The sequence below is a fragment of the Verrucomicrobiales bacterium genome, assembly GCA_016793885.1.
Lineage (GTDB): Bacteria > Verrucomicrobiota > Verrucomicrobiia > Limisphaerales > UBA11320 > UBA11320.
Genome location: JAEUHE010000016.1, coordinates 1 through 57,671, shown reverse-complemented (window position 1 = coordinate 57,671; position 57,671 = coordinate 1). Strand labels below are relative to the sequence as shown.

Here is a 57,671-nt window from a genome sequence, read left to right as displayed (position 1 = left end):
AGCCCAGCCTTGGCGGCATCGACGGCCGCCTGCGCTTCGGCCACTTTCTGTTCACCCAACGATATCAGTCTCGCCTTCTCCGAGTCGGCGGCGGCCAGTCCCGACTCGATGCGACGTCGCGCAGCGCCCAAGGGAGCCAAAGCCGCCAAAACCTCCGAGGCCCGACCATGGACCCACCGGATACCATTAACACCAGCCGCCAGGAGACCAGCCATCGATGTTCCGAGCCAAACGCCCGTCTGACGGAAGAAGTCACCGGCGGGAGTAAAGGATAGCACCAGTAAGAGCAGCAGCGGCGCGAGGACGATCACCAGGACCAGGGAGAGCTGTCGCGCCGCATCCCGAGCGTGAACCAGGCGTCGCGCCACGGCTTGGAGGACGCCGGCGGTTGTCCCAAGCTCTTGCAACTGTCCGTAAATCGATTCGACATTTCCTGTCGTTTCCTCCAGCTCGAATCCCAACTCCTGCAACTGCCGGATCACCTGCTTGCGGAGCGGGGCGAACCCCTCGTTGTTCTCGATGAACGACCAAAGAGATCGGCTGGCCAGACGTGCCAGGTTTTGGACCGCCGTGTCTTGCTGGATGCGAGTGTTCTGCAGGAGAGTTTCCGCGGAATCCTTCGCTTGGCGAGCTTCACTCTCACGGCGCACCGCTTCGTCGCGCATTTCCGTGGCGATGCAGAGCTTGTCGAGAGCCCGCCGCAGGGGAGTTGACGCTGTTGTCGAAACCTCAGGCTCCCAGCTGCGAAGATCCGAGAGGAGATGCGACATGAGCGAAGCCCACAGATTGGCATCGATGTAGTGCCAGGCATTGAACTCGACCTGGACCACGTTCGGCCAGCAAGCAGAGGCACCAGTCGGATTTTGCTTAGCCAAAGCGCGAGCGCCATCGGTCAGTTTACCGATGGCACCGCGAAGCCTTCGCATAAAGAAGCTTTTGCCCGAACCCCAGTTTCCAAAGACACCCAAGGAGAGATTCCCGTCGAGTTGTGGAGAGGCGATCAGGTGAGCCAGTGCGTTGACCGTGCTCTCGAGGTTTAGGCAGTCGTCTCCGGGTTTGCCAGAGGGGTTATCAGAACCGTAACCAGGCATATAGGGACCCTGCGGGAGGGATTCCCCCTGCTTTTTCTCCCGGGTCGGAGCACCGGCAGCGATACGGGAGGTATGCTCGGCGGCCAAACGTCGCCATTTCTCTCGCTCTGCCAAGGGACCTCCTTCGGCGAGGCTGTTCAAAAACTCCGCAAGGAGGATCTCCCGATCGATCCCGGCATCATCAAGAATCTCCCAGGCGCTGGTGGGTTTAACTCGACCGTTAGGGCGATACATCAGCAAAGCGGTAATGAGATGTCGCGCGGCCAGAATGTCGTCGTGACGCGGAAGCTGCATCGCTTGCTCGAACACCCCCAACAGACTGTGTGAGGCATGGGTCGCCGTCTGCGGAGCATCGTTCGGTGCACGTCGGTTGCGGTCAAAAAAGTGCTTTCGCGCGGCCGTGAAACGAGCGCCGTTCATCTCGTTCAGCAGCCGGGAGAGCACATTCGGGGCGTAGACTTCGCCGGACTTGACCACGCGATTGCCGGCACGCTCGAGGCAAATCAACATCATTCCCGTCCCAATCAGACCGCGAAAATCCTCATTGCGAGCCGTCTGGCGGACAGACGCAAGCACTCCCCGCACACTCGCCGAGAGAGGAAACCTCTCGAGCAGCTCGAGGGGCCTCCCGCTGTCCGTCGCCGCGGAGGCCTGGTTGGGGGCGTCCGAGGAGTTGTTCGGAGGAGTGGGAGAATCTGAGGGCGCACTCATGAGCAAGAACCTAATGACACCTGCCCCTGAAGAGCAAACCCTGATTCAGGGCCGAGGCAAGCGGGGGGGGAGTCGTGAATCAAGTGAAATCTGGCTTCTCGTGCGGACTTCCCATGTGGCCGATACGACGATGACAATTTTGGAAAACTTTAATCCCACGTTCCTAACGTTTTCTCATTTGCTGCCTCCCCTCCCCAAGCTAGTCTATCGCCGTGCCATCGCATCGCATCCAGAGATTTAGAGGCCTGTTCCTGGCGCTGCTAATCTTCGCCTGGAACCGCCATACTGAGGTGGCTGGAGAGCCGGTACGCTTCTCGCGCGAGATCCTTCCGATCCTGTCGGACTATTGTTTCCAGTGTCACGGCCCAGACGAACACTCGCGGAAGGCGGAACTCCGGCTCGATACCGAGGAAGGCGCTCGGCGCAAAAACCGGGAAGGCAGGGCGGCCGTTGTTCCGGGCCAGAGCAACCAAAGCCTCCTGATGCAGCATGTCCTGAGCACTTCCCCGGACGAGGTCATGCCCCCTCCCAAGGCCAAGCATCCGCTCCGCTCGGACCAGATTCAGCTGCTGAAGCGCTGGATCGACGAAGGGGCTATCTGGGGACGCCACTGGGCCTTCGAGCAGCCGGCCCGACCGGCACTTCCCGAAGTCAAAAATCGATCATGGCCTAGGAATGCCTTGGATTTCTTCGTCCTAAGCCGACTCGAACGAGAAGGTTGGCAGCCCGCTCCCGAGGAATCTTCATCCCGCCTCCAGCGGCGACTGTTTCTGGATCTCACGGGACTCCCCCCCTCCGAGGCGGATGTCACGCTGAACGCCCAGGAATCCTCTCCCAAGACCTACCACGCCCTGATCGACCACCTCATCGCGTCGCCGCACTTTGGCGAGCGCATGAGCTGGGATTGGTTGGAAGCGGCCCGCTATGCGGATTCGAACGGCTACCAGGGGGACAACGAACGAACCATGTGGCCATGGCGGGACTGGGTGGTTCAAGCATTCAACCGGAATCTCCCTTTTGATCAGTTCACCCTCTGGCAACTCGCGGGCGACTTACTTCCCCATCCGACCGGGGAGCAACGCCTGGCGACGGGGTTTCTAAGGAACCACATGATCAATGGAGAGGGGGGACGGATTCCGGAGGAGAACCGGATCGACTACGGCATGGACATGACGGAAACCACGGCCACCGTCTGGCTCGGACTCACCTTCAACTGCTGCCGTTGTCACGATCACAAATTCGATCCCCTTAGCCAGCGCGACTACTACAGCCTGTTCGCCTTCTTCAATCAAACACCGGTGGATGGAGCCGGTGGCAACCCTCAAACCCCTCCGGTGCTGGAGCAACCCAGTCCCGAACAACGGCAGCGCTCGGAGACACTCCAACAGCGATGGAAGGAACTGCTGCAGATGCAAACCAAAGCTGAGGCAGACAAGTTTCCCAGGAAGGCGGGAGAGAGCATTAAGTCACATCCCGGCTTTGAGACCTTACCCAAAGAGATTCAAGAAGCCCTGTCTCTCGCCCCCGAAAAGCGCGACGCTGGACAACTCGCCAAAATCGCAGCGCATTGGAAGACCAACGACGTTGGATTCTCCCGGCAGGTAGAAATTCTTCAGAAAGCGGTCGCCGAAAAGGCGGACCACGCCAGAACCATTCCACGCGTGATGGTCATGGAGGACCGACGGGAGCCTCGAGAAACCTACGTCCTCTCGAAGGGACTCTATGATCGTCCAGCTCAAAGAGTCGGAATGGCCGTGCCGTCCAGCCTTCCTCCCCTGCCACCCGGATCCCCCACCAATCGCCTAGGGCTCGCCCAATGGATCGTCTCCGACCAAAACCCACTGACAGCCCGGGTCATCGTGAATCGGCTCTGGCAGCAGTTTTTCGGAATCGGACTGGTGAAAACTGCCGAGGACTTCGGGATCCAGGGCGAAAGGCCGGAGCATGCCCAATTGCTCGATTGGCTGGCGATGGAGTTCATCGAGTCAGGATGGAACGTCAAACACCTCTGCCGAATCATCGTTGACAGCGCCACGTATCGGCAAAGCTCGCAGGCCGCGCCAGGCTCGTACGAACGTGATCCGCAGAATCGGCTTCTGTCCCGTGGCCCGCGATTTCGTATGCCTTCCTGGATGATTCGAGACTACGCACTCGCCTCCAGCGGCCTGCTAGAACTAAGAACCGGCGGGCGTCCGGTCAACCCATACCAACCACCGGGGGTGTGGGAAGAGGCTACGTTCGGTGCGAAGAAGTACAAACCCGACACGGGAGAAGCTCTATACCGCCGCAGTCTCTACACGTTCTGGCGGCGAATCGTCGCGCCCACCCTGTTTTTCGATACCGCCTCCCGCCAGGTGTGCACCGTCAAACAGCCACGCACCAACACGCCGCTGCAAGCGCTCACCACACTCAATGACGTGACCTTCGTGGAGGCCGCTCGTGCTCTTGCAGAACGAATCATCAAGGAATCCGGCCCGGATCCCACCCGGCGAATTCAGGCCGCTTTTCGCCGCATCCTGGGACGCGTCCCCACGAACGCCGAGGCGGACATTCTACTGAAGGCGGTCACGCGACACCAAACCGAGCTGCCACGTGACCCCACGGCTGCGGAACGGCTGCTGTCCCTTGGCGAGTCCAAACGTGACCTCAGCCTGCCGGCCGTCGACCACGCTACCTGGACTTTGGTCTGCAGCACTCTGCTGAATCTCGACGAGGCCCTCACCAAGGAATAGCGCGATGAACCCTTTCAGCGAACATCAGCTTCTCAACACTCGCCGAGAATTCTTCGGTCGCAGCGCCTCAGGCATCGGGGTGGCGGCTCTTGCCTCGCTGTTGACGCGCGACGGTCTCGGAGCAACAGATAAAGCGTCGACCGGCAAGGGCCTTCCCGGGTTCCCTCACCTGCCCCCCCGAGCCAAGCGAGTCATCTATCTCTTCCAAAACGGAGCCCCCACGCACGTGGAGTTGTTCGATTACAAACCACGGTTGACCGAGCTTCACGGCAATCCAGTGCCCGATGGCTACATTGGAGGCAAGCGCTTCAGCACCATGACCGGCAAAGCCGATGGGAAACTGATCCTCGCTCCCGTGGAACCGTTCCGCCAACACGGGCAATCCGGAGCCTGGGTCAGCGCCTTCATGCCGCACACCGCTCGCGTGGTGGACGACCTGTGCTTCATCAAGAGCATGCACACCGATGCCGTCAACCATGCGCCGGCCATTTCTTTGCTGTTGAGCGGAGCCCAGATTCCAGGTCGTCCCACCATGGGCGCCTGGCTTACCTATGGCTTGGGGTCCGAAGTGGATAATCTCCCCTCATTCGTGGTCATGACCTCCGTCAGCAAGGGCACCTCCTGCGGCCAGATATTCTATGACTTTTATTGGGGTTCCGGTTTTCTGCCTTCCCGCTTCCAGGGCGTTAAATTCCGCGGCAGTACCGACCCGGTGCTCTACCTCAACAACCCCGATGGCGTCAGCCGAGAGCTTCGCCGCGGAATGCTCGACGACCTGGCGGCGATCAACCAGATCAAGTTGCAGCAATTCGGCGATCCGGAGATTGCCACCCGCATCGCCCAGTACGAAATGGCGTTCAAGATGCAAGCCAGCGTGCCGGAGCTCACCGATCTGTCGAAGGAACCGGCTGCGGTCCTGGACCTCTACGGTCCCTCAGTACGGGAGCCGGGCACTTTTGCCTACAACTGCCTCATGGCACGCCGGCTGATCGAAAGGGATGTGCGTTTCGTGCAGGTTATGCACGCCGGATGGGATCAGCATAACAGCATCACCACCGAGCTGTACACCCAGTGCAAGGATACCGACCAGCCCTCCGCCGGCCTCATCACCGACCTCAAACAGCGCGGCTTGCTCGACGACACTCTCGTGATCTGGGGGGGCGAATTCGGCCGGACGCCGTTTATTCAAGGAGACATCAAGGACCGCAAACGCTGGGGACGCGACCACCATCCGTATGCTTTTACCGTCTGGATGGCGGGAGGCGGCGTGAAGCCTGGTTTCACCTACGGGGAGACCGACGACCTGGCGATGAACGTGATCCGGGATCCGGTGCACGTGCACGATCTGCAAGCGACGGTGTTGCACCAACTGGGCATTGACCACGAACGCCTCACTTATCGATTCCAAGGTCGGGACTTCCGTCTCACCGACGTTCATGGCAACGTTGTGAGCGAGATTCTGCAAAGCTAAGTCCGACGGCCTCTCTACGACCAAGCCTCGTTACCTCGGCGCCTGGAAGGCTCGGAAGGAAGGCCGAGACAACCTCCAAGGAAGACTTTTGCCCACGGAACACACAGAACACACGGAGTCGGAGGGAATTCAGCAGAACCGTAACTTCAGTCGGCTCGGCCTGTGCGGTTTCTCCTCGGATCCGTGTGGTCCGCGTGGTCCGTGGGCAAGATGTCCCCGCCCCCAAGGCTTCCGCACCTCACGACAGCGGTGCCATCGCGACGGTGGTGTTTGCGCCCTAGAGATTCCCCGAGCTGCGGATGAAACGAATCAAATCGGCAACCTCCTGCAGCTTTAGCCCTACCTCTAAGCCCTCGGGCATGAGCGAGAGATTGCCACTGCTCAACGTCGCAATGTCCGAGCGGAGCACGGGACGCGTTTTTCCATCAGCCAACTTGAAGACCAGGCTATTGCCCGTTTCGGCCGCAATCAACCCGTAGAGTTCCTCCCCGTCGGACATCGTTGCGGTGTACGCCGTAAACCCGGGCTCGATGCTGGCGTTAGGATCGACAATTGAAACGAGAAGCTTCTCGGGGGGATGATTGGCGACCGACTGGAGGTTGGGACCGAGGTCGCTGCCTTGAGTCCCGAGCCGATGGCAGGAAGCACACAATCTCGAGAACACAACCGCCCCCCGCCCTGCGTCTCCCTCGATTGACAACGCCGGACGCAACGCGTCTACCGCACCGACACGACTTCCTCCAACCGGCTCGCTCAAAATTCGGCCCGCCGCCTCCTTGACTTGTGGCGAGGCATGACGCAGCAAGCGCCCCGCGCTCGCTGCATCCAGCGAGGTCCGGGGAATCGTTCCGTTCTCGGCCAGACGGAGCAACTCCAGGCACCAAGCCTCGCGACCGAGCAGCTCATCCAACGCCTTGCGTCGGATCTCCGGAAGGAGCACGGGCCAGGCCCGCCCTATAATCTCCGGGACGGCCCGATCGGCACTTCGTCCCATCGCCTTGACGACCCCTTGCTGCAGCTCGCCGGGAACTCGCGGGTTCAGCAGCTCAGCCAGCAATCGGAGCGCGTCGCCCCGATACCTCTCCTCTCGAACCAACAAGGCGCCGGCCGAAAGCCGCGTGGCCGCTGCGGCCCCGGAGTCACGGCTTAAGCGCTCGACGGATGCTAAGAACGAGGGCAACCGGTCGAGTTGTTGGTTGAGGGCATCAGTCCCCGTGGCCTCACCCAACCTCAGTGCCGACCAGGAGCTTTTTCGACGGCTCAACCCGTCCAGAAATCGTCCCATCTGGTCCATCTGCGCGCAATCCGGCGTTTCTCCCGAGCCAGTCAAGAGGCGGCTCAACAAGCGCGCCAAAGGCTCGCGTTGTTCGGTAGCCAAGGCGAGATTGAGAAGCGGATCCACCCAGCCAGCCCGGGTCCCTCCGTCAGCCGAAAGAATCCCATCGATCAAAGGGAGGACATGAAGACGCGAAGAGCTCAAAACTGCGGCCTGTATAAAACGATCGGTACCATGCGATACCGCGATCCTCGCCAAGGTCGCACCCGCTCTCGGATCCCTCCACTGCCCCAGCGTCAAGGCGAGTTGCAACACAACTTTAGGCTCCGAGTCGGACGCTAAACGCACTGCCTCGGAAAGAATCTCCGGTGTCAAACGCGTCTCCGATAAGCGCAGGGCGTGGATTCGAACGCCCGGATGAGGATCGCGAAAGGCGGCCGTCAAAAGTTCGACCGGCAGCGAGCCGAGTCCATCCATCGTACATAGGGCATGCAGCCGTCCCAGCGGAGCCGAACTCTCACGCGCCAGTTTTTCGAGCAAGGGCACAACCTTGAGATCCTGACGCCAGAGAAGCAGCATCTGAGCCTTGTCCCTTTGCCAGCCGTTGGGCGACTCCAGAGTCTCCACCAGCTGATCTGAGGTCGCGGAAGCCAAGGCCGGCACCGGCCGCGGAGTGCCAAGCCGGGGAAGCACCCGATAGATCCGCCCACGATCCTCGCCGCGTCGGTAGTGCGGCAGAAGCTCGGCCTTTCCTTCCGGTGGCAGCCACTCGGGGTGCTCGATCATGTAGCGATACATGTCGACCACCCACAACGCACCATCGGGCCCGGTACGGGTCATCACCGGCCGACACCACCGATCTTCACTCGCAAAAAAATCCATCGCCGAACCGACTTCAGCCCGCGTGCCCTTGAAGGTGACGCCATCCTCGTGAACGAGGTTATGCTGAACCAGATTGTGGAACGGCTCACAGGTGAACGCATGCCTCAGTTCGCCGGTGCCAGACAAAAGGTCATCGCGATAGATCATGGCGGCGCACGCCGAGGTGAAATGCCCTGACTCGCCGAAGCTGTGAAACCGCTTCTCCCGCGCGCTGGCCGGGAAGACCTTGGGATTGTTCGGCGTGACGACTTGGTGAACCGGATTGGGCGCGGCCACGTACGGGTTGCGTCGCAGGTATTGATCCGCCAGTACGTAGTGCCACAGGGGCCAGGAGTTCTGCACACCAAACCAGTTGCCCCAGTTGTCTGGATTCCGTCCAAATTGTGACGGGCCGCTCTGAGCATCCAACTCTCCCGTGTCCGGGTTGAAGCGAAAGTCGCGGCTTCCGATGGCGTAATCCTGACCGTTGAGATGGGACCTGATTTTCGTAGCCGTGCCATAGCCGCCATGGTGAGCGCCGCTGGCACAATAAACCCAATTGTCCAATCCCCAGCGCAAACCGTTAACTCGGAGCTGTTGATTTCCCTCAAAAAATCCACTGAAGCGGACTTCGCGAACCTCTGCCTTGCCGTCGCCATCACCATCCTTCAGGAATAAGATCTCCGGCGCGGCCGTTACCAAAACCCCATCTCGCCAACACAGCAGCCCGGTTGGAAAGGAGAGTCCCTCGGCGAAAAGAGTGCTCTTGTCATAGCGGCCGTCCCTGTCAACATCCTCCAAGATTCGAATGCGTCCCCCAGCTTTCCCTTGGCCATCGAGTCCCAGGGGATAATCCACCATCTCCACCACCCACAGCCTTCCACGCTCATCCCAGTCGATCGCCACCGGCGATTCCACCAGCGGTTCCGACGCCACTAAATCGACCCGGAATCCCTCCGGAACATGGATCTTGGCGAGGGAGGCGGCAGGGGAAAGCGGCTCGTTCGCAACCGTTGAACTGGAAGCGGCCGAGGCCTGGCCTCGCTTCTCCAGTGAAGCTAAAGGGAGAATCGATGCGATCTCCTCTGCCGAAAGGGCCCGATCGAAAAGGGCGATATCGGTCAGTCGGCCGTTGAGACTGGCGAAGCCATCGTTCCTGCCTCCCCAGAAAACCTGGGGATTAGCGGGCGGGAATGTCGGCTCGAGCTCGGCGTCTATCTCGGGCTTCGACGCCCCATCGAGATGCACCCGCACTCGGCGGCCTTCTCGGACCAGGACGACGTGATGCCAAGTCAGCGGCACCAACTGCGTTCGACCAGCGCGAATCTCGTCACGCTGATTGCCGTTAAACCAAATCAAGACACCGGCGTTGCTATGACTGCCACCGATGCCAAGGTGATCTCCCGGGGCCCCGTCAGCCCCATCCTCACCTCGTGAGAAGAGGTAGCCAGTCACCGGTCGGACAGTGGTTGGCAGCTCATTGTAAAACCAAAACGCGGCGCTGTAATTAGCCCCCAGGCCTGGCACTCTGGCCGCAATTCTCCCGCCCGAGAAGCGCGCCGCTACAGCATCCGCCGCCGGCACTGCCACTCCGGCCTCCGCTATCGCGACCGGCTGTCTGGGGCCACCGAGCAAGGTTTGTCCCTCCGAGACTGAAGCGAGCCATCGAGCGATAGGCCTCAAGGCTTGGATGCCGGTCCCAACGGGGACGGGAGCGGCCGGGGTGAGCGCAGCGGCTCGGGACGGCTTAACTAAGGTGGAGGCGTTGAAGTGTGCCTCGATCTCGCCGGGAGCAAGCGCTCGATCATACCACGCCACCTCGTCGAGCTTCCCTTCCAGGCCGAAAGCACCGTCAGACCGTCCCCCGAAGAAGAGCTCCTCGGTTGGGGTCTCGCGCCCAGGTTCCAGTTCCCCTGCGAGATCGGGATCGGTCTCGCCGTTAACATATGCTGCGACGCGTTTACCGTCCCTCACCAGCACCACGTGATGCCAGGTACGCCAAGGCAGATCTCGCTTTCCAACCAACGACTGACTCCGGTCGCTTCCCCCGTTCGAAAACACCAAACGTCCAGGGACGGTTCGCGTCCCCCCGATCGAGAGATGTTCCCCCGGTGCGCCATAGACCCCATCGTCGCCTCGGGAAAAAAGGTAACCAGTCGTGTCCCGGACCGAAGTAGGCAAGCCATTCCAGACCCAGAACTCGGCGGTGTAGGCTCCGCGTGTGCGCGGGGCTCCGGCGCGCAGTCGCCCCCCCGCAAAGTGCACGGCTCGGTTGATGACCGGGCCGCTGAAGGCATTGGTGGTTTCGAGACGTGCCGGGTGAAAACCAACTGTCGCGCTGGCACCTGGCAGGAAGAGGGCGATCCCATCCTCGAAGGTGGCGTTGCGCCGATGCTCACTCGCATCGTATGCCGTCGGGATCACTCCTTCCTCCAGCCGCCAATACGCCGCTGGTTGGGAGGCGAGAACCGCCCGAGCGTAAGCACCGTGACTATTGGTCATGGGAATTCGCCGCGAACCCGACAGGTCCTCGAGGAGTGACAGCAAGGTTTCCACAATCCGCGGTTCCGCGCGTTCCTCCAAGCCCGCGGTCCGCGCGGGCCAGGTGGTGTATCCCCCCAGTCGATGCTGTTCAGGGGGCGGAATATACCCCTCCGCCCCGTTGGCTAGCTCGATGTTGAACGTCTGTCGAAACGGGCTCTGGGCCTTCAGTTTCAATCCCGTGAGGGCGAAGACCTCGTTTGGCAGAGCGGTAATTCCGAGATCCCCGATGCGCAGGGCCTGAAGCTTCAACTCGGTCCGGGGCCGCTCATGCAGCGCCAGTGCTTCCAAGGAATAGACCTCGGGCAGCGTGCTCGGCAAACGTCCTTCGAACGTCTTCGCCAGCCGCCGGGCCCAGGTCAGCCGATCGGCATCTGGAGCGCGATAGCTCAGCTCAATTGTGCGCTCCGCCATGCCCAACGGCACCCAATCCTGGAACTCGATTCGCCGGACGACATCGGTGGCCAGAGTGGCCATCTCCCGCGCGTAGGCGTCGTAGCCAATATCGCGGGCCGGGGCGGCATAATCCATCCACATCAAATCGCCGCTTGTGCCCTGGGACATCAACGCCAAAAAGCCGGCTCCAACGCCTGGAGCCTGACCTCCGAGAAACTCCGCCATGTATTTGCAAAACCTGCCATAATAGTCGGAGGAGATCAGGGGCGACCCGTAGTAGTGCTGCGAATAGTTACCCAGGAGCGCCAGGTATTTTCCGTCCAAAGTCTGCAGGGCGACAACGGAAAGTCCCGGATCCACCGGACCGGAAGGCCCCACGGCATCGGGACTCTGGTGTCCCGGATGCATGTGGGCGCGAACCGATTTCTGTCCGAACGGATCTGTCAGCAGGCGATCGGGACGTCGAATCCAGCGTCGATTGAAGGTGTGATCCCAATCATCCACTGAACCCCAGCCAATCCGAGCCGGAGTGAGGTTTCGAGCCGCTCCAATAATCGCCTCCGCAATCAGCGGCTCGAGAAAGCGGGCATAGTTGGTATCCATGCGACTGCCCAAACATCCCATGGCCGAGGGGGCGGAGTGTGTGTGGGTGGCCGACACCAGCATCTTCTCAACCGGGATGCCGGTAACCTGACTCGCCTGCTCCTTAGCCCGGTCCATCAAGTCCCGAGCCACCATGCAGGTGTCGATCACTGCCATCACCACGCGGGTTGTACCGTCGTCAAGCGCGAGAGAGCGGACGTGCAGCCGGTCCGCGACATTGGTCGCAGTTCGCTCGGTAAACATCGCGTTGACCAACACCGGGAAGCGCGTGGGAGTAATGTCGACGATATGCGTGCCAGCTCGAAAAACCTTCTTCCCCTGGGCCCAAGCCGACCCACCGGCTAGAGCGACCGCGATCAGGAGGCAGACAGGGAGCCAACTGAGGCGGCCCAGAAAACCCGACCGAAAAAGGTCACGTTGCGAGACTTTAGGGTGCTGCATGGATCTCTTCTAACGGGAGAACAGGCGCTTGACCAGAGAGGAGAAACTGTTCCTGAAGGATTCACCTCTTGCTCTCAACGCCACAATGATCTTCGAACGATCGCCGGAGCCTGCCAGGCTCGAAAGGAAGGCCGAGACAACCTCCAAGGAAGAGTTTCCCCACGGAACACACCGAACACACGGAGTCGGAAGGGATCCAGCAGAACAGTAACTTCAGTCGGCTCGGCGACTCGCCCCGCACCCGCAGTCGGTGTTGCAGTCGCTCCCCGGATCCGTGTGCTCCGTGGGCAACATGTCCCCGCTCCCAAGGCTTCCGCACCTCACAACAGCCGTGCCAACGCGACGGCGGTGTTGGCTGCTAAAGTCGCATCGCAGCAGCCAGTGCCTGATACATCACTGCACTGTCGGGCAGTATCCCGGTCCAGTACTCGACACCTAACACCCCCTGGTTGACGAGCATGGAGAGGCCATCCAGGGTTTTGCAGCCGGCCTCTCGGGCGTCGCGGAGGAAACGAGTCACCGGCGGGCTAAACACCACATCCGCCACAATCTGGCCTGACCTAAATGTAGAGACGTCGAGAGGCAGTCGCGCATGGTCGTCATACAGCCCGATTGAAGTTCCGTTAATCACGATGTCCGCCTCGGACGGCAGGGCAAAATCTCCGGTCCACGGGTGCAATTCCGCCCGACAGCTCAGCTTGCTCACCAGGAGGTCGAGCAACGGACGACCTCGCTCCGGCGAGCGATTCACCAGGATGAATCGACTCACTCCGGCGAGGGCGAGCTCGACCGCCACCGCTCGTGCGGCTCCGCCCGCTCCAAACAGCACCACCGTCTTGCCTCGCGGATCGGTCAACTCCTGAAGAGAGCGCAGAAATCCCTTTCCATCGGTGTTTTCGCCGATCAGTTTGTCCCCCCGCCGGACGACGCAGTTAACCGCCCCGATTACCGACGCCGACTGGCCCAGACCATCCAGCAGCGGGATGACGCTCACTTTGTGCGGCATGCTGAGGTTGAATCCCTTGTAACCGGTGGCCCGCAACCCTTTAACGGCATCCGCCAGGTTTTCAGGCGGACACTCCATATTGATGTAGCGGCCGTTGATCCGGTGATGCCGGAAGGCGGCCTCGATCATGGCGACCGTGGGATTTCCCGCTGCGCCTTGTGAAAGGCAGCCAACCAGGTCAGGACAGAATGAAGCAGGTAGAGACATAAATCACGAAAGCATACGGGACCGCAGTGTTGAAACACTCTTCTGCCCGCCCAGCCGCTGGCTGGCAAGGGAAAATCAGGTCACCGGCGAACCGACATTCCGCACGCGCGGAGCAAGGTGTCCTGAACATCCAGATCATGTGAATAGGAAAAGTCGTTGGGCTTTTCTCCGCGCAGGATCTTCGCCATGTCGGCGGCATCACCGACGTAGCGGGTGTACTTCGCGAACGTGACTTCCTGCGAACCTTTTCGGTAGGGCCCGCGGGCTTGATCCAGGGAGATGCGGGCGGAAGGATTGTCGAGAGGTTGGATCTGAAAGGTTCCCCGCGTCCCGCAGACGACCAGGTGTCGCCGATCCCACCCCTCAACCTCGATCGCAGAGCATTTCACCGTAGCTGTGGCTCTAGGATACTCAAACACCGCCAGCATGTTGTCCATCAACCCATCCCCTGGATCGGTGCTTCGGCGAGGGAATGGAGCAACTCGTTCTGGTTTTCCCAAAACTCCGACCACCAAGTCGACAATATGGCCTCCGAGTTCGAACAAGATCCCTCCGGAAAACTCGGCGAACTCTCGACGCGCCGCCGGCTCCACCACCTTGCTCATGACCGCGTGAACTTCAAAAACGTCCCCCAACCAGCCGTCCTTGAGAAATTGCCGTAGCAGCACGACGCCGGGATTGTAGCGGTACATGTAGCCCATTTGAACCAGGAGCCTCTGCTCAGCCGCTCGCTTTAACAGCCGAGCATACCGCGGCAGCGAATCACCGGCGGGTTTGTCGAGATGTACGTGCTTTCCTGCTCGCACACAGGCTTCCGCTGCTGGCAGGAGATCCCTAACCCTCGTCTCGACCAGAACGGCCTGGAGTCCCGGCACCGCCAACAGCTCCGCTTCCGTCATCCAGGGAAGGCCACGGAAGGCCGCTTGCGATTCCGCGGCGCGACGAAGCTCGGCATCGGGCTCCACAATCCCGACCACCTCATAGTCTGGCGAAGCGCGGTAAACGCCAAGCTTGGTGGCATGCGCGTGTCCGACGCCGATCTGCCCGATCTTGATCCGCGCAGGCACTCCGGGGGTGGATCCAGCGCCGACCGTGATGCCCGGCAACCCGGAAACCAGTGCACAACCCAGGGCTCCGCCGCCCCATTTCAACCAATCGCGACGATTCGTTTTCATGTGTGGTGAGCCAGCTTTGTCCAACGCCAGGATCAACTCCAGCGTTTTGATGGGGGCTCCTCGCTGCGGGTGTGAATAAAATCATCAAGCCCGTCCCAGCACTGCTGCACCAAACCTGCTTGCCCGACCGCCAGGGCCTCGACTAAGAATGGCGAATGGCAAGTCCCATCGATTGCGCATGAACCGCATCCCCCGCATTTGCGTTGTCGGCAGCGCCATGTTTGATCAGGTGACCAGGACACCCACAATCCCCCGCTTGGGCGAGACATTGCGCGGAAGCTCGTACCATACCGGCTTTGGCGGGAAGGGAGCCAACCAAGCAGTGACCGCTGCACGCCTCGGAGCCGATGTAACCCTCGTGGCCAGGCTGGGCAACGATGCCATCGGCAAGCAGACCGCTAAACACTACGTTGCCGAGGGTATTCGAACCGAGTTTGTGTCCTTCGACGATCGGCTTCCTTCCGGAGTCGCGCCCATCTGGGTGGAAGAATCCAGCGGACAGAACTGTATTCTGGTCGTTCCTGGCGCGAACCAAGCCTTACAGCCGGCCGATGTCCGCCAGGCTGCCGGCGCAATCCGCGCTGCTCAGGTGGTGCTCTGTCAACTCGAGATCCCGTGGAAATGCAGTCTCGAAGCTTTCCGAATAGCCCGCGAGCAAGGAGGAACCATTACCCTGCTTAACCCCGCACCGCCCGAGCAGGTCCCGGCGGAGTTGCTCGCGGTCACGGATTTACTCGCCCCCAACGAGAGCGAAGCGACGGCGCTCACCGGAATCCCCGTCACGAACCTGGAGGAAGCCGAAAGGGCCGCCCGCGCCCTGCAATCGCGCGGCCCGCAAACCGTGGTCATCACCCTCGGAGCACAGGGCGCCCTCGCCCTCACTCCCGGAGGCGAAATCCTACTCAGCTCAGCCCCCGCCGTCCAAGCGGTCGATACCACCGGAGCCGGGGACTGCTTCATTGGCAGCCTCGCGTTCTTCCTCTCGATGGGGCTGGCCCTCGGGCCCGCCCTCCAAAGAGCCTGTCACATCGCAAGCCGCAGTGTACTGACCCAGGGCACTCAAACTTCCTTTCCCAGACGCAGCGAGCTAGACCCCGATCTATTCTCGGACGGGACTTTCGGCTGACCGACGTGCGGGGACAGGTCATTCACGCGCTGTTCGCTTGACTCACTCCAACGCCAAGCAACGCTTCGAATCAGGCAACCTAGGAGGAGCCGCGGAGTCTAGGCTGAGGCATAGTGGCGTCATGCCTCGCTACATCGCTCTTCTCACCTTCACGCCGCAGGGATCCAAGAATGTCAAGAAATCCACCCGCCGCGCCCACCAGTTTGACCGACTTGCCGCCAAGGCTGGGGTTAAAGTCGCAGGTCAGTATTGGACCATGGGGGGATATGACGGCGTCCTCATTCTCGAAGCAAGTTCGGAAACGAAGGTGCTCCATCTGCTCACCGAACTCGCATCGTTCGGCAACGTGCAGACCCAAACCCTCCAGGCCTTTACCGACGCTGAGTTTGATTCGATCGTGAAGTCCTAGCCGCAATCACCCCGACGTGGTGCCGGCGTGGGGAAGCCCGTTTTCCTGGGGCATGATAGGCCCTGACTGGGCGACGGCCCTCTCTGAGCGGAAAAACCAGCGGGCGTGCAGGGAAGCGCGCCGCTACATTCCTGGTGCGCCGTCTGCCGACCGGCCATCCTGAGTTGGGAGGGCCTTCCAACAAAAGGCAAAGGCGCAACTACCGCGGACGTAGAAACCGAGGTCCCGCCTTAGGCGTGCTTCGGAGTCGTCCCTGTGTGGGACGGAGCGGCATGCGCCTTCGCACTGGATTGGCGCGGGGATGCCGAATGCAGTTTCGCGTCCACGTCGAAATTCGGATCATTGGCCGCACCGCCGCTCAAGGAGCGATGGATGATCAAGAGATACAGCACGGGAAGGCTGGCGGCGAAAAGAGAGATGGCGATGACAGTTGGCGTAATCATATCATGGTTCCTAACGCAGGGTGATTCGTGCTGGGATCCACCCTATCCACGGGCAACCCAGCGACCACTGCTGTAGACACGATACGACCCGAGGAATGGCCTGGCTTTCCGCTTTTTGCCAGGCCATCCCCCGTTTTTGTCCTGACGGAATCAGGTTCCCAATTGAGCACGGGCCTCATCCGCCAAGGCGGTGCTGAGGTAGCGCTCACCGGTGGAACAGGCAATCGTGACGATTGTTTTGCCCTTATTCTCAGGCCGTTTGGCGATCTGGATGGCCGCCCAAACGTTCGCTCCTGTTGAAATGCCGACCAGAATCCCTTCCTCTTTTGCTAAGCGTCGGGCCATGGCGAATGCCTCGTCGTTGCTGACTTGCACGCACTCGGAGATCTGTGAGTTTCCTTGACCGTCCTTCAAGTGAAGGTTTTTGGGAACAAAGCCTGCCCCCGTTCCCTGGATCTTGTGCGGGCCGGGCTTGATGGGCTGTCCGGCCAGAGTTTGGGAGATGACAGGCGAATCTTTAGGTTCGACCGCAATGGCCTGGAAACTCGGGCGCTTGGGTTTGATGACCTCACAGCATCCGGTGATGGTTCCACCCGTGCCGACCGCGGCGATCAGAAAATCGACCTTGCCCTCGGTGTCTTCCCAAATCTCCAGAGCGGTCGTGCGCCGATGCACTTCGGGATTGGCGCCATTTTCAAACTGCTGAGGAATCCAGGAGTTGGGTGTTTCTTTGGCCAGAGCTTCGGCACGCGAGATCGCCCCCTTCATCCCTTCGGCTCCCGGGGTGAGCACCAGTTTGGCACCGAGCATGGCCAGCAGCGTTCGTCGCTCTTGGGACATGGTCTCGGGCATGGTCAGAATCAGCTTGTAGCCTTTGGCGGCAGCGACAAAGGCGAGCGCAATGCCGGTGTTGCCGCTGGTGGGCTCGATGATCACCGTGTCCTTCTTGAGGACCCCGCGCCGCTCAGCATCCTCGATCATGCTCATGCCAATCCGGTCCTTCACGCTACCCAGCGGATTAAAGAACTCGCACTTTAAGAGAATGGTGGCGTCCAGGCCAGCGGTTACGCGGTTCAGACGCACCAGCGGCGTCCGACCAACAGTCTCAACGATGTTGTTGTAAATGCGTCCCATAATGATCGGTGTGTGAGTGGTTCAAATGGTCAAAGCAGGGATCATGCAAGGGGCCACGGTGTCGGCCAAGTCATTTTTGAAATAGCCCCCGACTCGACCGGGTGGCTTAAAGTCGGGAAGGTACACTCCTCCCACCTCTACCCCAATCCACGCTGTCCTAAACCAGGTTGACGTTGGGGCCGACTTAGGGCACCTTATGCGCAAGTCAGCCCGCCAGTCCGGTTCCGCTCCGCAAGAAGTGTGCCCGGGTGTCGGAACGATGAATTTTTTCGCCCGTGTGGGCGGGAGTGGCGGGTTTTGGCGATGCAATCTGTGTGTCATCCCAAAACCCGCCAATTTTTTGTCGCTGCCCCGTCGCTCCTCCCTCCCCGCTGGCTCTGAACTCAGAGTGAAACGCGCCGCCACACACCCCCGCTCCCGACAGTCCTTTCACTCGCAATCGTCATCGTCCCATTTCCGGAGCTGGATCCTTAAACCCAGCCCAGGTATATAGAGACGAACGGAGGTGAAGATCACCTCCGTTGCCATCCCGTGAACACCGCAATTGTATTGCCCACACACTCGCCCGCGCTGCTGGCGCAGGCCGTAACATCAGCCGCAGCCGCACTGCGCCAAGGTGAGGTTGTGGCTCTCCCGACGGAAACCGTATACGGCCTGGCGGCCAATGCCCTCGATTCCCACGCCGTCGAGCAGATCTTCCGAATCAAAGGACGCCCGTCGACTAACCCGGTGATTGTTCATATCGCGGACCTCGCCATGATCTCCACCTGCGTGAGGAACTGGCCTCCCATGGCTCAAGCCTTGGCCAATGCTTTCTGGCCAGGCCCCATGACTCTGGTCCTTCATAAGTCGGATGCCATTCCGAATGTGGTTTCGGCCGGAGGCGACACAGTCGGAATCCGTTGGCCCAGTCATCCGGTCATGCAAGCCGTGATCCGGTCGTGCGGTCTGCCGTTGGCGGCGCCCAGTGCCAATCCTTCCAACCAACTCTCCCCAACCAACGCCCAGCACGTGCAACGCCTCCTGGGCAACAAACTCCGCCTGATCGTCGATGGAGGCCAGTCGCAGATCGGGATCGAGTCGACGGTCATCGATGTCACCGGCCCGGAAGCAAGAATCTTGCGTCCGGGGACGATCCACGAGCGGGACATTCGATCGGTGGTCCCGCTGGCTGGCACGGTCACCACCGTGGTCGCCGCCGCAGTCGGCCAAGAGGGCAAGATCGCCCGAAGCCCCGGGCTGTTGCCCAAGCACTACTCACCCCGCGCAACCCTGCGGATCCTAGCGTGGGAATCGGATGCAGAGATCGCCACGCTGCTGCGCCCCGCCCTGCAACAAGGTCAACGCATCCACGTGATAGCGCATCGTCGCATTCCCTTGACTCTCTCGTTGCCGCAATCCCAAATCACCGTTATTCCCGATGATGCTGAGGCTTATGCCCGAGCACTTTATGCCGAGTTACATCGCTGCGACGAGGCGAATGCGGACTTGATTGTCGTCGAGGCGGTTCGGAACACAACAGAGTGGAGAGCAGTGGCCGACCGGCTGCAGCGCGGCTCTGCCGGTTGAAAACTCGACTGTTAGTTCACTTTCCTATACAAAAGATCCCTTGATTGGTGTCGATGTGAGTGAAATGGGTGCTGATGGATCAACGCAGGACGGCTGGTGTGAAACGCTCTACAACGAGCGAGCCGCCGGTCTGTTGTTGTACGGCCGCGCCTTGGGGCTTTCGCATTCAGAGTCTGAGGATGTTCTGCAAGAGACGTTTATCTCGCTTCTCAAGCTCCCCGCCCCGCCCGATGAACCGTTGCACTATTGTCTGAGATCGTTTCGAAACCGCGCGTTGAACTATCACCGCGGGCTTTGGCGCCGTTTGGCTCGAGAGTTTGAGTTTCAGCGGTGGTTCGACCGGGATAGCACGGAGTCGGACCAGGAGCGGGCAGCGATGCGGTGCTTAAAGCGGCTACCGGCGGAACAGTGCGAGGTCATCGTGCTCAAGATTTGGAATCAGCACACCTTTGAGGAAATCGGGAACCTGCTGGGGCTCTCCCCGAACACGGTGGCGGGCCGCTACCGGTATGGGATTCAAAAGTTGAGACAGTGTCTGCGAGGTAACTATGAAGAACGATTTGAAGTCAATCGAAGCGATCTTGGCATCCTGGACGCCGCGTCGGCCGAGCCCGGCTCTTAAAGATCGGATCTTTGGCCCCAAGCCCGAGAAAGATCCCGTTGAGGTCGGTTTTCGAATGACCTGGCTGGCGCCCGCGAGCGTGGCCTTCGTGGCCACCTTCCTGGCGCTGGGACAAACACCCTCTACCCTGACGCTGTCGCCCCGCTTGGCCCAAGCGATCTCCGATCCCGAGCTGGCCAGCTACATGGCAGCCCACAGTCCGCACAACAGCTTCGACAATACCGTTGGGTCCATCGATGTAAGTTTTTCATCGACAACGCCTCCCAGCACACTGTCAACTCACATGTCCCTTTTGGGAACCAATAGCGTAAGGCCTTAACCGAATGAGCCAGAAAAACCCGAAACCTTCCCCTTCCGGGAAGTCTACCGGTCCGTCACGTACGTCGGAACCGACAGCAACCTCTCTTCCGTCCGGAGGAGACCCTGTGCCGCAGGGACCTCTGCCGCCGTTGTTCCGCGGCGTGGACTGGGTTGCGTTTCTCGTCACTGCGGTCATCACCATGATCGGCTACTGGTGGACGCTGGCACCAGACCTAACCCTGGAGGATTCCGGCGAGCTGGCGGTGGCTTCTCAATATGCCGGAGTGCCACATCCGCCGGGCTATCCGGTCTGGACCGTCTATACCTGGCTGTTCACGTTGTTGCCCTTTGGAAACATCGCTTATCGAGTTGGATTGTCCTCGGCCTTTGCCGCCGCGTTGTCCTGCGGGTTCATCGCGATGATGGTCTCTCGCGGCAGCAGCATGCTCCTGGAAGGCATCGCCATGTTCAAGGCATTGGAGCGTAAGCTCGAAGGGTCTTTCTGTATCGTATCAGGCATCGTGGCTGGCTTGCTCATGGGATTCAATGGCTTCATGTGGAGCCAGGCGGTCATCGTTGAGGTCTATACGCTGAGCGTGCTCTCGCTGACCGGGGTGCTGATCTGCTTGATGCGGTGGATCTACACGCCGACGCAGCACCGCTATCTCTATCTGGCCTTCTTTTGGTTCGGGATTTGTTTCAACAACCACCAGTCCCTGCTGGTGACGGCGATGGGACTTGAGGTCGCGGTAATCGCGGCGGCTCCCCGTCTGGGACGCGAGTTCCTATTCTGGAACGTGATTCTTTTTTTCGCCGGCCTGGTGTTGGCTGGAATGGGCTTTATTCCCACACTTAAGGAAAACGACACTGTCATGCTGATCTTCAGCGGACTGGGTGTGCTTTTCACCATCTGCTGGCTGTGGCTGGCCGTCACGACGAAGAAGAACCTGTTGGAACTGGTTCGGGATTTGTGTTTGGTGGCCTGGCTGGGCTGCTTGGGGCTGATTCTCGGCAAGATCACCAACTACCTGGAACTGTTCGAGGGCAACCCTGGCCGCTACCTCCTGGTCTGGATGGCCTTCATCGGTACGTTCAGCTGTTTTTTCATTCTTACCTTCACCCCTCGTTTGCTCAACCTGAAGCCGCTCGGCAATGAATGGTGGCCGACTTTGGCCTCCGGCATCGCCTGGACCCTGGGTGCGGCTTTCTACATCTACATGCCGCTGGCCAGCATGAGTAATCCGCCCTTGAACTGGGGCTACCCGCGAACCGTCACGGGATTCTTTCACGCCTTCACGCGGGGGCAGTATGAGCGCATTCATCCCACCACCGAATCGACCGCGTTCCTCAAGCAAATCGACTACACGCTGATCGACGGAACTCTCACCGAGTTCAACGTGATGTGTTTCGTTTTCGGCCTGATCCTCGGGCTGTGGTGGCTCTCGCGAAGAGACTGGAGCCCGCAGGCCAAGGCGGGGGTCATCGTGGGCTACTGCGCCATCCTCGCCCTTTTCATGGGGCTCATGAGCCCCGATCTGGTTGGCTGGGTGGAGTCGCACCGCCTGAACGCGCTCTGGATCCTCCTGGTCGCGGCGGTCTATTGCGCGCTGGCGCCGCTCTTCACTCTGTTTTTGAATCCGACTTTCCTCTTCTGGAAAGAGATGCAGAAGCGCGAGCGCGCCTGGATCGTGGCCTTGACGGCGATCTACGTCTTCCTGGGACCGTTCCTGATGCTGCTGCTCAACCCGCCCCCCGACCGTCAAGCCCAGGAACTCAACAAGGTATTCTTCACGGCGTCGCAGGTGCTCATCTCGATGGGTATCGGCTATGGGATCACGCTGCTGCTCGCCTTGATGGCCACCGCCTACTCCCAGATCCGCATGCCGATCGTCGCCGGACTCGGGGTGGTGGTCTTCCTGGCCGTGCTGCATTGCAAAGACGCCTTCTTGAACAGCGCCTATGGACTGCACCACTTCACGGCCATCTACGCGTTGGTCATCGCCGCCGCGGGGCTGATCCTGATGATTGTGAACCTGCAAGCCGCCCCGCTCAAACCGTTCTTGGCGCTGCTGCTGCTAGCCCCGGGTTATTCGGTGCTGTCGCACTGGGAGAACAATGAACAGCGCGGCCATCTGTTTGGCTATTGGTTCGGCCACGACATGTTCACGCCCCCGATGAAGGGCAAGGATGGCAAGCCCATCTACCCCGAAATGGACAAGCACACGGTGCTGTTTGGCGGAACGGATCCCGGGCGGTTCAACCCGACCTACATGATCTTCTGCGAGAGTTTTCTGGATCCAAAATTCAAGCCCAACGATCCGAACTTTGACCGACGGGATGTGTACCTGATCACTCAAAACGCGTTGGCAGACGGCACCTATCTGCAATATATCCGGGCTCACTACAACCGCGTCACCCAACCGGATCCCCCCTTCTTTTCGGAGCTACTTCGAGGTCCGCGCGAACTCGCGGAAAACACCCAAACCAACTGGCTGGCACGACTGGCATTGCCAGTGGACCGGTTCTTCCTAGACCTGGGCGACTCCATCGAAAAAGAGCGCCGCGTGGGAAGTTCGTATTTCCAACCGGACCATTTCACCAATGCGACCGCGTTCGCGAGCAAGCTGAAGGCCGGAGCCGATCCGGTATCGCAGCATGTCTACGGGGCGCTTTCAGCCGACACTCGCGCCGCGATCGGCTCTGATGCGAACTCCAGCTCCGCACGCAAGCTGCTCGCGGCCGACCTCAATAAACTACTCGAGGCCGGGCCGCTTTTCGACGCGTCGCGCTTCGCTGGCGTAAACCTCTCCCAGCATGTGAAGTGGTTCGTGGAGGAGAATCCCCAGAGCCACACGCGCATCCGGCTCAACCGGCTCCTGCTGGAGGAGGCCTATCCCCAGGAAATCACGAAGAGCCCGGGAGGGGTTTATCCCGATCGCGAGATCAAGACCCCATCCAACGACGATTCTCAGCGCTGCTTCAACGAATACATCACCGACGCCAACCGACGCCTGGAACACGACACCCGCAACCCGGGGGCCCCCCGTCAGATCAAGGTCGGCGAGGATGTGAAAGTGATCGGCGGACGAGTTCAGGTCTCAGGACAAGTGGCCGTCATGGCCATCAACGGTCTACTCACAAAGGTGATCTTCGATGCGAATCCGAACCATGAATTCTACGTTGAGGAAAGCTTTCCTCTCGATTGGATGTATCCTCACCTGACTCCCTTTGGCATCATCATGAAGATCAATCGGAACCCCGTTCCGGAGATCACGCAGGAAATTGTCGATAAGGACCACGAGTTCTGGAGCGAATACTCCGAAAGGCTGATCGGCAAGTGGATCACCTACGACACCACCATCTCGAACATCTGCGCCTTCGCGGAGCGGGTCTATCTGAAGCGTGACTTCCAAGGGTTCACGGGGGATCGGGCCTTCGTTCGCGACAGCGATGCCCAAAAAGCCTTCTCGAAACTGCGGAGCAGCATCGGCGGGCTCTATGCCTGGCGGCTCCAAAACTCGCGCAGCGCGGCGGAGCAGCAACGTGTGCTCAAGGAGGCCGAGTTTGCCTTCAAGCAATCCTTCGCTTACTGCCCATACAGCCCTGAGGCCGTTTTTCGATACATCAACATTCTGGTTTCCATGAACCGTTTTGATGACGCCCTCCTCCTCTCGAAGACTTCGCTCAAGTTCGATCCGGCCAACGGGCAACTGCGGGGACTCATCGATGAGTTGGAGCGCATTCGCGGTTCGAACTTTGCTCCTCCCACGCCGGCAGCGGCCCTGCCCCAAGTGCAGAAACTCCAGGAGACCATTCAGCAAGTCATGGCCCTGATGCAGGCCCAGCAGACCAACCAGGCATTAACCTTGGTGGACGGCCTCATGAACAGCAGCGCGTCCGATGTCAGCGCCATGCTCTTTGCCGCCCAGATGTACAACCAGAGCTTTCAGTATTCGAAGGCTGAAACCGCATTGTCCCGCTATGCGAAGCTCTCCGGAGAGAACCCTGAAGCCTGGTTTGATTTGGCCGGGATGCAGGCTATTCTGAGTAAATCCAACGAAGCGATGGCCTCCCTTAAATCCGCGCTTACATTCGACGCGCAGCGCAAAGCCAAGGCGGCGCCCGGGAGTACACCTTCGCCGCATGACCTCGTCCAACTGGCGAAAACCGACCCCAGGTTTGCGGGAATCCGCACTTTCCCTCAGTTCAACGCCCTGATCGAAAGCCTGAACGCCAAACAGCCGTAGCCGCGTTCTTTCGTTCCCCTGAGTGGCCTGTGGCTTGACACCGCTCGGCTCTCACCTCATTTTCACCTTTTGCCGCAAAGAACCTTCGGCATGAGACTGAGTATGAGCGCATCGCACCAATTGTTTCAAACACTGCAGACCTTCGATCTCGGAAACGGGAAGACCGGCCAATACTATTCGTTGCCGGCCCTGGAAAAAGCCGGTGTCGGCGCCATTTCCAAGCTGCCGGTTTCGATCCGGATCGTGCTGGAGTCCGTGCTGCGTAATTGCGACGGCAAGAAAGTGCTGGAACAAAATGTGCGCGAATTGGCGCAATGGCAGCCGAAGGCCGAGCGCACTGCTGAAATCCCTTTCGTCGTCGCGCGCATCGTGCTCCAGGATTTCACCGGAGTCCCGCTGCTGGTGGATCTCGCGGCCATGCGGTCAGCCGTCGCCCGCATGGGCAAAAACCCGAAGATCATCGAGCCGCTGGTCCCTGTGGACCTGGTCGTAGACCACTCGGTGCAGGTGGACTTCGCTGGCAGCGCGGACGCGATGAAGAAAAATCTCGAGCTCGAGTTTTCTCGCAATCGGGAGCGCTACCAGTTTCTGAAATGGGGCATGCAGGCTTTTGACACTTTCAAAGTCGTCCCGCCCGGCATCGGCATCGTCCACCAAGTCAACCTGGAATATCTCGCCAAAGGTGTTCTGAACCAGGGCGGAGTGTACTATCCGGATACGCTGGTCGGAACGGACTCTCACACCACGATGATCAACGGCATCGGGATTGTCGGCTGGGGTGTCGGCGGCATCGAGGCCGAGGCAGGAATGCTCGGACAGCCCGTCTACTTCCTGACCCCTGATGTGGTCGGTGTTCATTTGACTGGCAGCTTGAGCGAGGGAGTTACCGCCACCGATCTGGCACTGACCCTCACGCAGATGCTGCGGAAAGCCAAAGTCGTGGGCAAGTTTGTCGAGTTCTACGGTCCAGGCGCCGCCGCCCTGCCATTGGTGGATCGCGCCACCATCGCGAACATGGCCCCCGAGTACGGGGCGACCATGGGCTTCTTCCCCATCGACGCGGAATCGGTCAACTACCTGCGCGCCACCGGGCGAAGCGAGGAGCAATGCGCGATCTACGAGCGCTATTACCGCGCTCAGGGATTGTGGGGCATTCCGCAGAAGGGACAGATCCAGTACTCCCAGGACTTGGAGCTCGACCTCTCCACCGTCGTTCCTAGTGTGGCCGGACCGAAACGCCCGCAAGACCGCATCGAGTTGCCCAAGCTGAAAAACGAATTTGTCACCTCGTTCTCCAAGCCGGTGGCCGAAAGCGGGTTTGGCAAGAAGGCCGAAGACTTTGCTTCAGTCCGCGCCGAGGTCTCCCTGGAAGCGGGCACCAAAGCCTCGCTGGGTCATGGATCGGTGCTCATCGCCGCGATCACCAGCTGCACGAACACCTCCAACCCGAGCGTCATGCTCGCTGCCGGTTTGCTGGCCAAGAAGGCGGTGGAACGAGGCCTCACGGTGAACCCCGCGGTGAAAGCCTCGCTCGCCCCGGGATCTCGCGTGGTGAGCGACTATTTGGACAAGACCGGGCTTCAGCCTTATCTGGATCAACTCGGATTCAATCTGGTCGGGTATGGCTGCACCACTTGCATCGGAAACTCCGGTCCGCTCGCCCCGGCGATCGAGGATGCCGTGGTGAAAAACGACCTCGTGGCTGCCTCGGTTCTCTCGGGCAACCGAAACTTTGAAGCCCGCGTCCACCAGAACATCAAGGCGAACTTCCTCATGTCGCCGCCGCTCGTGGTGGCCTTCGCACTCGCCGGGCGAGTCAACATCGACCTCTCCACCGAGCCGCTCGGGGTGGACAAGCAAGGGAAGCCGGTGCTGCTCAAGGAGATTTGGCCCACGTTGAAGGAAGTGCGTGATCAGATGCTGTCCGCCCTGAAGCCCGAGATCTTCCAGAAGCTGTACACGGACTTCGCCGGACAGAATCCCAAGTGGAACGAGATCCCGTCCTCTGTGGGCAACGTTTACGAATGGGACCGGCAGAGCACTTACATCCAGGAACCGCCTTTCTTCACCGGATTCTCGATGCAGCCGGGATCCATCGCCGAGATCAAGGACGCCCGCGCGCTGGGGATCTTCGGCGACTCGGTGACAACCGATCACATCTCCCCGGCCGGAGCGATCAAGAAGTCCTCGCCGGCCGGCACGTACCTGCTCGCGAACCAGGTTCAGTTTGCCGACTTCAATAGCTACGGGTCGCGCCGTGGCAACGACCGCATCATGACGCGCGGCACGTTCGCGAATGTCCGCATCAAGAATCTCATGCTGGGCGGAGAGGAAGGGGGCAACACACTCCTTCAGCCAACAGGTGAGAAGTTGTCCATCTATGATGCCGCCATGAAGTATGCGGAAGCCAAGACGCCGCTGGTCATCGTCGCTGGCCAGGAATACGGCACCGGCAGCTCACGCGATTGGGCCGCCAAAGGGACCAACCTGCTGGGAGTCAAAGCAGTCGTCGCCCAAAGCTTCGAACGAATCCATCGCTCGAACCTGGTCGGCATGGGCGTTCTCCCCCTGCAGTTCAAAGAGGGGACAACCGCTCAGACCCTCAAGCTGGACGGCACCGAGAGCTACGATGTGGTGGGGCTGAATGCCAGCCTGAAACCACAACAGGATCTCACGCTCCGCATCACGCGCAAAGATGGTTCGGTCGAGAATGTCATCGTGCGCTGCCGGATCGATACGCCCATCGAGATTGATTACTACCAGCATGGCGGGATCCTCCTGTACGTCCTGCGGCAGCTGGCTGCAAAAGCCTAACCGGGCTGAGCAGTCGCGCCCAGAAACTCGAGGGCACGGCGTTCACTGTAGTATTCGTCCGGCAGCAACCCGCTGCCGACAAATCCAACGTGCCCGCCGCGAGACGGGGTTTCCAAGTGAAGCCAGTGGTGGCTTCGCGCCAGCTCGACAGGAAAGCACTCATCCGCCAGAAATGGGTCATCCAGCGCATTGAGCAGGAGTGAGCGGCAGCGAATGGCAGGCATCAGAAACCGCGAACTGGATTTGGCCCAGTAGTCCTCCGCATCCGCGAATCCGTGAATGGGGGCGGTGTAGCGGTCATCAAAGTCCTTGAAGGTCCTCAGCTCCGAGTAGCCGGTGTCATCGAGCTGCTTAGGAAAACGAGCCTGCTTAGCTTTGAGCTTCAGGTGGAGGTCCGAGATAAACCTCGCCATATAGGGACGCTGAGCAGCCCCCGACATCGCTCGGGCAGAGGCTTTCAAATCGCAAGGAACCGAGATCGCCACGGCCCCGACCAGCCAGGATGGCACCAACTCCCCCAACTCCCCGACATACTTGAGGGTCACATTTCCACCAAGGCTAAAGCCCACCAATCCCACGCCGGCGTAAGTTCCCGGCCCTGAGACATGCTGGACCACCAAGCCCAGGTCGTCGGACACCCCGCTATGATAGAATCGGAGCAACCGATTGGGTTCGCCGCTGCAGCCTCGAAAATTCATGGCCACCGCATCCCAGCCCCGTCGATTAAACGCCCGCACCATTCCCCGGACATAGCCGCCCTGAGAGGAGCCCTCGAGCCCGTGCGCCACCACCACCAGCCGTGCGCCCCCCACCCGCGCCCAATCCAAGTCGATGAAATCGCCATCCGGCAACTCGAGCCGCTCCCGCTGGTAGGTCACGTCAGAAATCCGCCTGCGCATCGCAGGGTAAACCGTATGGGCATGACCGTTGCGCAACAACCAAGGAGGCTCGTAACTGGATTCGATCAACGGCACCGGCATGTGCTATCGGGTGCCAAGCCCCCCGTCAACCGTGCTCGGCAGGACAAGGTAGGGAGAGACTCTGTTCGAGCCCATTCCTGCCCCATGCTCAGGAGACCCAAGGGGGCAACCCCGCGAGGGCCGGTGAGCGATCGTCTCCACTTCGGCTCTCCGGGACGCAGCCCCTGCCCCGTTCGCTACCCTAGGGCCGATCGCGGCTCGAGTGGAATCTCGCCCTACCGCCGTGACGATTCCCTTTCAAGTCGCACCCGATCTCCCTATCTCCCTCCCAACCAAGGCTTGCTTCCGGTCCCATTTCCGGCTAACCAAGGACTCGTATGAAATTAAAATGGACGGTTTTCGCACTCATGCTCTCACTCCTTACGGCGCCGTCCATAGCGTTCGCCGCGGAGGCTGACGACAAGGCTAAGGCCAAGGCAACCAGCGACCAGGACCCCGAGGAAATATTGTCCGGTATCGAACGGGACTTCTTCCGCGAGCGCGATCCGGTCAAGCAGGCGAAGGTGTTGGCCGCAGCCAAAAAGGATTTCCTCGAGAAGTTCCCCAAAGATCCGCTGCGCTGGAAGCTTCGGCTGCTCGACGCCGTGGCTGCCGCCCGGTCCGAAGCCGAGGATAGCGAGAAGCAGGCCAAGACCATTCTCACGGAAGTAGTCGAGGCCAGCGATGCCTCCGAAGAGGTTCGTGCGCGCGCTAACGGGTTCTTGCTCAGCTTTATTTATAGCAAGCTCCAAGAGAAAAAGGCGACGCTCGATGAATTCAAGGACAGCCTGATGGCCCACCTCAAGAAGTTCCCTAAGTTTGAGGAGAACTCCTTCTTCACCCGATGGTACATCGAGGCCATTGTCGCTTTGGATGAAGCAGGCGCGCAGAAGAAAATCGAGGCTTTGACCAAGAGCGAGTATCCAGCCCTGGCCGAGGTGGCCGAGCAACAACTCGAAAAGGTGAAAACAATGTCCGAGCTGAAGACCAAGCCGCTCGACATCAAGTTTACCTCCGTCGATGGAAAAGAGATCGACCTCAGCAAGATGCGCGGGAAGGTGGTGCTCATCGATTTTTGGGCTACCTGGTGTGGTCCGTGCATGGTGGAGCTTCCGAACGTGGTGGCCGCCTACAAGAAACTAAATTCCAAGGGATTTGAGATCATCGGATTGTCGTTCGATCAGGACAAGGAGAAGCTTCTGTCCGTCACCAAAGCGAAGGAGATGACCTGGCCGCAGTACTTCGACGGAAAAGGCTGGCAGAACAAGTTCGGCCAGCGCTTTGGCATCGATTCCATTCCCACCATGTGGCTGGTCGACAAAAAGGGAATGTTGGTGAGCATGGAAGCGCGAGAGGGCCTGGAGGAAAGGGTCGAGAAGTTGCTCAAGCAGGAATAACTCGGGTCCGCCCGCAACTGTTCTTCCGGACGCACGATCGTCCCCGCTTCTCGCTATGAGCAAAGCCGACACCGATCTGGTGCTAATCACCGGTTCCTCAGGCCGACTGGGAACTGCGGCAGCGCAGGCATTGATGGCCGCCGGACACTTGGTGCGGGGATTCGATCTCCGTCCCGGGTTGCCGCTGAGCCATTTCATCCAGGGCAATTTGTCCCAGCCCGAGCTCCTCCAAGAGGCGGTTCAGGGGGTCAGCACGCTGATTCATCTCGCCGCCACCCCCGATGATGTCGAGGGGCCGGAAGGATTCCTGGGAGATCTGGTACCCAACAACATCATTGGCCTCTACCACGTGCTTGAGGCGGCCCGCACGAGCGGCGTGCGTCGCGTGATCCTGGCCAGTTCGGGACAGGTCAACTGGAGGCAGCAATACCACGGGGCCCTGCCCATCACAACCCAGGATCCGGTCACCCCGCGACATTGGTATGCGGCGACCAAGATGTTCATGGAATCAGCCGGGTTCAGCTACGCTCAGAACTGCGGAGCAACGGTCATCGCAATTCGCCTGGGATGGTGCCCGCGACGCGGCCAAGCCGATGATTTCCTACGCAACGAGACCGCCCAGGATCTCTATTTCAGCCCGGGCGATGCCGGGAGGTTTTTTCAACGCACCGTGGAGGCGGATGTGCCGCAGGGCTTCCATCTACTTTACGCGACCAGCCGCCCCATCCGACGTCCCATCTTCGACATCCTTCCAGCCCAGGCACTGCTGGGCTGGAAGCCAATGGACCAATGGCCAACCGGGGCTGAGGACGCCCCGGGCGTGAGTTAGAGTGGGGCGAGCAAGATCGGCGGATCCCGACTCCGTCGGGAGGAACAAAAGCGGCAGAGGGCTCTCCGCTTTACCTCCAAGAATTGGGACTAAGCAGGGTGTAGGGGATCCTCACTTCTTCGAATGAGTTCCGGGGGGCCGAAACCGAGAACCCGCAGGGTTCAAAAAGATTAGCCGGGGCGTGGAGCGCAGCGACACCCCCGGTCTGTCGGCCCCCTATTCAACAGCACCCTGAAAGGCGTGCCACCCGTCGGCGAACGGTCTGACGAACGGATTAGGTTCCTTGAGTCGGGTGACGCACTCTCAGGAGGCGGTGGCATCGCTGCGCGATGCTCCCTACTTTTAACAGTTCCGGGGGTGCGAGCACCCCCGGCTAAATCTCTTTGAACCCTGCGGGTTCGGAGTCCCGCCAACGAAGTGAGAAACGTCGGCGCTGCCCAGCTTGTCTAGTCCTGATTCTTGGAGGTAATGCGGAGGGGCCTCTGCCGCTGTAGCGGACCCGACGGAGTCGAGAAACCGGGTTGGTTCAGATCCGCCCTCACCCACGTTTTATCACACCCCCCCTGTCCCCCCCCGACGACAACACCCTCAGACAACAGCGTTGACGGATGTCCCCTGCCCTGCGAGAAACAGGACATGACACCCGCCCTGATCTTCAAGTCCGCCCTAGGCTTGACACTGCTGGCTCTCTCAGCGTCCGGAGCCGCGACACCCACGTTGCATCTCTTCAACAAGCTGCAGTTGGATCACTACTATTGGAGCGAAGGGGCGACCTTCGGGGATCTGAATCGCGATGGCAAGTTGGATGCGATTTCCGGGCCGTATTGGTGGGAGGGGCCTCAGTTTATTCAACGACACGAGTTCTATCCGGCCAAGGCGACCTTCAACCTCAAACGCCCGAACGGCACCATCGAACGGGTGCCCGGTTTCGAAGGCGCCCTCGGAAAAAAGAACTCCTATTCACAAGACAACTTCTTCTCCTTCGTCCATGACTTCAATGCCGACGGCTGGAACGATGTGCTGACCTATGGTCTTCCAGGAACGCCCGCCTATCTCTATCTGAATCCTCAGGGCGCCGAACGCCATTGGATTCGCCATGCGGTGTTTGATGCCGTCGATAATGAATCTCCCACGTTCGCCGACCTGACTGGGGACGGAAAACCAGAGATCCTGTGCAACTCCAAGGGAACCTTTGGCTACGCGTCTCCCGACTGGAACAACAGCACCGCCAAATGGCCGTTCGTCTCGGTGTCAGGAAAAGGGCCGTGGGGTAATTTCAACCATGGCTTGGGGATCGGGGACGTCAATGGGGACGGCCGATTGGATATTCTGGAACGCGGCGGCTGGTGGGAGCAGCCCGCCGGCGGGTCCGCCTCCACCCTTTGGCCGCGTCACGAGGTCGCCTTCAGTCCGGGGGGTGGAGCTCAGATGTTTGCCTACGATGTCAATGGGGATGGCCGGAACGACGTGATCACGAGCATCGCCGCGCATGGCTACGGCCTGGGATGGTACGAGCAACTGGCCGAGAAGGATGCCAGCGGTGGGCCTCAGTTTAAGGCCCACGTGTTCATGAACAAGGAGCTCACGGAAAACCGCTACGGCATTGCTTTCTCGCAGCTTCACGCCGTGGAGTTGGTCGACATCGATGGCGATGGCCTCAAGGATATCGTCACCGGGAAGTGCTTCTGGGCGCACGGACCGACCGGGGATCCCGACCCAGGAGCGCCCGCGGTGCTCTACTGGTTCCGGCTGGTGCGCGGTCCGCAAGGAGAAATCGATTGGGTGCCACATTTGATTGACGGGGACGCGGGGGTCGGACGTCAAATCGGGGTGGCTGACGTGAATGGCGATAGTTTACCCGACCTGATCATTGGGAATAAGAAGGGAACCTGTGTGTTCATGCATGACGCCCGCAGCGTTACTGCCGAGGAATACGCCCAGGCTCAACCATCCGTGAAGCATCCCCTCGCCGGCGACAAACAGCTTAAACCAGAGGAAGTGATCCAGCGCACGGGCAAGTAATCCCCCCTGCGAAGCACCCACCGATCCACCGCCATGCCCACTCCCCCGGATGACATCGCTGGCCGCCTTGGTCCGATTCCGACGGCTCTAGGGAGTGCGGTGGCCCTGATCTGGCTGAGCTGCGGACTGCACGGATCGGCCGTCACTTCGTCGGCCGATTTGAGCTTTGAACGGGACGTCAGGCCGATTCTCAAATCTCACTGCTTCCATTGCCATGGTGAGGGGGAAACGCTCAAAGGAGGGGTAGATCTGCGGCTGCGACGACTGATGCTGACCGAGAGCGATTCAGGGACCGTGCTGACGCCCGGGAAACCCGACGAGAGTGTGCTTCTCAAGATGGTCACCGCGGGAACCATGCCCAAAGGAGAAAAGAAGCTCTCTCCGGCCGAGGTCGAGACGCTGAGACGCTGGATCGCCTCCGGAGCGCCGACCTTGCGGGCGGAGCCAGAGCAGGTTCCGAAGTATTACATTACCGAGGAGGAGCGGGGTTTTTGGTCCTTTCAGCCCGTCAAGCGGGTCGATCCGCCGGCTGTTTCCCGGCCGGGGGAACCGCTGGAGGCCATCGACTCCTTCCTGCTGCAAAAGCTGAAGCTGCGGGGCTTGGGCTTCGCGCCGGAGGCGAGCCGTTCGAGCCTGATCCGCAGAGTGACCTTCGACCTCACCGGTCTGCCGCCCACGCCAGAGGAGGTCGACGCCTTCCTGGCTGACTCTTCGCCGGTCGCGTACGACCGACTGATCGAGCGGCTTTTGGCATCGCCCCGCTACGGGGAAGCCTGGGCACGACACTGGCTGGATGTGGCCGGGTATGCCGACTCCAACGGAGGAGCCGAGGCCGACTCTGAGCGTCCCTGGGCCTGGCGGTATCGCGACTACGTCATCCGCAGCCTAAACACTGACAAACCCTGGAATCGGTTTATCACCGAACAACTGGCGGGCGACGAACTCATCCAGGGGCCTTACGGCGAACTGAAGGGGGAGGCTCTGGACTGCTTAATCGCCACCGGATTTCTACGGCTGGCGCCCGACCCCACGGGAGATGGTCCGCCCGATGCGGATCTGGCGAAGAACCAGGTCATCGCTGACACCCTGCAGATCGTGTCGACCTCGCTCCTGGGCTTGACGGTGCACTGTGCCCAGTGTCACGACCATCGCTACGATCCCATCCCTCAGTCCGATTACTATCGCTTGCGGGCCATCCTCGAGCCCGCCTTCGATTGGAAGCACTGGAAGAACCCGAACGATCGCTTGGTGTCCTTGATGGCGGCGGAGGATCGTCACCAAGCTGCCTGCATCGAACGAGCCGCGCAGGTGATCGACACCGAAGCAAACCGAGTGCACGACGACCTGATCGAGGAGTTCGTCCAAAAGCAGTTGGAATTGGTTCCGGCAGAACTGAAGGAAGCGGTGATCGGCGCTCGCCGGACCCCAGCCGACAAGCGAAGCGACGAGCACCGGCGTCTACTCCGGGAGTTTCCCACCTTTCAGGATCATATTATTCTGGGGGAAGTTAACGCGGCTGGTGCCAAACGTGTGGAGGAGATTCGCAAACGCGCAACGGAACTGCGCGCCTTAAAACCCGAAGACCCTCGTGTTCATTGCCTGATCGAGGAGCCCAAATCCACCCCCACCACTTTCCTGTTTCATCGGGGCGATCACCAACAGCCTCGCGAGCCAATTGAACCGGGTGGACTGACCGTTCTGCAAAGGGCCTCCACGGAGATGGACCACCGAGACACCAACACCGTACGGAAAACGACGGGGCGTCGGCTCCGCTTCGCCCGGGAATTGACCGACGGATCGAATCCCCTGGTCGCCAGGGTTCTCGTGAACCGGGTCTGGCATCACTACTTTGGCGCGGGTATTGTTGGCACTCTGGCCGATTTCGGGAGTTTAGGCGAACGTCCCTCCCATCCCGAGCTGCTCGATTGGCTGGCCTCCGAGTTGATCAACCATGGCTGGAGCCTCAAGCAGCTGCATCGAACCATTCTGAGGAGTGCTGCCTATCGTCAAGCATCGATCCACCCGGCAGCGCAGGCAGCCGATCCCGACAATCGTCTGATCGGGCGTCAGCGGCTGCGACGACTTCCGTCGGAAAGTCTTCGCGATGCGCTACTCTTCGTCAGCGGACGCATGAATACGAATTTGTATGGCGCGCCGACCCCGGTGACCGTCAGTCCCCAAGGGCAGTTTGTAGTCGCCGCCCCGCCCAAGGAACCGGGGTCCGAAGGGACGGCGGCCGGCAGCCCGGAGTTCCGTCGCAGCATTTACATCCAAGTACGCCGCAGCATGCCGGTGGGAGTTATGGAGACCTTCGACACCGCCGCCTTATCCCCTAATTGCGAGGTACGCGCCGTCTCTACCATCCCTGCTCAATCATTGATGTTTCTAAACGATCGGTTCGTGCTGGATAGATCCCTGGACCTGGCTGAGCGGACGCGTCGTGAGTTGCCGGGCGATATGCGGCAGCAGGTGGAGCTGCTCTGGCGACGCCTGTTCGCTCAGGCACCCAGCTCGTCAGAAGTTCAGAAAGCGCTGGTCTATCTGGCGGAGCAAACCGAGATTCTCCGAGCGCAAGCGCTCGCCCGCTTCTCAACCAAAGCCGACTCCAAAACCGTCAGCTCAGGAGGTGAAGATCCCTCACTCGCGGCGTTCGCCAGCCTGTGCCAAGCCTTGGCTGGCTCGAACCGTTTTCTGTATTTGGACTAATATGAAACCATCGTCACCTCCGAGCGGCCTTTGTTCGCGACGCCACTTCGCGAAAGCCAGCGCGTTTGGGCTCGGGTCCGCCGCCCTGGCCTATCTGTTGAAGGAGGAGGGACTGCTCGCTGAACCCGCGCGACCGGAGTTAGAAGCGCGCAGTTACGATCTGCAGCCGAAGCCTCCGCTCCGGCAAGCGCGCGCGCGCGCCATGATTTCGATCCTGATGGTCGGAGGACCGAGCCACATCGACCTGTTCGACCCCAAACCGTTGCTCAAGGAATACGAAGGACGCAAGTTCCCTGGAGAGCTCAAGTTCGACAACGCCGGACAGGCCAGTGCAAAGGTGCTTCCGGGGCTTTGGGAGTTTAAAAAGCATGGGCAGAGCGGCATCGAGCTTTCGACCCTTCTGCCGCACCTCGGGGCGGTGGCGGACGAGATTTGTGTGGTGCGCTCCATGCAAACCGGCGTCAACAATCACGGGCAGTCCCTGTATGCCCTCGCCAGCGGACGGATCACCGCCGGTGCTCCCACGCTCGGCAGTTGGATTAACTTTGGACTAGGCTCAGAAAGCCAGGAGCTGCCGGCCTACATCACCTTGACTCACCCCAGCGGACCACCCCAGTTGGCTGACCACCATTGGTCCAACGGTTGGCTGCCCTCAGTCTACCAGGGCGCGGCAGTAAAACCCCAGGAGCCAAGGATCCTAAATCTCGATCCCGCACCCCACCTCAAAGGACCAGGCCAGGCGCGGCAGCTGGAACTGTTGCGAGACATCAATCGGGAACACCTCCGCCAACACCCGGGCGAGTTGGATCTGGAGGCCAGAATCGCCAGCTACGAATTGGCCGCGCGGATGCAAACCTCGGCAAAAGAGGCCATGGATATCTCGAGTGAGAGCGAGGCCACACGACAGCTGTATGGCGTCGATCAGGATCTGACCCGCGACTACGGAACCCGATGTTTGATCGCGAGACGCTTGGTCGAGCGCGGTGTGCGTTTTGTTCAGATCATCAACAATGGACAAAGCTGGGATCAGCACAGCGGCCTGGTTAAAGCGCTACCCGATCTATGCGCCCGAAGCGACCGTCCCACAGCGGCGTTGGTGGCCGACCTCAAATCACGTGGATTGCTGGACACGACCCTCGTTCATTGGGGTGGCGAAATGGGGCGTCTCCCGGTGATACAAAACGACCTAGGCCGAGAAAAGGTCGGCCGAGATCACAACACCTACGGCTTCACCATGTGGCTGGCGGGCGGTGGCATCCGGGGAGGGATGACGTATGGTGAAACGGATGAGTGGGGGCACAAGGCGGTCAAAGATATCGTCACCCATCACGATTACCATGCCACCCTTCTTCACCTGTTCGGCCTGGATCACACCCAGCTCATCTACCGTCGTGCCGGCCGCGAATTAAGCCTCACCGATCGGCAACCGGCTCGGATCGTTCGGGAGATTATCCAAACCGTCACCTAAATCGACGTGAGCCCGGCTTCGTCACTTCGCCTGACTCAGCTCAGGCCTAGGAGGGTTAAACCCGCGCACCGCCAGTTAGGGCAGTGGTTCCTGGGCTGGATGAAACTGTTCCTGGTTTGCGTCCTCGTGCAGGTCCCCAAGGACAAATCGGCCTTCGGCGCATCGGCACGTCTACAGTGGCAGACCCAGCCGGGGGTAAGGACTGCCATCCTGCCCGAGCGGGAGCCTCCCTTCTCCGTCGGATTCAGCGTAATGCCTCCCGAATCGACGCACATTTCCTTCACGAATATTTTGGAAGAACACCGGGGTATTACGAATTCGATGCTCTTCAACGGATCGGGGGTTGCAGCCGGGGACGTGGATGGGGATGGCAGGTGTGATCTGTTCTTTTGCGGTTTGGGTGGCCGCAGCGCCCTCTTTAGAAACCTGGGCGACTGGACGTTTACCAACGTCACCGCCCATTCAGGGCTGGATTGCCGAGATCTGGATGCGACCTCCAGCATACTATTGGATGTGGACGGCGACCGGACGCTGGACCTCATCCTAAGTTCGTTTGGTCAGGAAACTCGCGTCTTTCGAAACGATGGCCAGGGCCATTTCTCCCTACAGGCTCAGCCCTCACCTCTGAATTTCGGGAAAGCTGGCATGACCATGGCAGCGGGCGACTTGGATGAGGATGGAGACCTCGATCTGTATGTGACAAACTATCGGACAACCGCGCTAGCGGACATGCCGCAAACCAAGTTCTGGTTGAAAACAATCAACGGCCGACAGGTGATCTCGACCGTCAACGGCCGTCCCGTGACCGAGCCCGATCTCGCGAATCGCTACCGGGTGAGCGAATTCGGAGGAATAGACGAATTGGGAGAAAGCGATGCCCTCTTCCTAAACCAGGGCGATGGCCGTTTCATGCCGGTCTCCTTCACCACCGGACGGTTTCTAGATGAAGAAGGGGCTCCCCTGAAAGCCCCTCCATACGAGTGGGGCCTCTCCGTGATGATCCGTGATCTCAACCAAGACGGAAGGTGCGACATATATGTTTGCAACGACTTCGATTCTCCCGACCGGGTCTGGATCAACCAAGGCAAAGGGATCTTCAGGGCTTTGCCACAGCTGGCGATCCGAAAGACTTCCCATTTTTCCATGGGGATCGACGTCGCCGACATCAACCGGGATGGGTGGGACGACATTTTTGTCCTCGACATGCTCAGCCGCGAACATCGACGACGCATGAACTTCGCTCCGGATCGCAAGGCAGTCCTAATGCCCCCGGGAGAGTTTCTGAGCCGACCGCAGTACGCTCGGAACACGCTTTCCCTGAATCGAGGCGATGGAACCTACGCCGAGATCGCCTGCTACTCTGGCGTTGACGCCTCCGAATGGTCCTGGGCGGCGGCGTTCCTCGACGTGGACCTCGACGGATGGGAAGATCTGCTGATCACGAACGGCAACGAACGCGACGGTCGGAATCTGGATGTGGCGGACGAGCTCAAGTCCATGCGAGCAGGCAAGACCCGCACGAACCAGGAAATTTTGGAAGCGAGGAAACTCTTCCCTCGACTGGCGACGGCGAACATCGCCTTTCGAAACCGAGGCGATCTGACCTTTGAGGACACCAGCGATTCATGGGGGTTTAACCTGATCGGGGTTTCTCACGGGATGGCGCTCGCGGACCTCGACAATGATGGCGACCAGGATGTGGCGATCAACAATCTGAACCAGCGCGCTGAAGTGTATCGCAACAACACGCCCGCGGGACGCGTCTTGGTACGACTCCGGGGAAAGGAACCCAACACCGCTGGGATCGGAGCCCGCTTGAGGCTCGAGGGAGGACCGGTAAGCCAGACCCAAGAAATCATATCGGGAGGGAGGTACTTGTCATCCGATGACCCGGCCCGAACGTTTGCCACCGGGCTCAACTCGAATCAACTCACTCTGACGGTGCACTGGCCGCGGGGTGGAAGAACGGTGATCTCCAACGTGATGCCGAACCGAGCCTATGAGGTGGAAGAGGTCGTCCAGTCTGGAAGTGTCCCCTGGGACCCACCTGCGGAAACACAGCCCTTTTTTGAAGACGCCTCGCCCCAGCTGGGTCACCGCCACACGGATGTGTCCTTTGATGATTTTGAGCGCCAGCCACTGATGGAGCGCAAACTGAGTCAACTGGGCCCGGGCGCGGCCTGGTTCGATGTGGACGGAGATGGCTGGGAGGATCTGGTTGTCTCTGGGGGAGAGGGAGGAAGGTTGGAAGTTCGCCGGAACAACGGCCGGGGCGGCTTCGAATCGTGGGGTCTCCCATCGATCTCGGCAACAAACCTTTCCGACCAGGCTTCGGTTCTCGTGACACAGACGACTCGGAGCGGAGCCCTGCTCATCGCGGCAAATGGTCAGCCGGCGGAGGCACGACCAGGATCGGGGGGATTGGTGCTGATTCACACCAACGGGACCAGCCAAGTCAGATTGGCCGATTGGGGAATGGACCCGGGGCCTATGGCCATGGGCGATGTGAATGGGGACGGTAGGCCCGATCTGTTCGTCGGGGGCCGCAGCTTGCCCGGCCACCATCCAAGGCCGGCTTCCTCCAGGTTGCTCCTTCGGGTAGAGGATCGCTTTGAGGAGGATCTGGAGCGGAGCGCCGTGTTCAAGCAGGTCGGGTTGGTCAGCGGTGCCATCTTCACCGATCTGACCGGGGACGGCGTGGCGGAGCTCGTGCTAGCCTGCGAGTGGGGTTCGCTCCGCATTTTTGAGAACCAGGGTGGTCGTCTTCAAGAGGTGACGGAAGCCTGGGGCATGAATCGATTCAAGGGCTGGTGGAACGGTGTGAGTGCGGGTGATTTCGACGGCGACGGGCGCTTGGATCTGGTGGCCTCCAATTGGGGATCCAACCACGGATATCAGTCCCACGCCACGAACGCGGTTCGTTTATATTATGGAGACATCAATGGCGAGGGGCGGACTGAGGGAGTGGAAGCTGCTTACGACCAGGCACTCCGAAAATGGGTTCCCATCCGTATGCTGGATGTTCTGGCCCGGCGGCTCCCCTTCCTCCGTGAACGATTCTCCAGTCGCAGCTCCTACGCACAAGCCAGCGTGGAGGAAGTGCTAGGCGATCGCTTAGCACATACTCAGCAGCTGGAGGTCAACTGGATGGAGTCCACCGTCTTCTTGAACCGGGGAGACAGATTCGAAGTGCGCCGACTGCCGATGGAGGCCCAATGGTCCCCAGCTTTCGGCATCTGCGTTGGCGATTTGGACGGAGACGGCCATGAGGACCTGTTCTTGAGCCAGAATTTCTTCGGATCAAATCCCCCCGCCGCCCGCGATGACGCCGGCCGCGGGCTGTGGCTGAAAGGGGATGGTCGCGGAGGGTTTGAAGCCCTGAGTGGAAAACGCGCGGGTATTTTAGTCTACGGAGAACAGCGCGCCTGCGCGCTGGCCGATTATGACCATGATGGAAGGGTGGACCTGGCGGTGTGCCAAAACGGAGGCATGACACGGCTCTTCCGGAACGTCCAAGCGAGGCCTGGGCTGAGGCTCCGCCTGGTAGGACCGCCCGCCAATCCCGCAGGAATTGGGGCGGTGATCCGGTGGGGCGACCCCCACCGCCTCGGGCCCGCGCGGGAGATTCATGCGGGAGGAGGTTATCGATCTCAAGATGCCCCAGTTCAGATCCTAGGCGGCATGGCTGCACCCCAGCGCATTTGGGTGCGGTGGCCCGGGGGACAGGTGACGGAAACGGTGGTTCCTGATGGCAGACGCGAAATCGAGATTCACCAACGACTTTAAGTGACATTGGGCACGTTAAGTTGGCAATTTACCCACTGGATCCTCCATCGGTCAGTAGTAACGACTTAGAACCCAGCGGCAGAGAATCTGAACGAGGTCTCGAATGCCTCGATTCACGGCTCCCGCGGAGCGGTGATTTTCCACTCCCCTTGACCACTATTTAGTTGCCCGCAAACGACGGTCGCGTCAGATTATTACTACTTCACTTTAGCTCACACGCGCAGACGTGTTCTCTGCGAGTGGTCCTCTTGTGTGAGGTATAGGTTGTGAAGAGTTACCTAGTATCAAGTATGAAACCTAATTACATTGTAAAATTCATCCCCTGCGTGCTGCCCGCACTCCTAACGGGCCTGGCTTGTGAGGCCGCCTCGTTTACGAGCGATTTTAACGGGTTCGGAACTCCGGCGGGATCTTCAGTGGCGGGAACGGCCGCGGTAGACACCTCCGGTGGTCTGGGCAACAGCGGCGTCCTGAAACTGACCTCGACGGCCGGAGGTCAACAGGGCGGGTTCTACGTGGACGATTTTCTGAACGGCGACCCGGTCAATAACTTTCGGGTGTCATTCAAGGTAGCCATCGGAGGTGGAACAGTCCGCCCGGCTGATGGTATGGCTTTCTCATTCGGGAGCGATGTTGCCGGCGGTGGCTTCGGCGAAGAAGGAAGCGGCACAGGTATCACCGTTACCATGGATACTTGGGACAACAACGGTACGGACACTGCTCCTGCCATTGAGGTGCTAGGAGGCAATGTCCTCGCGGCAAGCCAGTCGATGTCCACCGGGGGTGAAACGAATCCTTTCCGGGAAGGCGGCCGAGCCCCCGCCGGCGAGGTCTTGTTGGATGGCGCAGGAAATCCCGTGTCTTTGCAGACGTACGGATCTGCCCCCGCCAGCGCCTCGGATGCCGCCTATGTGGACGTGCTCATCGAGCTTTTCGCCGACCAGACGTTGAGCATGACGTGGAGTAATGTCGTGGTCTTCGACCATGTGGCTGTGAACTACTCGCCGATCTCCGGTGGTAGGTTCGCCTTTGGAGCCAGGACCGGAGGAGCCACCGAAACCCACTGGATCGAAAATCTACAGATCTACGCGAACTTCACCCCGGGCCCCGTGCAAATCGTCGAACAGCCGACGAACCAGTCGGTGACCGAGACGAAGACTGTAACGTTCTCTCTGAAATTGGAGGGGACACCAGATTTTGCCATTCAATGGTTCAAGGATGGTTCCCCTCTTCCGGGAGCCAACCAGCCCACCTACACCACGCCTCCTGCGACCTTGGACATGAACGGATCGGTCTACTATGCCGAAATCAAGAATTCGGAAACCGCCACGGCCGTGAAATCCGACAATGCCACGCTTAGCGTGAGCCCCGGCACCTTGGCCCTCTCCGCATCCACCGCGGGACGTAACAATCAGCTGGCCGTTCGCTTCAGCAAGCCAGTTAAACTCGATGGAACCTATTCAGTCGACAACGGAGTGACCTTGGCTGCAGCTGCCTATGGAGCGACCCACGCCGAGGTGGTGCTGCCGGCCACCGGCTTAAACACCGATGCGGACTACACAGTGACGATCTCCGGTGTCACAGGTGAAGACAACAGCGTTCTGCTCCCCAATCCGACCGTGCTCAGCTTCCACCACGGGTTTGGCGCGTTCTGTCAAAACTTTGACGACCTAACGGTGCCCGCTCCCAGTGCGGTGGGTGGAGTGGCCAAGGTCGCGGACATCGAAGGAAACGGCATCATTTCGCTCACCGACAACGGAGTGACCGGGGCCTGCGGGCAGTTCTTTATTCCTAACCTCTCCGGCGAAAGCCCCCTCGCCAACCTCCACGCCCGCTGGAAGTCGAGAGTGTTTTCCTCGGGATCAGCAGCCGATGGCTATAGCTTCAACTGGGGAACGGATGTCGCCGCAGGCTGCGCTGGCTCGGAAGAGGGCAACGGGTCTGGATTAAGTGTTACGGTCGACACCTTCGACAACGGCTGCGGTGACTGCAGTGACGGCACCGACGTGGGCTTGGAAATCAAATGGCGGGGGAATCAGGTCGCGTTCGAAAAGACCACCAAGAGCTTCCTCGCCAAAGGAGAATTCGTCGACGCTGAAGTGGTCGTGACGCCAGAGGGCCAAGCCACCTTTACCTATGACGATATCGTTTTGAAGGCGACACTGCCTGGCTTCGGAGCCGGCGTGCTCAAGGGAAATTACGCCTTCGTCGCCCGCACGGGTGGGGCTAGCGAGGATGCCTGGATCGATGACGTGTGCATCAATAGTGCTGCCCTGGGGCCCATCGCCATCACCACGCAGCCCGTCGACACCTCCATTGAAGTGGGAGCATCTGCGCAGTTCAAGGTAGCTGCGGACGGCACGTATCCTCACCGATATCAATGGTTGCTGAATGGGGTGCCCGTGCCCGGAGCGACTGCAGGAACGTTCACGACCGCCATCACCACCCTCGCCCAGGACGGAGCGGTTGTCTCGGTCGTGGTGAGCAATGATTTCAGCACCGCGACCAGCCAGAATGCCGTGCTTCGAGTCACTTCCACACCTCGGACCTACGGGGCGTTCTGCGAGGACTTCTCGGACAATGCGCTGCCGGAAGGAACAACGATCCGGGGCGCTGCCACGGTCGGAGGTGGCACCGGCACGGATGGTATCATCCACCTGACCGATGCCGGACAGGCGGGAGTGACGGGCGTCTTCTGGATTCCGAACCAGAGTGGCACTGAGAATCTGGATCGTCTCCAGGCTCGCTGGCGCACCTTGGTAGGCGGCGGCGAAAACAGTGGTGCCGATGGCTACAGCTTCAACTGGGGGCCCGGAGTACGCAACGACATTGGGAATACCGAAGGCAACGGAACGGGACTGAGCGTGACCGTTGATACCTTTGACAACGGCTGCGGCGATTGCGCCGACGGCACCGATACCGGCATCGAGATGAAGTGGAAAGGGGCGCGCGTGGCCTACATGCACACTTCCAAAGCTGCAATTCGTGCCAACGAATTCGTCGACGTGGAGGCCCTGGTGAGCCCCGAAGGCGAGGCGGTCTTCAACTTCGACGGAATGGTGATCCGCGCCAACCTGCCCGGATTCCAAGGACTGCGTGATGCCTCGTTCTCCTTCGCGGCCTCAACCGGCGGCGCCAACGACAACCATTGGATCGACGACGTGCGCATCAACTGCTTCGACCTGACCGCCCCCGCGATCACACTCGAGCCGACGGATGCTCCGCTGGTCACTGGGCAACCCATCACCTTCACCGCTGATTTCTCTGGGCTCATCCCAGCGAAAGTTCAGTGGTTTAGAAACAATGTCGCCATTCCTGGAGCCACTTACCGGGTCTACACGACTCCGGCTTTGGACGACTCCGAGGCGGGTGCCAAATACAAAATGGTCGTCACCAACCCGCTGGGAGTCGCCACCTCACGTGAGGTGGTGGTGACCGGTGCAGACCGCCCGGTGATCAGCATCCAGGCGAACAGCAACGGCACTGTGACCCTCAGTTGGACCGGACCCGGAGTGCTCGAGGCTGCCACCAGCCTAGACGGACCGTGGGCCACGGTCGAAGGAGCTGCCAGCCCGTTCACCTTCACCCCAACAGAGGCCCGTCAGTTCGGACGGATCCGCGTGCCCTAAACGAGGATTTGCCGATAGAACTCTCTGAAACGACACGAGCCCGGAGGACATCCTCCGGGCTCTTTTTTTGGGGGGACATCCAAAGGTCTGAATGGGGCGGTCAGAGAAACCAGAAGATTTGCCTCCGCCTCAGCAATCGTGCGAGGCTTCCCTCAATGAAAATCGTGGCAGTGTTATCCCTGCTCGTCCTGAGTGCGGAAACCGGTATCTCAGCAACGTCCCAGGAGTGGCGACGAGCATCTGGCTGGCGATCGCAGGATCTGTCCGTGCCCAGCACGGCCGCCACCCCTCGCTTGACCCGCCTGAGCTCCGCCGTCACCGGAATTTCCTTTACCAACGAACTGTCGGAGGCCAAAGCGATGGAGAGTTCCCTCCTGACCAGCGGTGCGGGAGTCGCGGCCGGCGACGTCGACGGAGACGGACGATGCGACATCTATTTCTGCGGGCTGGAACGGGGAAACCAGCTATGGCGCAATCTGGGTGGCTGGAAGTTCGAAAACATCACGGACGCGGCCGGAGTTGCCTGCAAAGGATCCCACTCCACCGGGGCATCGTTTGGGGACATCGACGGTGATGGCGACCTGGACCTGCTCGTCAACTCGTTGGGCACCGGCACGCGACTGCTGGTCAACGACGGCAAAGGACGCTTTAGCGAATCGCAGGAAAGCGGATTGCTCAAGCGTTTTGGTAGCACCTCCATGGCCCTGGGTGATATCGACGGCAATGGAACCCTCGACCTCTATGTGGCTAATTACGCCACCACCAAGATTGAGGATCGCCCGAACGCACGCTTTACCACCTCCACCATCAACGGGGTGCTGAACCTGACGGCGATTGATGGTGTTCCCCTGACATCCCCCGAGTTGACCAACCGCTACTTCATCGATCCCGACAAGATTGTGAGAGAGTTGGGCGAGCCGGATGTCCTCTACCTGAACGACGGGCAGGGACACTTCCGCCCGTTGGGGTGGACCGACGGGAGGTTTCGAGACGAGCAAGGCAACCAACTAGCTCTTCCTCCTTATGATTTCGGGTTGTCGGTGATGTTTCGCGATGTGAACGGGGACAGGGCTCCGGACTTGTACATCTGCAACGACCTCTTTCCGCCTGATCGCATCTGGATCAACGATGGCGCAGGAAAGTTCCAGGCAATGTCAACGTTGGCGGTGCGCAATACCAGCCGGTTTAGCATGGGCCTCGATTTTGCCGATCTCGACCGAGACGGCCATGATGACTTCTTCGTCGTGGATATGCTCAGCCGCGACCACCAGCGGCGCAAGGTCCAGATGGCCGGGCTTCAGTCCATGTTCCTCCCCGTGGGCAAGGTCGACAACCGCCCACAGTATCGAAGAAATACCCTCTACCGAGGTCGCGGTGATGGCACGTTTGCCGAGATCTCGCATTTCGCTGGTTTGAGCGCCACGGAGTGGTCCTGGATGCCGCTGTTCCTGGATCTTGACCTGGATGGATTTGAGGATGTGTTCATCACCACGGGACACCACCGGGACTCCCTCAACGAGGACTCGGTAGCCCGGATTTTAGAGGCGAGAAAAGGAAAACGGCTTTCCGATGCAGAACATCGGGATTTGAAAAAGCTGCACTACCCGACCCTCGCGCTTTCCAACCAGGCCTTTCGCAACATGGGAAACCTGACCTTCGTGGACCAGGCCCGGGACTGGGGATTTGACTACGTCGGAATCAGCCATGGGATGTGCCTCGCGGATTTGGATGACGACGGAGATCTCGACTTGTTGGTCAATCATTTAAACGATGGTGCCGGGGTATATCGAAATGAGTGCGTCGCTCCTCGCTTGAGCGTGCGACTTAAAGGGCTCGCGCCCAACACGCGGGGCATTGGTGCACGCATTAAGGTCACCGGCGGTCCAGTGCCCCAATCGCAAGAGATGATCGGAGGCGGCCGCTACTTGTCGTCGGACGACACGGTCCGCATGTTTGCGGCTGGGAGCATGACCAACCGACTCCGAATCCAGGTACTCTGGCGCAGCGGCCACCTGAGCGAGGTAACCGAAGCGTTGCCCAACACCCTAGTCGAGATCGAAGAGCCCCAAGGGGTACCACCGCCGCCGAAGCCAACTCCGAATCCTCCCCGTCTGTTCACGGACATCTCTTCAGCAATTGCACACGTCCATGTGGACGCCCGGTTCGATGATTTCGAACGACAACCCCTGCTCTCACGTCGGCTCAGTCAGGGAGGGCCAGGACTCAGCTGGGTGGACTTCGATGGAGATGGATGGGAAGATCTGGTGATCGGCTCTGGCGCGGGCGGACAGACCGCGCTCTATCGAAACGACTCCAAAGGAGGCTTTGTTCGAGCTGGCGGTTCGCTGCTCACCCACACCAATGATCGCGATCAAACTTCACTACTGGGCTGGAGACGGGCCGATGGAAGTTTTGCCCTGCTCGCCGGAAGCGCCAACTACGAGGACGGCGTGGCGGCCGGCCACTGCGTGCGGACCCTGGATGTGCTGCGCGGGAAAGAGGAGGACCTCTTCCCCGCCTGGGAAATCTCCGTAGGACCGTTGGCTCTGGCGGACGTGGATGGAGATGGACTATTGGACCTCTTCGTCGGGGGACGCGTCCTCGCCGGGCGCTACCCGGAGTCGACATCCTCACTGCTATTCCGAGGCACCGGTGCCGGCTTCGAGGTGGATCGGGAGAATTCGAGGCGATTGGGTCTAGTCGGCCTGGTGAACGGTGCCGTCTTCGCCGATCTGGACGGCGACTCGTTCCCCGAACTCGTGGTCGCGTGCGACTGGGGGTCGATTAAAGTTTTCAAAAATGAGGCCGGCCGACTGCGCAACGTGAGCCGAGAACTCGGCTTTGCCACGCTGACCGGATTCTGGAATGGCGTGTCGTGTGGAGACTTCGATGCCGATGGTCGCCTGGATCTGATCGGATCCAATTGGGGGGCCAACAGCAAGTACCAGGACTACCGGAAGCACGGGTTAAGGATTTACTTCGGAACCTGGACGGATCGGCCGGAACTGGACACGATGGAAGCCTATTTGGACGTCGGCCTGCGCAAGTGGGTTCCTTGGTGCACCTTCGTGGCCGCGAAGTCGCTGCCATGGGTGATCGAGCAGTATCCTACTTACACCTCCTTCTCGAGCGCCGGGGTTGCCGACATTCTAGGCGAGCGCACCCAGGGATCGCGAATGCTCCAAGCCACCTGGCTCGAAACCACCGTATTCCTGAATCGGGGCGATCACTTCGAGCCGCGCACGCTTCCGATCGAAGCGCAGATGAGTCCCGCCTTCGGCGTGGTGGTGGCAGACTTCAATGGCGACGGAAACGAAGACGTGTTTCTGGCTCAGAATTTCTTCGCCGTCGACGGTGACACCCCTCGCTACGATGCCGGACGTGGACTGTGTTTACTCGGAGACGGGCGCGGTGGTTTCAACCCACTCGATGGGGTGGAAAGTGGAATTATGGTCTATGGGGAACAACGCGGGGCCGCTGCATGTGATTATGATCAGGACGGTCGACCCGACCTAGCGGTCGGTCAAAACGGAGGTGAAACGCGGCTCTTCCGCAACTCACAGGGCCGACCAGGACTTCGAGTCTCTTTAAACGGCCCCGTCACAAACCCATTGGGAATTGGTGTTCTGCTCCGATTATCAACGGATCAGTGGCAAGGCCCCATCAAACAAGTCCATGCCGGGACAGGATATTGGTCGCAGGATAGTGCTGTTCAGATCTTGGCCTCACCCGCACCGACGGCCCGTCGACTCTGGATCAAATGGCCCCAAGGGAAGGAGTATACGATTACGGTCCCTGATCAGGCGCTCAAGGTTACAGTTGACGCACAGGGTGCGGCCCGATTCTAACCGCTATTCCGTCGCTCCAGCTCATACCTCCAACGCGCGCGTTTAAAGAGTCACGCCAACAGCCATTCCGCTACCCGCAGGAAAAGCGGAGACGTGTCTCCGCAGTCCATAGCGCCTTGTTACTCCAGCTAAGCGCTTTAAACGTAAAAGGAAAATGGAAACCACGGATTGAACGGATGACAGTAACCGGATCCGCAAAAACTTGGAAGGAAGACCCTCATCATCCTCAGAGGGAGTGCGAACTTGTGCTCAAGAATGTCACAATGCCTTCTTAATCCGTGTCATCCGTGAAGTCCGTGGTTAATCCATTCTCGGTTTTAGGCTTAGCCCTGCGGGTCCGGGCACATCCTACTCATTAAAAAACCGCCGCCTTCCGGAGAAAGCGGCGGTTTGAAAGGCTCGAGCGGGAAGGACCCCTCGACGTTTGAGTTACTTGCTCAGCCGATAGTACTTCGTGCCGGAGGCGGTATTGATATCCAGTTTCAGGGAAGCTCCGTCGACCACGGGGGCCGTGGTGACTTCTTCCCAGCTCGTGCCAGGAGCGAAGGAGCTCCGTGATTCCAGTTTGTAACCGGCTGCGGCGGCAGGCCAGCGGAGAGAGGCCGATCCACCGGCGCCCGTCGTCAGGGCCAAGGAAGGCCGAGCCTCACCGATGGTGGCGTTGGGGCCAGCCGCGAAGCTCGCGGCGATCTGAACCGAGCTCATGGCGCCGTCATAGATGCGGACTTCGTTGAAGCTGCCCGCATAGTAGGCATCACGGAACTGGGAGCGCCCCAGCCAGTTGTTCACGTCGCTCAGCGTGTTGAGCGGGAAGGTTGCGAGCGCCGAGGCCATCAACTCTCCGTTCAGATAGAGTCGAGCAATCTGGGCGGTCGAGCTGTAGGTGACTGCCAAGTGAACCTCCTCGTTGAGCGGGAAGGATCCCTGCATGTTCATCGTGGTGGTATCACCGCCGCCACCGGGCGCGTTGGCGATGAACCGCGGGAAACCAGCGGGCATCTTCGGAGTGAAGAACAAGAATTCCTGACCCGTCCCCTGGAGATCCTCACCTTCGACACTGGCACCGAAGTCGAAGACTCGCGACCAGATGGCGTTCGCCGTGGAGGTGGTCCAAAACTCCAAGGTGGCGTTGCCAAGCTCGGAGATGATCCCGTTGGGGAGGTTGACATAGCTGGCGACACCATCGAGCGTGACTTGGCCGTCTCCAGTCATGGAAGCACCGTCCACCAGAAGCCCTGGGGCACCGCCGAGAGCGTCGACCGTCTCGGTCGCACCCGCTTCTTCGTTGAAGCTGTACCGATGGCGCAGGCTGATTGCATCGCCTTGAACCGTAAGCGTTGCCGGCGTGCTGGTCACCGCCACGGGATTCCCGGCGACGATATTGACAACGCGGCAGGAATACTGGGCTCCGTTGTCACCCGAAGTCGCCACGAAGGTATAGCTCGGAGCGGTCGCACCAGCGATCTCGGCCCCATTCCGCAACCACTGATAGGTGATCGGAGTCGATCCGCTGGCTGCCACACGGAACGTGACCTCGGTGGCATCAGGAACAGTTCGGCTGGTAGGATGGCTCAGGATGCTGGCCGGGGTATCCGCGTTGTTCAGAACCTCGGGACCGGCCAAGAAGTTCCCAACCACCTCGCCCGGTGTCAGAACATGGGAATACATCCGAACTTCGTCAAACTCGGCCTGGGCGTTGCGATCGGCGGTCCAATTCGAGCGGCCGAGCCACACGTTGACGTCGTTAACGTCGCTCATCGGGTCGTCGGTCGTCAAGCTGGCGACTCTCCTGCCGTTCTCGTACGCCGTGATCAGCCCGGTGGCCTCATTCCACGTCACGGCGAAATGAAGATCCGTGTTGAAAGTAGCCGTAGAGTGAGCTGCCGTGGCCACTCCGCCACCACCCGGATCCTCATTGCGCAATTCGACTTGGCGCGTATTCACGTCATCGCCGTTCTGGAGGGTATACATCAAATAGTCACGCCCCTCGCCACCCCCGCCTGGAGCAGTCACCTCACCGCCAATCGTCGAACCGAAGTCGAAAATGCGCGACCAGGTCTGGCTGCCGACATGGCGAATCCAGCCCTCGATGCTAAACTCCCCGGAGCCGCCGTTGGCGGCACCGTGTCGGGACAAGAGACCGTTGGGCAAATCCCCATAACCAGAGTCTCCAGAACCACCGCCGGAGAGCCGCAGACGGCTGCCGGTATATTCCGTGCCCAACCCCAAAACCACACCGTCGTCCTCACCGATGGAGTCAGTGATCACCGAATTGGAGGCGTCCGAACTGGGTGCGTCGTTGAAGGAATACCGATTGACTGGAGCAACGGAGAGGCGTTCCGGGGCTATGGTTCCAGCAGGTGCCGGATCCACGAACGCGGCCTTCTCAACGTCGTAGTTATTCTTGATCTGATTGAGCGTGAGCACCTCGTCATGAATACGCACCCGGGCCAAAGTCAGCGAGCCCCGGAGACCGCCGGTTTGGGTGACCCCGTCGCCTTCAAGCTGAGTGGCCAGACACAGGGAGGTTCCTGCATGCGTGTTGATGCGCCCGGCCCCCAAAAACTCCGAGTTCGCGAACTTACCGTCCACATACACCCGGCTCATGGTCCCATCATAGGTGTAAACCAAGTGATGCCACTTGTTGGGGGTCGGATTCCCGCCATTGTTGTCCCAGGCCAGATCAGGACCATCCCCACCCCAGTGCCCCATGGCACCCCATCGGTAATCAGATCCGTAACCGAACGAAACGTTCGTCCCATCGGGACCACCGCGCTTACCCCAAGAGACCATGGTCTCTTCGTTGGCCACATCGGGATTCAACACCCACACCTCAATCGATCGAGTGGGATCGACCCCCACCAGACCGTCGGGAGGAGGAAGCAGTGTCCCGCCAGCCGCATCGACCAACTGCATGAAGTCCGAACCATCGAAGCGGATACCCTTGGTGCCACCTTCGGTGGCGACCGTGGGAATGGTGCCCTCTCCACCCCGGGCTTCGAAGACCCCACCCAGGGAGCCGGTGTTGGAGATGGTGCTGAGGGAACCTTCCTCCAACGTGGTCGCGTCCAAGTTCACCAGAAGATCTCCAGCGTTTTGAACTTGGGCGCTGCTAGCCGATACAAATCCTAAACTGATCAACGCCGCAGTGATCAGAGGAAGCCCGCCGGGGGACGGCGGGAGAGGACAGTTACGTCGATACTTTTTCATAGTGCAGTGATTAAGACCTGACAGTTTTCTGTTCCCAGATCCAACGACCATCACTCGAGGCGAATCGACCTTCGACCTATCTGAGGCAGCGGAAAACCGCGCGGACGAGAACAACGCCTCGCAGCTAAAAGCCGCCAGTCATCAATCAATTCATTGATTGGCTAGTTGGATGTGGGTCGAGAATGTGATACACGAAATCAGCTGAACTGTCAATTTGTCCGTTTGGAGATTGATGAGACAGGGGGATGGGCCTGGGTGGGATTCAGCTTAAATTGAGCGGCGAGCTTCCCCGCGATGGTGTGGGCTTCCAGCCCTCCAGCGTGTGTCCTCGCCTTTGAGGTTCAACAGTCTTCGGCGGAGTTCCCTAAATCCGTCTTACACCCTCACTTTCCCAACCACCCTCGCCAGGCTTGCTACAGCCATCCGGTCTTGCCAGAATACCCCCATGTCAACCCCCCAACAACGGATCCAGAGTGTGGCGATCCTGGGCGGCGGAAGTGCTGGTTTCATGGCCGCGCTCACCCTGAAGCGCAAACTCCCTCACCTTCAGGTAACGGTCATCCGGAGCCCGGATATCGGCGTAATAGGCGTGGGTGAAGGCACCACCGCCGCATTCCCCAAACACTTCTTTGATTACCTCAAACTCAAGCCGCAACAGTTTTACAGCGAAGCTGAGCCGACTTGGAAGTTAGGCATCCACTTTCTGTGGGGTCCCTCCAAGGGCTTCTATTACACGTTCGCTTACGAGTTCGAAAAACGTCAGCCGGATCTCTCCCGAAACAACGGGTTCTTCTTTGACCCGGAGTCGCCGTGGTGCGGGCCGGTCTCGACGTTCATGGCCAAGGACAAGGCTTTCCCGCGACGGCCCGATGGCCTCCTGCAGATCCACAACAACCACGCCTTTCACATTGAAAACCAGAAGCTAGTCGGGTGGCTGGAGAATCGGGCGCGCGACTTCGGCGTGCAGGTGATCGACGCCACGGTGCGGGCTGAGACCGGACCTGAGGGAATCGCCGCGCTGGTGGGCCAAGACCAGACCCGCTACACCGCGGACCTCTATGTCGACGCGAGTGGCTTCCGCTCCGAACTCCTGGGCGGCGCTCTGGGCGAACCGGTGCTGAGTTACACGGATGCTCTGTTCTGCGATCGCGCCGTCATCGGCGGTTGGTCGCGAACCACGGAGCCGATACGCCCCTACACGGTAGCCGAGACAATGGACTGCGGCTGGTGTTGGCAGATCGAGCACGAAAACTGGATCAACCGCGGCTATGTGTATTCCTCCGGGGCGATCAGCGACGAGGCGGCGCTCCAGGAATTCCTGCAGAAGAACCCGAAAGTCTCCAACACACCTCGGGTGGTGCGGTTTCGCAGCGGACGCCATCAACGCCTCTGGGTCAAGAACGTCGTGGCGGTTGGGAATTCGGCCGGGTTCGTCGAACCCCTGGAGGCCACGGCGCTGCAGGTGATCTGCGTGGAGGCCAGCACTCTGGCGGACTCCCTCATCGACAGCGAGTGCGCACCGTCCCCTACCCTGATCGAGCTGTACAATCGGTACAACACGCAGGCCTGGGATGACATCCGCGATTTCCTGGCCATCCATTATAAGTTCAACACCCGCTTGAACACACCGTTCTGGCAGGCCTGTCGCCATGACACGCAGCTCCATGGAGCCGAATTCCTGGTCCAGTTCTATCGGGAGAACGGCCCCAGCGTGGTCGCCGGCGCACAGCTGCTTCACCCTTCAAATTCGTTCGGGATGGACGGGTATCTCGCTCTGCTGGTCGGCCAACAGGTGCCCCATGACAAGCCGCACACACCGAGTCCCGCCGAATCGAAACTCTGGAACGCCCGTCGTGCCGGATGGGAACAAATGGCACAAGCAGGTCTGGACGTGAAGCAGTGCCTCCAAATGATTCGAAAGCCGGGATGGCGCTGGGCGTGATGGCGTCTGCTCTGCCCATTTCCTTGCTGTCCCTCGCATGCCTTTTGGTGGCGTGCCGCCCTGCCCCTTCCGACTCAGGGAGCTTCCGAGCAGGGTCGTCACGGCCCGAATCGGGTCCCTGGTTCGAGGATATCACTGAGCAATCCGGAGTTCGCTTCATCCAACGTGCCGGCACCAACTACTTCATGCCCGAACAAATGGGGAGTGGGATTGCCGTGTTCGACTTCGATCAGGACGGCCGGATGGATCTCCTTCTCCTGCAGCACACCGATGCAACCACGGCCTCCGAGGCTCGGCATCAGCTCTATCGTCAACAGCCCGACGGAACCTTCCTGGATGTGTCCTCGGGATCAGGCCTCGACCTCCGCAGCCGTGCCATGGGAGTTGCCGCCGGCGATCTAAACAATGATGGGTTGCCGGATCTGGTCATCGCGGAATACCTCGGGTCCAAAGTGTTCCAGAATCTGGGGCAGGGTCGGTTCCAAGACGTCACCCGGGAGAGCGGAGTCGACAATCCGTTTTGGGCAGCCACTGCCAGCCTCATGGACTACAACCGCGATGGACGCCTGGATCTGGTCATCGGAAACTATCTCGATCTGGATCCCACCCAGCTGTGCCGCGACTCGCGGGGACAACGGGACTTCTGCAGTCCCAGCTCCTTCGGACCCCTGCCAACCCGTCTCTGGAGGAACACCACTGTCAAAGCCGGTGCTCCCATTCGGTTCAGCGACGAAAGCGAGCGTGCAGGCTTGCTGGGAGCGCGAGGGGCGGCGTTGGGAATGGTGTGCGCGGACTTCGATGGAGACCGCTGGCCCGACATCTTTTGTGCGGACGATGGACGTCCCAATCGCCTGTTCATCAATCGACGCGACGGCACTTTCCTAGAAGAGGCGGTTCCTCGCGGGCTGGCACTCAACGCCATGGGCCAAACCGCCGCGAACATGGGCACTGCCTACGGAGACTTCGATCGCGACGGGCTGGCGGATCTCTTCGTCACCCATCTCAGCGACGAGCTTCATGGGCTCTGGCGTCAGGAGACTCGCGGGCTGTATGCCGAGCGACTGGCCACGACCGGGCTCCAGCAGCAGGCCTGGCGCGGGACAGGATTCGGAACCGTAGCGGCCGACTTTGATTGGGATGGTGATCTTGATCTCGCTTTGGTGAACGGCCTGGTGCGACACAGCCTACCCGGACAAACACCCCTCCAATCAGGAACCGCCGCCTTCTGGGGGCGGTATGCCCAGAGACCTCAGCTTTTCATGAACCTCGGGCGAGGCAGCTTCGCGGATCGATCTTCAGAGCATCCGTCGTTCTGTGGCCAGGCGATGGTGGGACGTTCCTTGGCCAGTGCGGACCTGAACCAGGATGGAGCGATGGATCTGATAGTCAGCCCGGTCGGAGGGCCGGTGCGCATCTATCGGGGCATCAAGCCTCCCACCGGACATTGGCTCAGGCTGCGCCTGCTGGAGCCCAATTCCGGCTCACGCGATGCCATCGGGGCGGAGGTTTCGATCCGATGCTCGCAGGGCTCATGGATCCAAGTGCTTCAGCCCGCCACCGGCTATTTCTCAAGTCACGAACCGACCCTGCATTTCGGACTTGGTGCGGTGGCTTCGGTCGAATCGATGGAAGTCATCTGGGCTGATGGCTCGTTGGAATCTTTCCCGGGAAGTGCTGCCGACCGAACTCTCGTCCTCCGGCGTGGAACCGGGAGAACGCTGCCACCTCAACTCCCCGCCCGATGAATATCCGAAGCTTCGTTTCGTGGGTGAGTCTGTGGGGAGCGTTCATGGGTCTTCAGAGCGGATGTTCTCTTCAGACAACAGCACCCCCGCCCATCCCAACCATCCCGACCAACGGTTTGTCTCGCGAATGGCAGGGTACGCTTGAGGCCACGAGAGCGGAAGTGGTTTCCAATCGCCTTTCAGCGCCGTCCTGGGGAAGGCTGGGACAAACCTATCAAGCGGCAGAGCTGAACGAGGCAGCACTCGCTTGTTATCGTGAAGCTCAGCGTCTCCAACCCAACGAACAGCGATGGTGGCATTTGTCGGGCTCCCTCAACCTCCTGGAGCAAACCGAGAGCGCCTTATCGGATCTTCGAGAAGCCATCCGAACAGCGACCAATTCGGAACTGCGCGAAGTCTCCCGATTTCTCCTGGCTCGCTCATTGCTCGAAGTGGGCAGACCGAGTGAGGCGGCGAATGAACTAGGAAGCCTCATCCGAGATAGCCCGCACCACGCGGGCGCCCGGCTCGCCCTGGCGAGGATCGAGCACTCCCAACGACGATGGCCTGAGGCTGAAGCCCTGCTCAACGCCTGCGTCACGAACTCTTACACCGCCCGTCCTGCCGTGTTACTTCTGTCGCAAGTGCGTCTGGGCCAGGGGCGGTCGGAGGATGCCCAACGTCTCTCACAGCAAGGCCTGGCGGCACCCCGCCCCCCGGATTGGCCGGATCCATTCCTCAGAGAGGTGCTCAGGTTCAAGGAAGGATCGGCCGCAGAAGAGGATCGAGCCAACAGCCTGTTGTCGCAAGGACGCCTCGCTGAGGCGGAGCAGCTGATCACCCAGTTAACGACACGCTTTGCGTCCGACGCGAACCCCCACCTCCTGCTGGGCCGGTTGCGATTGCAACAACGACGCTGCGAGGAAGCGGAGCAGGCTCTGCGCCGCCATCTCGAGCTCACACCGGATTCGTTTAACGGCCAGGCGCAACTAGGGCTGGCGCTGTTGTGCCAGCAACAGTGGACTCAGGCCATCCAAACCCTGCGTCAGGCGGTGGCTCTGAAACCGGACTCGGCGCAAGTTCATCACAATCTCGGAATCGCCCTGTCTCGATCGGGAGATTCCACCCACGCCGTTGAAAGCTTCCGCGAAGCCCTGCGTTACAATCCGCAGGATGCCGGCACCTGCGCCTTGCTGGCCGATGCGCTGGCGAAACTGGGGCAACGCGACGAGGCCAAACGCTATGTCGAACGGGCGCTTCAGCTAAACCCGAAGCAGTCCCGAGCCCTGGAGCTGCAAAGGATCCTGTACCGCCAGTGAGGCACACAATGAGCATGAGGAAGGAAAAGGATGAGGTCCTAAGGCCACTTTTTTACCTCCCACAATAGAGATTAAACCTGATGAGCCACACGCTAGCTCCTCGCCGTGGTGGTCGGACGCTGGAACCCGCAGGGTTGACAGAAAGTAGCCAACAGCTGAGGTGAACCAATCAAGGTATTTTTTAGGTTAGGCCGCCATTTCTTGAGCGATCTGGCGAGCGCGTTTTGCGATGGGAGCTTTGCGTTGTTCGAGCTGTTTTAGATACAACTCATCATCGTAAGAGGTGTTGGATTTCCAGCATTTCCAGAGTATCCGCAACCATTTAAAGGCCAACGAACGGAGGATAGCCCAGTGGCTTTGGCCCTTAGCTTTCTGCTGCTCGTGGTAGGCCTTGGCCCAGGCGCAGAACTTTATAGTTTGGCCCGCCCACTCGATGAGGGTTTGACGCAAAAACCAGGGCGCATTCCATCGCCAGTGCACCCAACAATGGCTTCCACTACGCTCGGTAACTGGGGCTACCCCACTCAGACGCTGAAGCTCCGTGGCACTTGAGTAGCGACTACGATCGGTTCCAAAGAGTGTCAAAAGCCTAGGGGCGAGGTTGGCTCCCGCTCCTGGCAATCCCCGAAAGAGTGCACGCTCTGGGTGGTTGGCAAAGCCTGTAGCAATCGCATCCTCGAAGCCCTCGATGTGTTCTCGAAGGACTCTCAATTCGGCAACCAACAGGCGTACGATTCGTATCTTGATATCGATGAGAGCTTGGTTACGCATCAAGGGCTTGGCGGCTTGTATGTGAGACAGGCGTTGGTCGATGAGTTGGGAGGAACGAACATTGTGAGCCTGGTAAAAGCGGCGGATGGTTGTTGGCTTGGCTGATTTGAGGTCCGCTAGGCAAGGCCACTTGTCAATAAAGTCCAGTGCCATTGGGGCTGAGACCACCTCACCGCAGAGCTCGAGCGCTTGGGGGAAATAGTCCTTGAGAGTGCTGGTGAGCTGGTTGCTTAGGCGGGTGCGTCGGTCAACCGCGTGGCGGCGTGCCTCGGCGAGGCCGCGTAGACTTTGAGTGGCTTCATCGTCGGCGATTAACCGATGCAACCGGTCCTGATGGTGTTCCAGGAGCGAAAGGAGCACTAGCGCGTCAGGGGCATCATCCTTAGCGCCTGAGGGACGGAAAGTGCGGCGGTGATGATGACTGGAGGCCGGGTGGATGGCGAAGATATGAATCCAGGGGCGCTCCATCAGTGCATAGACAACGGCACCTCGAGTGGCCTCGATGGCGATAGCGACGGGTTGACCGCCGAAACGCTTTTCGAGCTCATCGAGCCAGGCGTGGAGAGCTTCCGCTGAATGCGGTAAGTCCAAGGTCTCCAGGGCTTGATTTTTGGGCCGAATGGCCACAGCGTGTTTGGAGTCGCCCCAGTCGAAACCGATGAGAGCGGCCCATTGGACAGACGAGTCAGGATGGGTATCTGTTTTCATTTGCATAGGTTGTTGGTGACCAAAGCAAAGCGGGTTGCAGATCGTATAGTGCGAGGCGTATTGAGCGCCGGCAGTTGAGTGTGCATATCCGCAAAGCAAGCGGTCTGGATGCCGTCGGGGGTCGGCTAAAGTTCGTCGAGCGAACGGGGGTGATGTCCGTACGGCATCCAGACCAAAA

At 60.0% G+C, this 57,671-nt stretch carries 30 protein-coding genes (1 of these 30 running past the window's edge); 21 read left to right on the top strand and 9 right to left on the bottom strand.

Translation table 11 applies throughout. The features are described 5' to 3' along the window. Window positions 1-1,802, bottom strand: partial view of a hypothetical protein gene (locus JNN07_02265; protein ID MBL9166548.1) — the 5' portion only. The gene continues 1,366 nt to the left of window position 1, outside the view; the window shows 1,802 of its 3,168 coding nt (coding positions 1-1,802); it begins with the start codon at window positions 1,800-1,802; the stop codon falls past the left edge of the window. Here JNN07_02265 and JNN07_02260 point away from each other — a divergent pair. Genes JNN07_02260 through JNN07_02250 form a run of 3 tightly spaced genes read left to right on the top strand, consistent with a single transcriptional unit; the run spans window position 1,801 to window position 6,005 of the window. Then, window positions 1,801-2,043, top strand: a complete 243-nt coding sequence (locus JNN07_02260; GenBank protein ID MBL9166547.1) for a hypothetical protein — start codon at window positions 1,801-1,803, stop codon at window positions 2,041-2,043. The genes JNN07_02265 and JNN07_02260 overlap by 2 nt on opposite strands. Next, window positions 2,015-4,534: a DUF1553 domain-containing protein gene (locus JNN07_02255; protein ID MBL9166546.1), complete on the top strand. Its 2,520-nt coding sequence runs from the start codon at window positions 2,015-2,017 to the stop codon at window positions 4,532-4,534. Before JNN07_02260 ends, JNN07_02255 begins: the two co-directional genes overlap by 29 nt. Window positions 4,535-4,538: 4 nt before the next feature. Further along, complete coding sequence (locus JNN07_02250) at window positions 4,539-6,005, top strand: DUF1501 domain-containing protein (protein MBL9166545.1); 1,467 nt, start codon at window positions 4,539-4,541, stop codon at window positions 6,003-6,005. Window positions 6,006-6,282: 277 nt separating this feature from the next. Here the strand turns inward: JNN07_02250 and JNN07_02245 are convergent, their stop codons facing one another. From JNN07_02245 to JNN07_02235, 3 genes are all read right to left on the bottom strand, one after another. After that, complete coding sequence (locus tag JNN07_02245) at window positions 6,283-12,123, bottom strand: HEAT repeat domain-containing protein (protein ID MBL9166544.1); 5,841 nt, start codon at window positions 12,121-12,123, stop codon at window positions 6,283-6,285. Window positions 12,124-12,481: 358 nt separating this feature from the next. After that, on the bottom strand, window positions 12,482-13,336 hold the full coding sequence (gene aroE / locus JNN07_02240; protein MBL9166543.1) for a shikimate dehydrogenase: 855 nt from the start codon (window positions 13,334-13,336) through the stop codon (window positions 12,482-12,484). Window positions 13,337-13,416: 80 nt separating this feature from the next. After that, window positions 13,417-14,511, bottom strand: a complete 1,095-nt coding sequence (locus JNN07_02235; GenBank protein ID MBL9166542.1) for a Gfo/Idh/MocA family oxidoreductase — start codon at window positions 14,509-14,511, stop codon at window positions 13,417-13,419. Between the two features lie 178 nt (window positions 14,512-14,689). Here JNN07_02235 and rbsK point away from each other — a divergent pair, with 178 nt between their 5' ends. After that, the gene (gene rbsK, locus JNN07_02230) at window positions 14,690-15,637 is read left to right on the top strand and encodes a ribokinase (protein ID MBL9166541.1); all 948 of its coding nucleotides are present in this window, start codon (window positions 14,690-14,692) and stop codon (window positions 15,635-15,637) included. 121 nt (window positions 15,638-15,758) lie between these two features. Next, window positions 15,759-16,046: a GYD domain-containing protein gene (locus JNN07_02225; GenBank protein ID MBL9166540.1), complete on the top strand. Its 288-nt coding sequence runs from the start codon at window positions 15,759-15,761 to the stop codon at window positions 16,044-16,046. A gap of 230 nt (window positions 16,047-16,276) precedes the next feature. On the opposite strand, the gene JNN07_02220 is transcribed toward JNN07_02225, so the two are convergent. Both JNN07_02220 and cysK read right to left on the bottom strand, forming a co-directional pair. Continuing rightward, on the bottom strand, window positions 16,277-16,489 hold the full coding sequence (locus tag JNN07_02220; protein ID MBL9166539.1) for a hypothetical protein: 213 nt from the start codon (window positions 16,487-16,489) through the stop codon (window positions 16,277-16,279). 150 nt (window positions 16,490-16,639) lie between these two features. Then, entirely contained in the window at window positions 16,640-17,623 is a 984-nt protein-coding gene (gene cysK, locus JNN07_02215; protein MBL9166538.1) for a cysteine synthase A, read from the bottom strand. 531 nt (window positions 17,624-18,154) lie between these two features. Here cysK and JNN07_02210 point away from each other — a divergent pair. The 5 genes from JNN07_02210 to acnA all read left to right on the top strand — a co-directional run bounded on the left by JNN07_02210 (window position 18,155) and on the right by acnA (window position 27,175). Continuing rightward, window positions 18,155-19,192: a threonylcarbamoyl-AMP synthase gene (locus JNN07_02210; protein MBL9166537.1), complete on the top strand. Its 1,038-nt coding sequence runs from the start codon at window positions 18,155-18,157 to the stop codon at window positions 19,190-19,192. Between the two features lie 40 nt (window positions 19,193-19,232). Continuing rightward, window positions 19,233-19,814: a sigma-70 family RNA polymerase sigma factor gene (locus tag JNN07_02205; GenBank protein MBL9166536.1), complete on the top strand. Its 582-nt coding sequence runs from the start codon at window positions 19,233-19,235 to the stop codon at window positions 19,812-19,814. Then, window positions 19,741-20,133: a hypothetical protein gene (locus tag JNN07_02200; protein MBL9166535.1), complete on the top strand. Its 393-nt coding sequence runs from the start codon at window positions 19,741-19,743 to the stop codon at window positions 20,131-20,133. The genes JNN07_02205 and JNN07_02200 overlap by 74 nt, the downstream gene beginning before the upstream one ends. Before the next feature lie 106 nt (window positions 20,134-20,239). Further along, window positions 20,240-24,361 (top strand): DUF2723 domain-containing protein, encoded by a 4,122-nt coding sequence (locus tag JNN07_02195; protein MBL9166534.1) that lies wholly within the window; start codon window positions 20,240-20,242, stop codon window positions 24,359-24,361. A 102-nt stretch (window positions 24,362-24,463) separates the two neighbouring features. Beyond that, window positions 24,464-27,175: an aconitate hydratase AcnA gene (acnA, locus tag JNN07_02190; GenBank protein ID MBL9166533.1), complete on the top strand. Its 2,712-nt coding sequence runs from the start codon at window positions 24,464-24,466 to the stop codon at window positions 27,173-27,175. On the opposite strand, the gene JNN07_02185 is transcribed toward acnA, so the two are convergent. Beyond that, the gene (locus JNN07_02185; GenBank protein ID MBL9166532.1) at window positions 27,172-28,155 is read right to left on the bottom strand and encodes an alpha/beta fold hydrolase; all 984 of its coding nucleotides are present in this window, start codon (window positions 28,153-28,155) and stop codon (window positions 27,172-27,174) included. The genes acnA and JNN07_02185 overlap by 4 nt on opposite strands. A gap of 317 nt (window positions 28,156-28,472) precedes the next feature. Between JNN07_02185 and JNN07_02180 the strand changes: the two genes are divergently transcribed. The 8 genes from JNN07_02180 (at window position 28,473) to JNN07_02145 (ending at window position 47,819) form a co-directional block, all read left to right on the top strand. Then, on the top strand, window positions 28,473-29,531 hold the full coding sequence (locus tag JNN07_02180; GenBank protein MBL9166531.1) for a TlpA family protein disulfide reductase: 1,059 nt from the start codon (window positions 28,473-28,475) through the stop codon (window positions 29,529-29,531). Window positions 29,532-29,586: 55 nt separating this feature from the next. Then, window positions 29,587-30,360, top strand: coding sequence for an NAD(P)-dependent oxidoreductase (locus JNN07_02175; protein ID MBL9166530.1), 774 nt, complete (start codon window positions 29,587-29,589; stop codon window positions 30,358-30,360). Window positions 30,361-30,996: 636 nt separating this feature from the next. Beyond that, window positions 30,997-32,382, top strand: coding sequence for a VCBS repeat-containing protein (locus JNN07_02170; protein ID MBL9166529.1), 1,386 nt, complete (start codon window positions 30,997-30,999; stop codon window positions 32,380-32,382). A 33-nt stretch (window positions 32,383-32,415) separates the two neighbouring features. After that, window positions 32,416-35,088: a PSD1 domain-containing protein gene (locus JNN07_02165; GenBank protein ID MBL9166528.1), complete on the top strand. Its 2,673-nt coding sequence runs from the start codon at window positions 32,416-32,418 to the stop codon at window positions 35,086-35,088. 1 nt (window position 35,089) lies between these two features. After that, window positions 35,090-36,556, top strand: coding sequence for a DUF1501 domain-containing protein (locus JNN07_02160; GenBank protein ID MBL9166527.1), 1,467 nt, complete (start codon window positions 35,090-35,092; stop codon window positions 36,554-36,556). 99 nt (window positions 36,557-36,655) lie between these two features. Then, the gene (locus tag JNN07_02155) at window positions 36,656-40,342 is read left to right on the top strand and encodes a VCBS repeat-containing protein (protein ID MBL9166526.1); all 3,687 of its coding nucleotides are present in this window, start codon (window positions 36,656-36,658) and stop codon (window positions 40,340-40,342) included. A gap of 290 nt (window positions 40,343-40,632) precedes the next feature. Beyond that, window positions 40,633-43,971: a hypothetical protein gene (locus JNN07_02150; protein MBL9166525.1), complete on the top strand. Its 3,339-nt coding sequence runs from the start codon at window positions 40,633-40,635 to the stop codon at window positions 43,969-43,971. A gap of 155 nt (window positions 43,972-44,126) precedes the next feature. Continuing rightward, window positions 44,127-47,819, top strand: coding sequence for a VCBS repeat-containing protein (locus JNN07_02145; GenBank protein MBL9166524.1), 3,693 nt, complete (start codon window positions 44,127-44,129; stop codon window positions 47,817-47,819). A gap of 429 nt (window positions 47,820-48,248) precedes the next feature. Here the strand turns inward: JNN07_02145 and JNN07_02140 are convergent, their stop codons facing one another. Continuing rightward, window positions 48,249-51,029 (bottom strand): hypothetical protein, encoded by a 2,781-nt coding sequence (locus tag JNN07_02140; protein ID MBL9166523.1) that lies wholly within the window; start codon window positions 51,027-51,029, stop codon window positions 48,249-48,251. Between the two features lie 445 nt (window positions 51,030-51,474). Here JNN07_02140 and JNN07_02135 point away from each other — a divergent pair, with 445 nt between their 5' ends. Genes JNN07_02135 through JNN07_02125 form a run of 3 tightly spaced genes read left to right on the top strand, consistent with a single transcriptional unit; the run spans window position 51,475 to window position 56,014 of the window. Next, window positions 51,475-52,971 (top strand): FAD-dependent oxidoreductase, encoded by a 1,497-nt coding sequence (locus tag JNN07_02135; protein MBL9166522.1) that lies wholly within the window; start codon window positions 51,475-51,477, stop codon window positions 52,969-52,971. After that, window positions 52,929-54,716 (top strand): CRTAC1 family protein, encoded by a 1,788-nt coding sequence (locus JNN07_02130; GenBank protein ID MBL9166521.1) that lies wholly within the window; start codon window positions 52,929-52,931, stop codon window positions 54,714-54,716. The genes JNN07_02135 and JNN07_02130 overlap by 43 nt, the downstream gene beginning before the upstream one ends. Further along, on the top strand, window positions 54,713-56,014 hold the full coding sequence (locus JNN07_02125; GenBank protein ID MBL9166520.1) for a tetratricopeptide repeat protein: 1,302 nt from the start codon (window positions 54,713-54,715) through the stop codon (window positions 56,012-56,014). Before JNN07_02130 ends, JNN07_02125 begins: the two co-directional genes overlap by 4 nt. 186 nt (window positions 56,015-56,200) lie before the next feature. Here JNN07_02125 and JNN07_02120 read toward each other — a convergent pair whose 3' ends face one another. Continuing rightward, entirely contained in the window at window positions 56,201-57,493 is a 1,293-nt protein-coding gene (locus JNN07_02120) for an IS110 family transposase (protein ID MBL9166519.1), read from the bottom strand. Window positions 57,494-57,671 lie beyond the last annotated feature (178 nt).

What these genes read in the sequence shown, in the direction of transcription:
- JNN07_02260 (MBL9166547.1), top strand. Translation starts at nt 1,801, where the DNA reads ATGAGCAAGAACCTAATGACACCTGCCCCTGAAGAGCAAACCCTGATT.
- JNN07_02250 (MBL9166545.1), top strand. Translation starts at nt 4,539, where the DNA reads ATGAACCCTTTCAGCGAACATCAGCTTCTCAACACTCGCCGAGAATTC.
- JNN07_02245 (MBL9166544.1), bottom strand. Translation starts at nt 12,123, where the DNA reads ATGCAGCACCCTAAAGTCTCGCAACGTGACCTTTTTCGGTCGGGTTTT.
- aroE (MBL9166543.1), bottom strand. Translation starts at nt 13,336, where the DNA reads ATGTCTCTACCTGCTTCATTCTGTCCTGACCTGGTTGGCTGCCTTTCA.
- JNN07_02235 (MBL9166542.1), bottom strand. Translation starts at nt 14,511, where the DNA reads ATGAAAACGAATCGTCGCGATTGGTTGAAATGGGGCGGCGGAGCCCTG.
- rbsK (MBL9166541.1), top strand. Translation starts at nt 14,690, where the DNA reads ATGAACCGCATCCCCCGCATTTGCGTTGTCGGCAGCGCCATGTTTGAT.
- JNN07_02225 (MBL9166540.1), top strand. Translation starts at nt 15,759, where the DNA reads ATGCCTCGCTACATCGCTCTTCTCACCTTCACGCCGCAGGGATCCAAG.
- JNN07_02220 (MBL9166539.1), bottom strand. Translation starts at nt 16,489, where the DNA reads ATGATTACGCCAACTGTCATCGCCATCTCTCTTTTCGCCGCCAGCCTT.
- cysK (MBL9166538.1), bottom strand. Translation starts at nt 17,623, where the DNA reads ATGGGACGCATTTACAACAACATCGTTGAGACTGTTGGTCGGACGCCG.
- JNN07_02200 (MBL9166535.1), top strand. Translation starts at nt 19,741, where the DNA reads ATGAAGAACGATTTGAAGTCAATCGAAGCGATCTTGGCATCCTGGACG.
- acnA (MBL9166533.1), top strand. Translation starts at nt 24,464, where the DNA reads ATGAGCGCATCGCACCAATTGTTTCAAACACTGCAGACCTTCGATCTC.
- JNN07_02185 (MBL9166532.1), bottom strand. Translation starts at nt 28,155, where the DNA reads ATGCCGGTGCCGTTGATCGAATCCAGTTACGAGCCTCCTTGGTTGTTG.
- JNN07_02180 (MBL9166531.1), top strand. Translation starts at nt 28,473, where the DNA reads ATGAAATTAAAATGGACGGTTTTCGCACTCATGCTCTCACTCCTTACG.
- JNN07_02175 (MBL9166530.1), top strand. Translation starts at nt 29,587, where the DNA reads ATGAGCAAAGCCGACACCGATCTGGTGCTAATCACCGGTTCCTCAGGC.
- JNN07_02170 (MBL9166529.1), top strand. Translation starts at nt 30,997, where the DNA reads ATGACACCCGCCCTGATCTTCAAGTCCGCCCTAGGCTTGACACTGCTG.
- JNN07_02165 (MBL9166528.1), top strand. Translation starts at nt 32,416, where the DNA reads ATGCCCACTCCCCCGGATGACATCGCTGGCCGCCTTGGTCCGATTCCG.
- JNN07_02160 (MBL9166527.1), top strand. Translation starts at nt 35,090, where the DNA reads ATGAAACCATCGTCACCTCCGAGCGGCCTTTGTTCGCGACGCCACTTC.
- JNN07_02155 (MBL9166526.1), top strand. Translation starts at nt 36,656, where the DNA reads ATGAAACTGTTCCTGGTTTGCGTCCTCGTGCAGGTCCCCAAGGACAAA.
- JNN07_02150 (MBL9166525.1), top strand. Translation starts at nt 40,633, where the DNA reads ATGAAACCTAATTACATTGTAAAATTCATCCCCTGCGTGCTGCCCGCA.
- JNN07_02145 (MBL9166524.1), top strand. Translation starts at nt 44,127, where the DNA reads ATGAAAATCGTGGCAGTGTTATCCCTGCTCGTCCTGAGTGCGGAAACC.
- JNN07_02140 (MBL9166523.1), bottom strand. Translation starts at nt 51,029, where the DNA reads ATGAAAAAGTATCGACGTAACTGTCCTCTCCCGCCGTCCCCCGGCGGG.
- JNN07_02135 (MBL9166522.1), top strand. Translation starts at nt 51,475, where the DNA reads ATGTCAACCCCCCAACAACGGATCCAGAGTGTGGCGATCCTGGGCGGC.
- JNN07_02125 (MBL9166520.1), top strand. Translation starts at nt 54,713, where the DNA reads ATGAATATCCGAAGCTTCGTTTCGTGGGTGAGTCTGTGGGGAGCGTTC.
- JNN07_02120 (MBL9166519.1), bottom strand. Translation starts at nt 57,493, where the DNA reads ATGAAAACAGATACCCATCCTGACTCGTCTGTCCAATGGGCCGCTCTC.